This is a genomic window from Pelomonas sp. SE-A7, assembly GCF_030345705.1.
In the GTDB taxonomy this organism is placed as follows: Bacteria; Pseudomonadota; Gammaproteobacteria; order Burkholderiales; family Burkholderiaceae_C; genus JAUASW01.
Genome location: NZ_JAUASW010000001.1, coordinates 2,890,767 through 2,945,401, shown reverse-complemented (window position 1 = coordinate 2,945,401; position 54,635 = coordinate 2,890,767). Strand labels below are relative to the sequence as shown.

The 54,635-nt window shown below is 68.8% G+C and carries 53 protein-coding genes (2 of these 53 cut by a window edge); 30 read left to right on the top strand and 23 right to left on the bottom strand.

Features of this window, described 5'->3' with window-relative positions; all coding sequences use genetic code 11:
* On the bottom strand, positions 1-452 hold the 5' portion of the coding sequence (locus QT382_RS13295) for a 2-hydroxychromene-2-carboxylate isomerase (protein ID WP_289254509.1). 181 nt of this gene lie to the left of the window's left edge; only the first 452 of its 633 coding nucleotides appear in the window; its start codon is at positions 450-452; its stop codon lies off the left edge, out of view.
* A 263-nt stretch (positions 453-715) separates the two neighbouring features.
* Here QT382_RS13295 and QT382_RS13290 point away from each other — a divergent pair, with 263 nt between their 5' ends.
* Positions 716-1,426 carry an MHFG family PEP-CTERM protein gene (locus QT382_RS13290; protein ID WP_289254508.1) on the top strand — a complete coding sequence of 237 codons (711 nt, stop codon included), beginning with the start codon at positions 716-718 and terminating at the stop codon, positions 1,424-1,426.
* A gap of 12 nt (positions 1,427-1,438) precedes the next feature.
* Here QT382_RS13290 and uvrA read toward each other — a convergent pair whose 3' ends face one another.
* The gene (uvrA, locus tag QT382_RS13285) at positions 1,439-4,342 is read right to left on the bottom strand and encodes an excinuclease ABC subunit UvrA (protein ID WP_289254507.1); all 2,904 of its coding nucleotides are present in this window, start codon (positions 4,340-4,342) and stop codon (positions 1,439-1,441) included.
* A 218-nt stretch (positions 4,343-4,560) separates the two neighbouring features.
* On the opposite strand from uvrA, the gene QT382_RS13280 reads away from it, so the two are divergent.
* Both QT382_RS13280 and QT382_RS13275 read left to right on the top strand, forming a co-directional pair.
* Positions 4,561-4,800 carry a hypothetical protein gene (locus QT382_RS13280; protein ID WP_289254506.1) on the top strand — a complete coding sequence of 80 codons (240 nt, stop codon included), beginning with the start codon at positions 4,561-4,563 and terminating at the stop codon, positions 4,798-4,800.
* A gap of 339 nt (positions 4,801-5,139) precedes the next feature.
* The gene (locus tag QT382_RS13275; protein WP_289254505.1) at positions 5,140-5,379 is read left to right on the top strand and encodes a hypothetical protein; all 240 of its coding nucleotides are present in this window, start codon (positions 5,140-5,142) and stop codon (positions 5,377-5,379) included.
* A 61-nt stretch (positions 5,380-5,440) separates the two neighbouring features.
* Here the strand turns inward: QT382_RS13275 and QT382_RS13270 are convergent, their stop codons facing one another.
* The gene (locus QT382_RS13270; protein WP_289254504.1) at positions 5,441-6,226 is read right to left on the bottom strand and encodes a transporter substrate-binding domain-containing protein; all 786 of its coding nucleotides are present in this window, start codon (positions 6,224-6,226) and stop codon (positions 5,441-5,443) included.
* A 160-nt stretch (positions 6,227-6,386) separates the two neighbouring features.
* Between QT382_RS13270 and QT382_RS13265 the strand changes: the two genes are divergently transcribed.
* Complete coding sequence (locus QT382_RS13265) at positions 6,387-6,647, top strand: hypothetical protein (protein ID WP_289254503.1); 261 nt, start codon at positions 6,387-6,389, stop codon at positions 6,645-6,647.
* 71 nt (positions 6,648-6,718) lie between these two features.
* On the opposite strand, the gene QT382_RS13260 is transcribed toward QT382_RS13265, so the two are convergent.
* Both QT382_RS13260 and recQ read right to left on the bottom strand, forming a co-directional pair.
* Positions 6,719-8,482, bottom strand: a complete 1,764-nt coding sequence (locus QT382_RS13260) for a methyl-accepting chemotaxis protein (RefSeq protein ID WP_289254502.1) — start codon at positions 8,480-8,482, stop codon at positions 6,719-6,721.
* Between the two features lie 84 nt (positions 8,483-8,566).
* Positions 8,567-10,432, bottom strand: a complete 1,866-nt coding sequence (recQ, locus tag QT382_RS13255; RefSeq protein WP_289254501.1) for a DNA helicase RecQ — start codon at positions 10,430-10,432, stop codon at positions 8,567-8,569.
* 53 nt (positions 10,433-10,485) lie between these two features.
* Between recQ and QT382_RS13250 the strand changes: the two genes are divergently transcribed.
* Entirely contained in the window at positions 10,486-11,445 is a 960-nt protein-coding gene (locus QT382_RS13250) for a GGDEF domain-containing protein (protein WP_289254500.1), read from the top strand.
* A 10-nt stretch (positions 11,446-11,455) separates the two neighbouring features.
* Here the strand turns inward: QT382_RS13250 and QT382_RS13245 are convergent, their stop codons facing one another.
* The 3 genes from QT382_RS13245 to QT382_RS13235 are packed head-to-tail and all read right to left on the bottom strand — an operon-like array spanning position 11,456 to position 14,072.
* The gene (locus QT382_RS13245) at positions 11,456-12,214 is read right to left on the bottom strand and encodes a head GIN domain-containing protein (protein WP_289254499.1); all 759 of its coding nucleotides are present in this window, start codon (positions 12,212-12,214) and stop codon (positions 11,456-11,458) included.
* Positions 12,211-12,978, bottom strand: coding sequence for a LytR/AlgR family response regulator transcription factor (locus QT382_RS13240; protein WP_289254498.1), 768 nt, complete (start codon positions 12,976-12,978; stop codon positions 12,211-12,213). Before QT382_RS13240 ends, QT382_RS13245 begins: the two co-directional genes overlap by 4 nt.
* A complete protein-coding gene (locus QT382_RS13235) occupies positions 12,975-14,072 on the bottom strand; it encodes a sensor histidine kinase (RefSeq protein ID WP_289254497.1) in 1,098 nt (365 codons plus the stop codon). Before QT382_RS13235 ends, QT382_RS13240 begins: the two co-directional genes overlap by 4 nt.
* Positions 14,073-14,207: 135 nt before the next feature.
* On the opposite strand from QT382_RS13235, the gene ssb reads away from it, so the two are divergent.
* Both ssb and QT382_RS13225 read left to right on the top strand, forming a co-directional pair.
* Positions 14,208-14,735 carry a single-stranded DNA-binding protein gene (gene ssb, locus QT382_RS13230; RefSeq protein ID WP_289254496.1) on the top strand — a complete coding sequence of 176 codons (528 nt, stop codon included), beginning with the start codon at positions 14,208-14,210 and terminating at the stop codon, positions 14,733-14,735.
* A 105-nt stretch (positions 14,736-14,840) separates the two neighbouring features.
* Positions 14,841-16,610 (top strand): aspartyl protease family protein, encoded by a 1,770-nt coding sequence (locus QT382_RS13225; RefSeq protein WP_289254495.1) that lies wholly within the window; start codon positions 14,841-14,843, stop codon positions 16,608-16,610.
* On the opposite strand, the gene QT382_RS13220 is transcribed toward QT382_RS13225, so the two are convergent.
* Positions 16,611-17,984, bottom strand: a complete 1,374-nt coding sequence (locus QT382_RS13220) for a cytochrome P450 (RefSeq protein WP_289254494.1) — start codon at positions 17,982-17,984, stop codon at positions 16,611-16,613.
* Between the two features lie 52 nt (positions 17,985-18,036).
* Between QT382_RS13220 and QT382_RS13215 the strand changes: the two genes are divergently transcribed.
* From QT382_RS13215 to QT382_RS13140, 16 genes are all read left to right on the top strand, one after another.
* On the top strand, positions 18,037-18,897 hold the full coding sequence (locus tag QT382_RS13215; RefSeq protein WP_289254493.1) for a helix-turn-helix domain-containing protein: 861 nt from the start codon (positions 18,037-18,039) through the stop codon (positions 18,895-18,897).
* 57 nt (positions 18,898-18,954) lie between these two features.
* Positions 18,955-19,332 carry an ArsR/SmtB family transcription factor gene (locus QT382_RS13210; RefSeq protein ID WP_289254492.1) on the top strand — a complete coding sequence of 126 codons (378 nt, stop codon included), beginning with the start codon at positions 18,955-18,957 and terminating at the stop codon, positions 19,330-19,332.
* Positions 19,329-19,862, top strand: a complete 534-nt coding sequence (locus tag QT382_RS13205; protein WP_289254491.1) for an SRPBCC domain-containing protein — start codon at positions 19,329-19,331, stop codon at positions 19,860-19,862. The genes QT382_RS13210 and QT382_RS13205 overlap by 4 nt, the downstream gene beginning before the upstream one ends.
* A 2-nt stretch (positions 19,863-19,864) precedes the next feature.
* Complete coding sequence (locus QT382_RS13200; protein WP_289254490.1) at positions 19,865-20,452, top strand: DUF5655 domain-containing protein; 588 nt, start codon at positions 19,865-19,867, stop codon at positions 20,450-20,452.
* 167 nt (positions 20,453-20,619) lie between these two features.
* Complete coding sequence (gspG, locus tag QT382_RS13195; protein WP_289254489.1) at positions 20,620-21,051, top strand: type II secretion system major pseudopilin GspG; 432 nt, start codon at positions 20,620-20,622, stop codon at positions 21,049-21,051.
* A gap of 24 nt (positions 21,052-21,075) precedes the next feature.
* On the top strand, positions 21,076-22,266 hold the full coding sequence (locus QT382_RS13190; RefSeq protein WP_289254488.1) for a type II secretion system F family protein: 1,191 nt from the start codon (positions 21,076-21,078) through the stop codon (positions 22,264-22,266).
* The gene (locus tag QT382_RS13185) at positions 22,263-23,798 is read left to right on the top strand and encodes a GspE/PulE family protein (protein WP_289254487.1); all 1,536 of its coding nucleotides are present in this window, start codon (positions 22,263-22,265) and stop codon (positions 23,796-23,798) included. Before QT382_RS13190 ends, QT382_RS13185 begins: the two co-directional genes overlap by 4 nt.
* On the top strand, positions 23,779-25,080 hold the full coding sequence (locus QT382_RS13180) for a hypothetical protein (RefSeq protein ID WP_289254486.1): 1,302 nt from the start codon (positions 23,779-23,781) through the stop codon (positions 25,078-25,080). The genes QT382_RS13185 and QT382_RS13180 overlap by 20 nt, the downstream gene beginning before the upstream one ends.
* Positions 25,077-25,628 (top strand): hypothetical protein, encoded by a 552-nt coding sequence (locus QT382_RS13175; protein ID WP_289254485.1) that lies wholly within the window; start codon positions 25,077-25,079, stop codon positions 25,626-25,628. Before QT382_RS13180 ends, QT382_RS13175 begins: the two co-directional genes overlap by 4 nt.
* Positions 25,625-26,149, top strand: coding sequence for a hypothetical protein (locus QT382_RS13170; RefSeq protein WP_289254484.1), 525 nt, complete (start codon positions 25,625-25,627; stop codon positions 26,147-26,149). The genes QT382_RS13175 and QT382_RS13170 overlap by 4 nt, the downstream gene beginning before the upstream one ends.
* A complete protein-coding gene (locus QT382_RS13165) occupies positions 26,146-28,323 on the top strand; it encodes a secretin GspD/PilQ domain-containing protein (protein ID WP_289254483.1) in 2,178 nt (725 codons plus the stop codon). The genes QT382_RS13170 and QT382_RS13165 overlap by 4 nt, the downstream gene beginning before the upstream one ends.
* Positions 28,324-28,330: 7 nt before the next feature.
* A complete protein-coding gene (locus QT382_RS13160; protein WP_289254482.1) occupies positions 28,331-28,801 on the top strand; it encodes a type II secretion system protein in 471 nt (156 codons plus the stop codon).
* A 7-nt stretch (positions 28,802-28,808) separates the two neighbouring features.
* Positions 28,809-29,189, top strand: coding sequence for a type II secretion system protein (locus tag QT382_RS13155; protein WP_289254481.1), 381 nt, complete (start codon positions 28,809-28,811; stop codon positions 29,187-29,189).
* A complete protein-coding gene (locus QT382_RS13150; protein WP_289254480.1) occupies positions 29,176-29,682 on the top strand; it encodes a type II secretion system protein in 507 nt (168 codons plus the stop codon). Before QT382_RS13155 ends, QT382_RS13150 begins: the two co-directional genes overlap by 14 nt.
* Positions 29,683-29,903: 221 nt before the next feature.
* On the top strand, positions 29,904-30,620 hold the full coding sequence (locus tag QT382_RS13145) for an NF038120 family PEP-CTERM protein (RefSeq protein WP_289254479.1): 717 nt from the start codon (positions 29,904-29,906) through the stop codon (positions 30,618-30,620).
* A 9-nt stretch (positions 30,621-30,629) separates the two neighbouring features.
* Positions 30,630-33,896 (top strand): S8 family serine peptidase, encoded by a 3,267-nt coding sequence (locus tag QT382_RS13140; RefSeq protein ID WP_289254478.1) that lies wholly within the window; start codon positions 30,630-30,632, stop codon positions 33,894-33,896.
* Positions 33,897-33,974: 78 nt separating this feature from the next.
* Here QT382_RS13140 and QT382_RS13135 read toward each other — a convergent pair whose 3' ends face one another.
* On the bottom strand, positions 33,975-34,391 hold the full coding sequence (locus QT382_RS13135; protein WP_289254477.1) for a hypothetical protein: 417 nt from the start codon (positions 34,389-34,391) through the stop codon (positions 33,975-33,977).
* Between the two features lie 59 nt (positions 34,392-34,450).
* Here QT382_RS13135 and QT382_RS13130 point away from each other — a divergent pair, with 59 nt between their 5' ends.
* A complete protein-coding gene (locus QT382_RS13130; protein WP_289254476.1) occupies positions 34,451-35,035 on the top strand; it encodes a CAP domain-containing protein in 585 nt (194 codons plus the stop codon).
* A 13-nt stretch (positions 35,036-35,048) separates the two neighbouring features.
* Here QT382_RS13130 and QT382_RS13125 read toward each other — a convergent pair whose 3' ends face one another.
* From QT382_RS13125 to QT382_RS13095, 7 genes are all read right to left on the bottom strand, one after another.
* A complete protein-coding gene (locus QT382_RS13125) occupies positions 35,049-35,726 on the bottom strand; it encodes a response regulator (protein WP_289254475.1) in 678 nt (225 codons plus the stop codon).
* Positions 35,727-35,745: 19 nt separating this feature from the next.
* A complete protein-coding gene (locus QT382_RS13120; RefSeq protein WP_289254474.1) occupies positions 35,746-36,954 on the bottom strand; it encodes a sensor histidine kinase in 1,209 nt (402 codons plus the stop codon).
* Positions 36,955-37,064: 110 nt separating this feature from the next.
* A complete protein-coding gene (gene mnmA / locus QT382_RS13115) occupies positions 37,065-38,189 on the bottom strand; it encodes a tRNA 2-thiouridine(34) synthase MnmA (RefSeq protein ID WP_289254473.1) in 1,125 nt (374 codons plus the stop codon).
* 58 nt (positions 38,190-38,247) lie between these two features.
* On the bottom strand, positions 38,248-39,072 hold the full coding sequence (locus QT382_RS13110; RefSeq protein ID WP_289254472.1) for an alpha/beta hydrolase: 825 nt from the start codon (positions 39,070-39,072) through the stop codon (positions 38,248-38,250).
* 29 nt (positions 39,073-39,101) lie between these two features.
* Positions 39,102-39,848 (bottom strand): substrate-binding periplasmic protein, encoded by a 747-nt coding sequence (locus QT382_RS13105; RefSeq protein WP_289254471.1) that lies wholly within the window; start codon positions 39,846-39,848, stop codon positions 39,102-39,104.
* Between the two features lie 3 nt (positions 39,849-39,851).
* Entirely contained in the window at positions 39,852-40,331 is a 480-nt protein-coding gene (locus tag QT382_RS13100; RefSeq protein ID WP_289254470.1) for an NUDIX hydrolase, read from the bottom strand.
* 5 nt (positions 40,332-40,336) lie between these two features.
* Positions 40,337-41,509 (bottom strand): DUF3089 domain-containing protein, encoded by a 1,173-nt coding sequence (locus tag QT382_RS13095; RefSeq protein WP_289254469.1) that lies wholly within the window; start codon positions 41,507-41,509, stop codon positions 40,337-40,339.
* Positions 41,510-41,700: 191 nt separating this feature from the next.
* Here QT382_RS13095 and QT382_RS13090 point away from each other — a divergent pair, with 191 nt between their 5' ends.
* The 5 genes from QT382_RS13090 to QT382_RS13070 all read left to right on the top strand — a co-directional run bounded on the left by QT382_RS13090 (position 41,701) and on the right by QT382_RS13070 (position 48,867).
* Positions 41,701-42,816 (top strand): Re/Si-specific NAD(P)(+) transhydrogenase subunit alpha, encoded by a 1,116-nt coding sequence (locus tag QT382_RS13090; protein ID WP_289254468.1) that lies wholly within the window; start codon positions 41,701-41,703, stop codon positions 42,814-42,816.
* Positions 42,817-42,823: 7 nt separating this feature from the next.
* A complete protein-coding gene (locus tag QT382_RS13085; RefSeq protein ID WP_289254467.1) occupies positions 42,824-43,135 on the top strand; it encodes an NAD(P) transhydrogenase subunit alpha part 2 in 312 nt (103 codons plus the stop codon).
* 1 nt (position 43,136) lies between these two features.
* Positions 43,137-44,558: an NAD(P)(+) transhydrogenase (Re/Si-specific) subunit beta gene (locus QT382_RS13080; protein ID WP_289254466.1), complete on the top strand. Its 1,422-nt coding sequence runs from the start codon at positions 43,137-43,139 to the stop codon at positions 44,556-44,558.
* Between the two features lie 84 nt (positions 44,559-44,642).
* Positions 44,643-46,316: a long-chain-fatty-acid--CoA ligase gene (locus tag QT382_RS13075; protein WP_289254465.1), complete on the top strand. Its 1,674-nt coding sequence runs from the start codon at positions 44,643-44,645 to the stop codon at positions 46,314-46,316.
* 169 nt (positions 46,317-46,485) lie between these two features.
* Entirely contained in the window at positions 46,486-48,867 is a 2,382-nt protein-coding gene (locus QT382_RS13070) for a YCF48-related protein (protein ID WP_289254464.1), read from the top strand.
* Positions 48,868-48,917: 50 nt separating this feature from the next.
* Here the strand turns inward: QT382_RS13070 and QT382_RS13065 are convergent, their stop codons facing one another.
* Positions 48,918-49,382 (bottom strand): DUF6265 family protein, encoded by a 465-nt coding sequence (locus tag QT382_RS13065; RefSeq protein WP_289254463.1) that lies wholly within the window; start codon positions 49,380-49,382, stop codon positions 48,918-48,920.
* Between the two features lie 35 nt (positions 49,383-49,417).
* Here QT382_RS13065 and QT382_RS13060 point away from each other — a divergent pair, with 35 nt between their 5' ends.
* The gene (locus tag QT382_RS13060) at positions 49,418-50,152 is read left to right on the top strand and encodes a 16S rRNA (uracil(1498)-N(3))-methyltransferase (protein ID WP_289254462.1); all 735 of its coding nucleotides are present in this window, start codon (positions 49,418-49,420) and stop codon (positions 50,150-50,152) included.
* Positions 50,153-50,155: 3 nt separating this feature from the next.
* Here QT382_RS13060 and QT382_RS13055 read toward each other — a convergent pair whose 3' ends face one another.
* The 5 genes from QT382_RS13055 to QT382_RS13035 all read right to left on the bottom strand — a co-directional run.
* Positions 50,156-51,418, bottom strand: coding sequence for a THUMP domain-containing class I SAM-dependent RNA methyltransferase (locus tag QT382_RS13055; protein WP_289254461.1), 1,263 nt, complete (start codon positions 51,416-51,418; stop codon positions 50,156-50,158).
* Between the two features lie 55 nt (positions 51,419-51,473).
* Positions 51,474-52,979: an RNA polymerase factor sigma-54 gene (locus QT382_RS13050; RefSeq protein ID WP_289254460.1), complete on the bottom strand. Its 1,506-nt coding sequence runs from the start codon at positions 52,977-52,979 to the stop codon at positions 51,474-51,476.
* 21 nt (positions 52,980-53,000) lie between these two features.
* Positions 53,001-53,756: an LPS export ABC transporter ATP-binding protein gene (gene lptB / locus QT382_RS13045; RefSeq protein WP_289254459.1), complete on the bottom strand. Its 756-nt coding sequence runs from the start codon at positions 53,754-53,756 to the stop codon at positions 53,001-53,003.
* Between the two features lie 14 nt (positions 53,757-53,770).
* Positions 53,771-54,400, bottom strand: a complete 630-nt coding sequence (gene lptA, locus QT382_RS13040; protein ID WP_289254458.1) for a lipopolysaccharide transport periplasmic protein LptA — start codon at positions 54,398-54,400, stop codon at positions 53,771-53,773.
* Positions 54,401-54,479: 79 nt separating this feature from the next.
* On the bottom strand, positions 54,480-54,635 hold the end of the coding sequence (locus QT382_RS13035) for a thiol:disulfide interchange protein DsbA/DsbL (RefSeq protein WP_289254457.1). It continues 498 nt past the right edge of the window; 156 of the gene's 654 nt are visible here — the last part of the coding sequence; the start codon falls outside the window, past its right edge; its stop codon occupies positions 54,480-54,482.

The window sequence follows — 54,635 nt, the reverse complement described above, 5'->3', positions numbered from 1 at the left end:
TCGAGGCGCCGCGGGGCCCGGCCTTGCCGGGTCAGCAGTTCGGCCAGAACGCGTTCGTCGGCAATGTTGAGTTCTTCGACCCAGACCGCGCGCAGCACTGCGCCGGTGAGCTGCATGGCTGCCTCAGGCCCGTCGAGCATGTCGACGGCCACGATCAGCCGCGCAGCGTCGTCAGGTTGCACTGGGAAGAATCGCGGTTTGAGGTTGAGCTCGACATCCAGCCATTCGCTGAATCGTTGCAATTCAACCAGCCGATAGGCCTGGCGCTGCGGTGCTCGCTTGGCCAAAGGCAGCCCTCCAGAGACGGGGAACACCTTGCCGCCCAGGTCACAGGGCAACACCCGGACCGCTGCGCCGTGGCGTTGCACGATCTGAGCAAAGCGCTGGTGGCCCAGATAGGTCCACGGAGAATTCGGCGCAAAGTAGTAGTCCACCGTGAGGGCTGTGGTCATGGTCGGGTCCTGGGCTGAATGGGCTGGGCGGCCAGTCTAGTCCTGTGGCGCATGTGCTGCTTGCACCGGGCCAGAAGCCGATTTGACGGCTCAAAACGTGACAATTACACGCTTGGACGCCCCCGCGGGCGCGGGGGGGTGCTACACCTGGGCCACCCCCGATTCCTTACACTGACTCCCGAGATGATCACGCGCCAGAGGGTTGGGCGCACAACTACTACAGAGGATCAGACGGCCGCCGAGCGCGCTGCCGCCGCAACACCATGTTCTTGATCGGAAAACTACTGCTGGCTGTGTCGGCGAGCACGGCGACACCCGCCGCGCTGCCGCAATGCTCGTGGGACCGACCTGGCGTCAATCCCTTCATGGGCGACGTCGTGGCGGCAGTGGACCGCTACAAGGACATCCCGGCCGACATTCGCGACAAGCTCAAGCAGCGCATGGAAGTTCGCGCCTTCGACGAGATGGTCGATATCCGTCGCGACTCCATCGAGGGCAAGGGTCGCTATCTTCCCGAGATCCGTGACATGCATTTCGGCAAGGGCGGCGTCTGCAAGACCGTGTCGCGCAACAAGTGGACCGCACAGACCCTGGAGCGGGGACTGGTCTATTGCGAAGAAGGCTACTGCGTGCTGGTCCCCACGGTCTGCCGCAACGTCAGCCGCATCACACGACTGGCCGTGGCGCCGGCCCGCGAAGAAGCGGAAGAAGAATTCGAGCTGCCCACCGACCCCACCGGTGCAGGCAGCACCCAGCGCAAGCCCATGGGCACGACTGCGGCCGAAGGTGAAGGCCCGGCACGCCGAACGCAGCTTGGTGGCGCTGGCGGTCCAGGGGACTATCACGTGGGCGGCCGCGGATCTTCGTCACAGGCCGGGGGCCAGGTCAACGCAGTGCCCGAGCCCGGCAGTCTGGCCCTCGTGGGCATTGGCCTGGCCGGCGTGATCTGGCTCGGACGTCGCCGTCGGCGCTGAACCGACCGTCGCTCAGCGCTTCAGCAGAGGCTGCAGATAGCGGCCCGTGTGGCTGCCCTCGTGAGCGGCCAATTCCTCGGGCGTGCCGGCCAGCAAGAGTTGGCCGCCGCCCGATCCACCCTCCGGACCCATGTCGATCAGCCAGTCGGCGGTCTTGATCACGTCCAGGTTGTGCTCGATCACCACGATGGTGTTGCCTGCATCACGGAGCTGGTGCAACACCTTGAGCAAGAGGGCGATGTCGGCGAAGTGCAGGCCGGTGGTCGGCTCGTCCAGGATGTAGAGGGTGCGACCGGTGTCGCGCTTGGAGAGTTCCAGCGCCAGTTTGACCCGCTGGGCCTCGCCGCCCGAGAGCGTGGTCGCGCTCTGCCCCAGCTTCACATAGCCCAGGCCCACATCCAGCAGGGTCTGCAGCTTGCGCGCCAGCGTCGGCTGGGCATTGAAGAACTCGTGGGCGTCCTCGACCGTCATGCCCAGCACCTGGGTGATGTTCTTGCCTTTGTAGAGCACCTCCAGCGTCTCGCGGTTGTAGCGGGCGCCGTGGCAGGTGTCGCAAGGCACGTAGACATCCGGCAGGAAGTGCATCTCGACCTTGATCACGCCGTCGCCCTGGCAGGCCTCGCAGCGGCCACCGGCCACATTGAACGAGAAGCGTCCGGGGCCGTAGCCACGCTCGCGTGCCGTCGGCATCTCCGCAAACAACTCGCGGATCGGCGTGAACAGGCCGGTGTAGGTGGCCGGATTGGAACGCGGCGTTCGGCCGATGGGCGACTGGTCGACGTTGATCACCTTGTCGAAGGCTTCCATGCCCTCGATCTCGTCGTGCGGCGCCGGGTCCTGGTGGCTCTGGTAGAGCTTCTTGGCCACGGCCGCATACAGCGTGTCATTCACCAAGGTGCTCTTGCCGGAACCGGAGACGCCGGTGACGCAAGTCAGCACGCCTATCGGCACCTCGACCGTCACGCCTTTCAGGTTGTTCCCGCGGGCATTGACGATGCGCAGCGGCGGCATGTCCGCGGCTGCCTGATGGCGCTGGCGCGGCACGTCGATCTTCTCGGCTCCGCTGAGATAGCGGCCGGTCAGCGAGCCGGGATTGGCCGCCACCTCGGCCGGCGTGCCCTGGGCCATGATGCGGCCGCCGTGCACACCCGCTCCCGGGCCCAGGTCCAGCACATGGTCGGCCGCGCGGATCGCGTCCTCGTCATGCTCCACGACCAGCACCGAGTTGCCCAGGTCGCGCAGGCGCCTCAGCGTGGCGATCAGGCGGTCGTTGTCCCGCTGGTGCAGGCCGATGGAGGGTTCGTCCAGCACATACATCACGCCGGTCAGTCCTGAACCTATCTGTGAGGCGAGGCGGATGCGCTGGGCCTCGCCGCCCGACAGCGTGTCGGCGCTGCGGTCCAGGCTCAGGTAGTTGAGGCCCACGTCATTGAGGAAGCGCAGCCTCGAGGCGATCTCGCGCACCACCTTGGCGCCGATCTCGGCCTTGGCACCCTTGAGCTTCAGCCCTTCGAAATAGTCCAGCGCCTCGCGCAGCGTGGCGTGCTCGACCTCGTAGATGGGGCGTCCCTTGAAACCGGCTTGCGCATCGGCCGGCTGCAGCACTACATGGCGGGCCTCGCGGCGCAGGCGCGAGCCTTCGCAATGCGGGCACGGCTTGGCGGCCTGGTAGCGGGCCAGGTCTTCACGCACCGCGCTTGAGTCAGTCTCGCGGAAGCGTCGGGTCAGGTTGGGCAGGATGCCTTCGAACGGATGCGAGCGCTTGACGCTGCGCTTCTTGCCACTGGCAGTCTCGGCCTGGTAGCTGAACTGGATGTCTTCGACGCCCGAGCCGTAAAGCAGCACCTGGCGGGCCGATTCCGGCAGGTTCTCGAACGGCAACTCGATGTCGAAGCTGTAGTGGGCCGCCACGCTTTCCAGCATGGAGAAGGTGTAAGCATTGCGCCGATCCCAGCCCTTGACTGCGCCGCTCGCCAGGCTCAGCGAGGGAAAGGCGACGACCCGGTCCGGATCGAAGACCGTGACCTGGCCCAGGCCTTCGCAGCTGGGGCAGGCGCCCACGGGCGAGTTGAACGAGAACAGCCGCGGCTCCAGCTCCGGCAGCGAGTAGCTGCAGATCGGGCAGGCGAACTTGCTGGAGAACAGCGTTTCCTCGCCGCTGTCCATATTGAGCACCAGGGCCCGGCCCTCAGCCAGGCGCAGCGCCGATTCAAAGCTCTCGGCCAGCCGCTGGCGCAGCTGATCAGCCGTGTCATGACGGAGCTTGATGCGATCCACTACCACGTCGATGTCGTGCTTCTCGGTCTTCTTCAGCGCCGGGATATCGGGCACCTCGACCGTCACGCCATCGACACGGAATCGCACAAAGCCCTGCGCCTGCAGGTCCTGGAACAGCTCGGCGAATTCGCCCTTGCGGTCGCGCACCACGGGCGCGAGCAGCAGCAGCTTGCTTTCGTCGGCCATGGCGAGCGTCGCATCGACCATCTGCCCGGTGCTCTGCGCTTCGAGGGCCAGGTGGTGGTCCGGGCAGAAGGGCGTGCCGGCGCGGGCATAAAGCAGTCGCAGGTAGTCGTGTATTTCAGTCACCGTGCCCACGGTCGAGCGGGGGTTGTGGCTGGTGGCCTTCTGTTCGATGGAGATGGCTGGCGACAGGCCTTCAATGACGTCGACCTCGGGCTTGTCCATCAGCTGCAGGAACTGGCGGGCATAGGCCGACAGGCTCTCCACGTAGCGACGCTGGCCCTCGGCATACAAGGTATCGAAGGCCAAGCTGGACTTGCCCGAGCCGGACAGGCCGGTGATCACCACCAGCTGGTTGCGTGGCAGGTCGACGTCGATGTTCTTGAGGTTGTGGGTGCGCGCACCCCGGACCTTGATCCAGGCGTTGTCAGGCAGGGTCGGGGACGGCTCAAGCATGGCGGGCGGCAGCACGGTCGGGAACGGAGAACTCGCCATCATAGGCCGGCCGTGGAAGGCGCCGCCACCCGCCGCTCCGTTCCGGCCTGGTCGCAACTGGGCACGCGTTTCTTGCCATCCATCGCAAGCGGCTCGCCGCCCGGGGCCAGGCTTCAGATACTGAGTCCATCGAAGCAGCAATGGGCTGCAACGAAACCCAAGCAACCAGGAGCCTCATCATGAAATCGCTGATCCAAAAGACCTTCGTAGCCGTTGGCCTGCTGACCGTTGCCACCTTCGCCGCTGCTGCGCCGCAGAAGATCGAGCACCTGCCGCGCGTCGTCATCACCGGCAAGGCCGTCACCCAAGCCAGCCAGCAAGTCGTTCAGCTGCCTCGCGTGGTCGTTGAAGGCCGTAGCCTACTGAGCCAACGCACCCAGCTGGCCATGGAAGCCCGCCGCGCCGCACGCCGCGGCTGATCTGAAGGTGACGACTGCATGACTGATCGCCGCCTTTTTTCCTGCAAGCGCTGAGCCGAGTCAACGGCGCATCGGATCCCGGTGCTTCGCTGACTCGGCTCAAGCCGTTTCTGTTCTTCCCTCAGGGCCGGATGCTGCAAAGCGTCCGGCCCTTTGCATTGCTGACTTCGCAATTGCGTACATGCCAGAGCCGTGACAGAACGACCGAAAGTCACCATCCATCGGGCTCACAGGTCGTTCATTCGGCCGTCTTGGCGGACTGTCGCAGGCGCCTGGTGAAGCCGGGATTGCTTGCCGAAACTACAGCTACCGACACAGCAAATCACCCAGGAGCAAGCCATGAACATCATCGCCAAGACCCTCGTTCTCGCCGCCGTCAGCGCCGCCACGCTGAGCGTTTTTGCCCTCGCCTACGAAGGTGCCGCGCCGCAGAAGATCGTGAAGCTGGAGCGCGTGGTGATCGTCGGCAAGCGCATGGAAGTGGCCCAGCTGCCGCGCGTCTATGTCGAAGGCCATCGCGCCGGCGGCAGCACCCAGGTGGCCAAGGCCGCTGTCTGCCAAGACCGTCTGGTCTGCTGAAATCCACAGGGGATCCTGTGTTCGTGAAGCCCGGCCTCGGCCGGGCTTTGTCATTTGAGGCTCAGCGCTGACTGGCCGGATCGAACTCCGGCAGCCCTCTCAAGGCGCCGATCTGGCGCCACCAGGCCTCGACCCGCTCACGGTGTCGCTGATAGAAGGCCTTGCCGACGACAGCGTAGCCCGCGAAGCCGGCGCGCTCGGGCGATTGCATCTCAAAGGTTCCATCAGATTCATTGGCCAGCACGGCTGCCAGTTCCTCCTTCAAGCCGAACACCGCATCGACCCGCCCCAGCTTGAGCTTGGCGAGGGCCAGCTTGAGATCCCGCGCTGATTCGTCGATCTGCACGGGCGTGCCCTGCAAGGCGTGGCTTACGACAGCCGCGCCGATGCGGATGCCGACGATGGGCGGGGGAGGTCCTATGAACTTCTCACCATCCCACTGGTAGGCAGTGCCGACGCGCCGGACCATGGCGATGTGGAGTTGCATCACGGCGCGTTCACGATCAGTGCGGCCGTCGGGTCGTCGCGGAAACTCGGCGACGGCCCGGTTCTCAGCCACGTCGGCCACGGCCATGGCATCGACCTTGCCACTGGCCAGTTCGGCGCGGCAGCGGGCGCGCGGCGCGACCCGAAAGCTGAGTGCGAAACCCACCCGGCGACCGGCTTCGCGCGCTAGCCGTTCGCTGATGCCCTCGAAGTGCTCGGGATCTACAAAGGGAGGCAGGGGCTGCGGGGCCAGGCAGTAGCGCATGACGATAGTCACTGCAGGTGGTGCCGCTGGTAGGGGCGTCGCCAGCGACAGCGCAATCAGGCTGGGCAAGAGCAGGCGCAATGGAGCGACTTTCATGGCTGGGTTCAGCATAGCGGAGCGGGACCGTTTGTCGCGATCAGCCGCATTTCAAGCCGCCGCCACGGCCAGTCATCGCCTGGCGCTGGTTCGGGGCGAGGGCGAGGCAGACACTTCAATCATCGCAACGACCCCGGTCCCCAACCGCTAGGAGCCCACCATGAACGCAGCCACCAAGACCCTGTTCACCGCCCTGATCGCCGTCGCCGGCGCCGCCGCCATCGGCATGGGCCTGGCCGATCACCTGGCCGCAGCTGACGCACCGCAGGTGCACAAGCTGGAGCGCGTGGTCGTGGTTGGCAAGCGGGCGACCGAGGCCGGCCAGCAGATCGCCAAGCTTCCGCGCGTCGTGATCGAAGGTCGCAGCGCCAGTACCCTGGTGGCTGCCGCCGCCCCCAGGTGCAGCACCGCGGTCTGCTAAGACACAGCGACCCGGTCAGAGCGAAAACAAGAAGGCCCGCGCAAGCGGGCCTTTTTCATTGGGGATCCAGATCAGAAGGTTTCCCAGTCGCCTTCGGCGGCAGCGGCCTTGGGTGGGGCGGGCGGTGTGGGGCCTGGAGGCGGCGCAACGACTTTGGGCGCCGGTGCCTTGGCCGGCGGCTTCTTCAGGCCGACGACCGGCTTCTTGACCACAGGGGCTGCGGCAACGGGAGCGGGTCTGGGTGTCGGGGCCGGGGCCGGCGCGGACATCGGGCGCGACAAGCTGACCGAGCCCGAGATGCGGAAGCTGCTGACCACCTCGGCCAGCTTGCCGGCCTGCTCGCGCAGGCTGATGGCCGCCGCCGCCGATTCCTCGACCAGGGCGGCGTTCTGCTGCGTCATCTGGTCCAACTGGGCGATCGCGCCGTTCACCTGGCCAATGCCTGAACTCTGCTCGCCGGTGGCCACGCTGATCTCGCCGATGATGTCGGTGACCCGCTGGACGCTGGAGACGATCTCGTTCATGGTCTCGCCGGCCGTGCCGACCAGGCGCGAACCCGATTCAACCCTCTCGACGCTGGCGCTGATCAGCGACTTGATCTCCTTGGCTGCCTCGGCCGAGCGCTGGGCCAGGCTGCGCACCTCGCCGGCCACGACCGCGAAGCCGCGACCCTGCTCGCCGGCCCGGGCCGCTTCCACGGCCGCGTTCAGCGCCAGGATGTTGGTCTGGAAGGCGATGCCGTCGATCACGCCGATGATGTCGCTGATCTTCTTGGAGCTGGCATTGATCTCATCCATGGTGGAGACCACCTGCGACACGACCTGGCCCCCGCGCCGCGCCACCTCGGTGGCCGAGCTGACCAGCTGGTTGGCCGTGGTGGCAGAGTCCGCTGTGTTGCGCACCGTGCTGGTGAGCTGCTCCATGCTCGACGCCGTGGTCTGCAGGTTGCTGGCCGTCTGCTCGGTGCGCTGCGAGAGGTCGGTGTTGCCGGTGGCGATTTCGCTGGATGCGGTGGCGATGCTGTCGGTGGCGCTGCGTACATTGCCCACCATGCGGGCCAGGGCGGCGTTCATCTGTCCGAGAGACTGCAACAGCTCGCCGAATTCGTCGGCACGGCTGCTTTCCATGCTGCGGGTCAGGTCGCCGTCGGCGATGGCCTTCGCGAAATCTACCGACTGGCGCAGCGGCTCGCGGATCGAGCGCACCAGGGTCGCCGCCACCAGCATGCCCAGCACGATGACGACCAGGGCACCGATCGTGCTCCACAGAACCAGCCGCTGCTGAGCCTCCGTGGCGGCCTTCTGGGCCTGCTCGTTCTTGTCGCGCTGCAGCTTGACGAATTCGTCGATGGCCGTCAGGTAGCCCTTGGTCGAGGGCACGTATTCGTTCTTGATCACCTCGCGGGCGCCGGCCTGGTCGCCGCCAGCACCGAGTTCACGCGCCTTCTTGCTGGCAGCCAACAGGGCGGCGCCGCTGGACAGCACCTTTTTCATCTGTGCCTTGTCGGCCTCGGTCTGGGCCTGCTCCGAGATCTGCTCGCGCAGCTTGACCACCCGCGGCGTGTCGTTGGCGAGGTTTTCCTTGAACAGCTCGCCCACCGCCGGATCGCTGCTGATGGACGAAGCCATGCTGCGGGTGACGGCGGTCTCGGTCATGCCCTTCCAGATCGCAGACTTCTCGATCAGGTCGTAGCTGCTGCTCACTGCCGCCATGGCCTCGGCCTGAACGCTGTTGGCCCGCTTGAGCGTAAAGCCCGAGATCAGCAGCATGGCCGCCAGCAGCAGCAGGATGGCGCCCCAGAGCTTGCTCGAGACGCGCAGGTTGTTCAGTTGCATGTTCTTGTCTCCTGAATCCGACCCGGTAGGGTTGGTTAGGCTAACAAGATAGTCCGGGCCTAGATAGAGGCGTCCTGCACGCCGTCAGGTACTTTCCAGCACCCGCAGGATCTCGCGGCCATAGGCCTCCAGCTTCTTGGCGCCAACGCCGCTGATGCCGGCCAGCTCGTCCAGCGAGCCGGGCTGCTGGCGGGCCATCTCGGCCAGGGTGACGTTCTGGAAGATCACATAGGCCGGCAGCCCATGCTCCTTGGCCACTTCGGCGCGCCAGGCCTTGAGCGCCTCGAAACGCTCCAGCGCCCGGCCTTCCAGGTCCAGTGCCTCGGCGCGTGGCTTGCTGGAGCTGCGGCTGGTCTTGCTGCCCTTGCGCGGCGGCGTCGTGGGCACGCGCAGCAGCAGCTGGACCTCACCCTTGAGCACGGTCCTGGCGCTGTCGGCCAGCACCAGCGTCATGTATTCGCCTTCGGTGAACACATGGCCCAGGGCGATCAGCTGGCGCAGCACGGCGCGCCACTGGGCCTCGGGCAGTTCGGCCCCTATCGCCCAGGTCGAGAGCGACTGGTGGCCGTACTGCGTCACCTTGTCGGTCAGCTTGCCGCGCAGCACGTCGATCAGGTGGCCGGCGCCGAAGCGCTGGCCGCCGTTCTGCTGGAAGCGATAGATGCAGCTGAGCAGCTTGCGGGCCGCCTCGGTGCCGTCCCAGGTGGCGGGCGGACTCAGGCAGTTGTCGCAATTGCCGCAGGCCGGACTCGCCTCGCCGAAATAGGCCAGCAGGCGCACCCGCCGGCAGTCGGTGGCCTCGGCCAGGGCCAGCAGCGCATCCAGCTTGCCGCGCTGGCCTTGCTTGAACTCTTCCTCGGCCGGGCTTTCGTCGATCATGCGGCGCTGGTTCACCACGTCGGCCAGGCCATAGGTCATCCAGGCATCGGCCGGCTCGCCGTCGCGGCCGCCGCGGCCGGTCTCCTGGTAGTAGCTCTCGATGTTCTTGGGCAGGTCCAGGTGGGCGACGAAGCGCACGTCGGGCTTGTCTATGCCCATGCCGAAGGCGATGGTGGCCACCATCACGATGCCGTCCTCGCGCAGGAAGCGGTCCTGGTGCTTCTGGCGCACCGCGGCATCCAGGCCGGCGTGGTACGGCAGGGCCTTGATGCCCTCGCCTTCCAGCCAGGCGGCGGTCTCCTCGACCTTCTTGCGGCTCTGGCAGTAGACGACGCCGGCCTCATCCTCGTGCTCGTCGCGGATAAAGCGCAGGAGCTGCTCGCGCGGCTTGGCGTCCTTCTCGACGATGGTGTAGCGGATGTTCGGCCGGTCGAAGCTGCTGATGAAGACACGGGCCTGGTCCAGGCGCAGCCGGTCGATGATGTCGGCGCGGGTCAGGTCGTCGGCCGTGGCGGTCAGCGCGATGCGCGGCACCTGGGGGAAGCGCTCGTGCAGCAGCGAGAGTGCCAGGTATTCATTGCGGAAGTCATGGCCCCACTGGCTGACGCAATGGGCCTCGTCGATGGCGAACAGGCTCAGCAGGCCGCGCTCATAGAGCGAATCCAGCTGGGCCAGGAAGCGGGGATTGGTGACGCGCTCGGGCGCCGCGTAGAGCAGCACCAGGCGTCCGCTCATCATTTCGCGCTCGATCCGGGCCGCGTCCTCGCTGCTCAAGGTGGAGTTGAGGAAGGCGGCATGGACGCCGGCCTCCTCCAGTGCCCCGACCTGGTCATGCATCAGCGCGATCAGCGGGCTGACCACCAGGGTCACGCCCTGGCCGGCACGGTGGCGGGCGATGGCCGGGATCTGGTAGCACAGGCTCTTGCCGCCGCCTGTGGGCATCAGCACCAGGGCATCGCCGCCAGCGCTGACCTGCTCGACGATCTCGGCCTGGGCGCCGCGGAAGGCGGCGTAGCCGAACACCTCTTGCAGGATGTGGCGGGCTACTTGATGATGGTCTGGTCTTGTCATGGAAGGCGCGATTGTCGGGGACAAGCCCCGACCGTCCCTCCGCCACCCTAGCGATGAAGATTGCCGAGCTGCCCGCCGACGAAGCCGCCCGCCTGCTGGCGCTGCAGTCGCTGCACCTGCTGGACAGCGAGCGCGAGGAACGCTTCGACCGCTTCACCCGGCTGGCGCGGCGGCTGTTCAATGTGCCCATCGCCCTGGTCAGCCTGATCGATGCCGATCGCCAGTGGTTCAAGTCGGCCCAGGGCCTGGACGAACTGGTCGAGACACCGCGCGACATCTCCTTCTGCTCCCACGCCATCCTTCAACCCAAGGCCCTGGTAATTGCCGACGCACGGCTGGACGAGCGCTTTGTCGACAACCCGCTCGTCACTGGGCCGCCGCACATCCGCTTCTATGCCGGCCGGCCCCTCAAGGCGCCGTCGGGTCACCGGGTCGGCACGCTGTGCATCCTCGACACGCGGCCGCGGCAGCTGGAGGCCGAGGACCTGACCCTGCTCGACGACCTCGCCGACATGGTCGAGCATGAGCTGGACATCCTGCTGCTGGCCACGGTCGACGAGCTGACCGGGCTCAGCAACCGCCGCGGCTTCGAGGCGCTGAGTCGCCATGCCTTGGGCCTGTGCCGGCGCCTGGGCCGGCCCGGCGTGCTGCTGTTCTTCGACCTGGACGGCTTCAAGAGCATCAACGACGAGCGCGGCCATGCCGAGGGCGACCGGGCGCTGCAGGCCTTCGCGCGCATCCTGCGCAGCACCTTCCGCGAGTCCGACGTGGTGGCCCGGCTGGGCGGCGACGAGTTCGCCGTGCTGCTGACCAATGCCACGCCGCAGGATTGCGATCGCGCGCTGCAGAGGTTGACCACAGCCATCTACGAACACAACGCGGTGGCCGCCTATCCGCTGCGCTACAGCGTGGGCCGGGCCGATTTCGACCCGGCGCGCCACCCCGACGCCGCCACGCTGCTGGCCGAGGCCGACCAGCTGATGTACAGGCACAAGCAGTCGCGCCGCCGCTGAGCCGGACGGCCTACTGCGCCGGCCGCTTTTCGCCGCGCGCGGTCACCGAGCTGAAGCCGGCGCTGCTGCGCTTGACGGCGGGCTTGCCCCAATAGTCGACGCTGCCTATGCCCGAGACGCCCACCTTGAGGTCGTCCAGCACCCACAGGGCCGCGCTGCCAATGCCGCTGATGGACACATGGGCCAGGTTGGCCTGCAGCTCCTCGGCCTGCAGCTTGCCCTTGCCGGACACGTTCAGCGAGAGCTTGCGCACCTTGCCGCGCAGCTGGCCCTCGCCGGCGCCGGAGATCGAGAAGCCCAGCTGGTCGCAGGCCAGCTCGTCGAAGCGGGCCAGGCCGGCGCCCGAGATGCTGATCTTCAGCTCCTCGGCCTTGATCAGGCCGGGCGCATGCAGGTCGGTGGCGCCCGACAGGATCAGCTGGCCCACATGGCGCATCTCCACGTCGATCTGCAGCCGGGTGTTGTTCCAGAACTTCCAGCTGCCGGTGGGCTTGATCATCAGGCGGTCGCCGTTCAGGCTGACCTCGACGCTGCGCTGCAGCTCGCTGCCGCCGACGATGTAGACCTCGTCCTTGTCGCCCTGCACCAGCTTGACGGTGGCCGAGCCGGCCACCTCCAGCCGCTCGAACGGGCCCAGCGAATAGAGCTGGCCGTCGCCGCGCGGCAGTGCGGGCGGTTGCGCGGGTTGGGGCTGTTGGGCCCAGGCGGCCGAGCCGGCCAGCAGCAGGGCGGCCATGAAAGCCGCGTTCTTGCGGATCAGCGTGCTCATATCGATTGCTCCCTCAACTTCTTGGAGACCTCGCGGCTGGCCGTGAAGCGGCTGCCGTCTTGCATTTGCACCACCAGCTGCGAGTTGTCGTCCGGCGTCATCGATTCGACGAAGTCCAGGTTGACGATGCAGCTGCGTTGCAGTTTCAGAAAGCGCTGAGTGTCGAGGCGCTGCTCGAAGGCCGTGATCGGCAGTCGCACCAGGAACTGGCGGCCGCGGCTGGCGACGGCGGTGTACTTGGTGTCCGAGCGCAGGTACTCGATTGCCTCGACGTTGATGGGAAAAATCTTGCCCTGGTCGCGCACCAGGATGCGGGTCAGCGGTTCGGTGGGCGCATCGGCCGCCTGGCTCAGGGCCTCGCTCAGCGCGCCGGCGCTGTGCAGGCGCTGCAGGGCATGCTCGACGGCCTCGTTGAAGCGCTCCTGCGAAAAGGGCTTGAGCAGGTAGTCGGCCGCATGCAGCTCGAAGGCCGCCAGCGCATGCTCGTCATAGGCGGTGGTGAAGATCACGGCTGGCGCCTGGGCCAGGCCGGCGGCCTCGGACTCGGCCAGCGTACGCAGCACCTGCAGGCCGGTCATGCCGGGCATGTTGATATCCATGAAGACCAGGCCGGGCTGCTGGGCGCGGATCATCTCCAGCGCCGCCGGGCCGTCGGGCGCAATGCCCAGCAGCTCCAGCTGCGGCAGCTCGTTCACCCAGTCGGCCAGGCTTTCGGCGGCCAAGGGCTCGTCCTCGGCGATCAGGGTCTTGATACGGGTGTTCATGTCTGTGGAATCCAGAGGTCGACGCGAAAGCCCGCGCCGGGGGCGGTGTGGACGCGCAAGCGGGCGCGGCCTTCGTAGTCCAGCGAGAAGCGGCGGCGCAGTGCGCCCAGGCCTATGCCGGGGCGTTCGGAAGCCGTCTCCAGGCGATCGGGGTCGCAGCCCTGGCCGTCGTCGCGCACACAGAGGTTGAGGCCCTGCGTCATCGCGTCGCGGCTGGCGCTGATGGTGATGCAGCCGCCCTGCGTGCGCGGTGCAATGCCGTGGACGATGCTGTTCTCGACCAGGGGCTGCAAGGTCAGCGGCGGGATCTCGTCCTGCAGCGTGGCCTCCTCCAGCTCCCACTCGACCTTGAGCCGCGCGCCCAGGCGCAGCGCTTCCAGGGCCAGGTAGTCACGCAGGAAGTCCAGCTCCTCCTGCAGCGTGACCCGCTCGGTGGCCTCGCGCTTGGTGGCCAGCACGTAGCGCAGCATGCCGGAGAAGCGCAGCAGGGCCGACTCGGCCGCCTTGGCGTCCTTGCGGGTCAGGGCAATGATGGAATTCAGCGTGTTGAACAGGAAATGCGGATTGAGCTTGCCGCTGATCGCCGACAGCTCGGCGCGTGCCAGGGCCGATTCGGCCTGGGCCGCGGCCACGGCCAGGCCCTTGGCGCGGCGGGCGTTGAGCGCCCCGCTGAAGCCGGTGACGGTGGCGGCATAGGCGAGCAGGCCCCAGATAGCTCGCCACAGCACGCTCTGGGCCAGCATGGCATCGGCATGCTCGGAGCCGAAGAACAGCAGGGCCACCGAATAGTCCAGGGCCAGCCAGGTCAGGCTGAAGAGGGTGGCGGCCAGCAGATGCCAGCCCAGCAGGGCGAACAGCGCCCGCTCGCGGCCTGAGAGCCAGCTCGCCCAGGGCAGCACGGCAACGCCCAGCAGCATCGGTGCCCACAGGGTCAGCGTGGCCTGGTAGGCGGCTTCCCACAGCTGCCAGAGCCCGCGCTGGAGCTCGGTGCCGGCCAGCACGAACAGCAGCCAGGCCAGCAGGCAGGTGCCGGCATAGCCGAGCAGCAACCGCCGTCTGGTGGCGGTGCTGCTGGGGCTGCTGGTCTTGGGCATGGCGGCATCTTAGGCAAGCCCCCACAAGGCCGACCGCCGGATCGACCAAGTTACGGATTCTGGGCATGGGCTGCGGCTGGCCGGGGGCCGGCATAATCCGGGCCTTCCCACAGATTTCCCCGCGGAGCGCAGCACATGGCCTCGGTCAACAAAGTCATCCTCATCGGCAACCTGGGCCGCGACCCGGAGCTGCGCTACAACCCCAGCGGCGTCGCCTTCTGCACCATCAGCCTGGCCACGACCCGCAGCTGGAAGAGCCGTGACAGCGGCGAGCGCCAGGAAGAAACCGAATGGCACCGCGTGGTGTTCAACGACAAGCTGGCCGAGATCGTCGGCGAGTACGCCAAGAAGGGCCGCCCGCTCTACGTCGAGGGCCGCCTGCGCACCCGCAAGTGGCAGGACAAGGACGGCCGCGACCAGTACACCACCGAGATCATGGCCGACCAGATGCAGCTGCTGGGCAGCCGCGAGGGAGGTGGTGACGACATGGGTGGCGGTGGCGGCGGCTACAGCCGTGGCCGTGGCGGCGAAGAAGGTGGCGGCGGCTACGAGCGCGAAAGCCGCGCCCCGGCTCCGCGTGCTGCCGCTCCTCGCCAGGCGCCTGCGCCGGCCCCGAAGTCGGCCACCGGCTTCGACGACATGGACGACGACATTCCGTTCTGAGTTGATCCCGTCCGTATCCAAGTCTTGATTCCAAGCCCGTGGCGCGCGTCGCCACGGGCTTTTCCGTTTCTGACGCAGCAATATCAAAAAGGGAGGGCTGTGGAGATGACGAAGACAAGGAAATTCAAGGGCGCGAGCCTCAGGCTGGCCGCCGTGCTGGCGCTGGCCATGACAGGCGTGCCGGTTTTGGCGGCCTGCAAGCTGCAGTCGCTGGAGATACCGGTCCGACTCGCCGACGGGCGTCCCATCGCCAAGCTCGGCATCAACGGCACGGAGCTGCCCATGCTGGTCGACAGCGGTGCCTTCTTCAGCATGCTGCCCGAATCGACGGCGGCCCAGCTCGGCCTGGTGCTGCGCCCGCTGCCGACGGGCCTGACCATCGAGGGCTACACCGGCCGCATCGAGGCGCGGATGGCCAAGGTGGACAAGGTCAGCCTGCAGGGCTTCGACATCCCCAATGTGGAATTCGTCGTCGGCGGCAATGAGCTCAATGCCGGCCTCAAGGGCATCCTGGGCCGCAACTTCCTGGCGGTGACTGACACCGAGTACGACCTTGCCAACGGCGTGGTGCGGCTGCATTTTCCGCAGGGGGAATGCCGCGGCGACATGGCCTACTGGGCCGGCGACGCCCCGGTGATCGGCGAGGACCTGGTCGGCCGCGACGACGCCCTGCGCGTGACCGTGCGCATCAACGACCGCCGCTTCAAGGCGGTGCTGGACACCGGCGCGCCGTCCACCTCGATCAAGATCCGTACCGCCCGCCGTGCCGTGGTCGAGGAACAGGACATGACCCTGGTCGGCAAGGTCGGTGGTGCCGGCGAAGGCCGGGTCCGGTCCTGGACCGCCAATGTGGCGAACTTCGAGCTTGGCGGCGAGAAGATCGCCAACAACCGCTTCAGCATCGACGAGACCTCGCAGGGCGATCACGACATGCTGATCGGCCTCGACTATTTCCTGTCGCACCGCATCTATGTCTCGCACAAGCAGCGCAAGCTCTATGCGACCTGGAACGGTGGCCCGGTGTTCGCCAAGCTCGGCGGAGCCGGCGTCAGCAACGAGGAGCATGCGGCCAAGCCCGACGAGCCCGCGGCGGATGACGACCAGGCGCTGGCGAACCGGGCTTCCGCGGCGCTGCTGCGTGGCGACACGGCCAGCGCCTTGCGGGACCTGAACCGGGCCTGCGAACTGGCGCCGCAGCAGGCGAGCCATTTCCATGCCCGCGCCAAGCTGCTGCTGAGCTTGCGCAAGCCCCGCGAGGCCATGAAGGATCTCGACCAGGCGCTGCAACTGGACCCGGCCGGTGGCGAAGCCCGGCTCACCCGGATCATGCTGCGTCAGGCGCTGCGCGACCGCGAAGGTGCATTGGCCGATCTGCAGGAACTCGACATGCGACTCCCGCCCAGCTCCGATCTGCGGGCAGGCATGGCCAGCCAGTACCTCGGGCTGGAGCGCGCCCCTGACGCGCTGCGGCAATGGGAACTCTGGGAACCCACCCATCGCAACGACATCAGGCTGGCCCAGGTACTCAACCAGCGCTGCTGGCTGCGCGCGCGGCTCAACATCGAGCTGGCCAAGGGCCTGGAGGACTGCAAGCAGGCGGTCGACAAGGACGGCACGGAGCCCAGCTATCGCGACAGCCTGGGCTGGACCTACCTGCGCCTGGGCGATGCGAGCCGGGCCCGCAAGGCCTTCGATGCCGCCCTCGAGCGCAAGCCCCTGCCCTGGGCCCACTTCGGCCGTGCGCTGGCGCTGCGCAGCCTGGGCAAGGCGGAAGAGGCCGAGCGCGATTTCGAGGCCGCCCGCCAGCTCAACCCGCGCATTGACGCCGAGGTGAGCAAGGCCGGCTTTGAGGGCCTGGTGCCGGCGCGTCCCTGATCAGGCGGCCGCTTCCAGCCGCAAGCGCAGCCCGCCCGCCGGCCGCAAGGTGACCGCCAGCCGCGGCACCGGCTCGGGCTCGCCATCGACCAGCCGCAGCCGCCAGCGCTGCAGCAACTGGGCAGCCAGGATCTGCATCTCCAGCATCGCGAAATGCTGGCCCAGGCAGACGCGCGGGCCCTGGCCGAAGGGCAGGTAGGCGCCGCGCGGAATCTCATGCGGAGCGCCCGGCAGGAAGCGCTCGGGCCGGAACTCGTCCGGCCCCTCGGGCCAGCTGCGCGGGTCGCGGTGCAGCAGCCAGGGCGTGATGCGGACCATGGTGCGTCGCGGGATCCGCAACTGACGGCCGTCGTTCAGCGTCAGGTCGACGTCGCGGGTCAGGCGCCGTGTCAGCAGGGCTGCGGCCGGCGGATACAGCCGCATCGCCTCCTTCAGCGTGGCGGTCAGCCAGGGCAGCTTGACCATTTCCTCGGGCACCGGCGTGCGACCGGCCAGCGCCTGGGCCACCTCGTCGGCTGCCCGCTGCTGGGCCTCGGGATGGCGCGCCATCAGCCAGCTCCACCAGAGCAGGGCCGTGGCGCTGGTCTCATGGCCGGCCTGGAAGCTCAGCATGCATTGGTCGAACACCTCCTGCTCGCTGAGTGCGCCGCCGCCTTCGTCGTCGCGTACCGAGAGCAGCATCCCCAACAAGTCGCTCAGCTGCTCGCCGGAGTGGCGGCGTTCGTTGATGCGTTCATGCAGCAGGCCATTGATCAGGGCCAGGGCCCGGCGCTTGCCGGCCTTACCGGGCAGCGGCAGCCAGTCGGGCAGGGTGGCGGGCCAGAACATCTCGCGCAGCCCGATCTCGCTGAGCCGTTGGACGGCCGCCGCCGCCTCGTCGGTGTTTGGGCCTATGGGCCGGCTGAACAAGGTGCGCGAGATCACGTCCATGGTCAGCCGGCTGAACAGTCCGTCCATGGCGATGATGCCGGGCTGCAGCTCGGACAGCCCGGCCTCGCCGGCCTCGGCCATCAGCGCGGCATAGCCGGCCACCTTTCTGGGCGTGAAGGCCTGCATCAGCAGCCGGCGCTGGCGCTGCCAGGTGGCGCCCTCGGTCACCAGCACCGACTGCCCCACAGATTCCGAGAACACCTCGGTGCCGCGCTCCCAGCGAATCAGTGCGTCTGCATGCTCCACCATCAGCCGGCGCACCAGCTCGGGGTCGAACAGGTCCAGCGTCTTTTCGGACAGTATGGGCAGGCGCACCATGTCGCCCTGCTCTTGCTTGAGCCGGGTCAGCAGGCCGAGGTAGTCGCGGCTCATGTCCGACAGCGCGGACAGGCCCAGCCACCGGTTGGCCGGGCTGGGGAGGTCGTCGTAGTGCAGGGGTTCCATGGGCTGCATGCTCGCGCGCCACGGCCCGGCCGTCTTGAACGATTGCGACACAATGCGCCGCACCATGATGGAAGACGGCGCCCGCCTCTGGCTGCCCCCGCTGAGCCTGGCGGGCTGCGTGCGGGCCGGCTTTCTGCGCGACACCCGCGGACTCGCCCTGCAAGGCGAGGAGCTGGACACCTACTACCCGGCCTCGCCCCTGGTCGTGCTCACCTGGACCTGGGGCGGCTCGGCCGAGTGGCTCGGCACGCCCGGCTTCGTGCCGCCCTCGCCGGGCTTCCGGGTCTGGCCGGTGGGCCTGAGCGGGCCGGTCACCGGGCCCTGCCATCTGCGGGTGGCGGCCGAAGGCGTGCATGGCCTGCAGCTGATGTTCCTGCCGGATGCCTTTCGGGCCCTGACCGGGATTGAGGCCGGGCCCCTGGTCAACCGCTGCGTCGATGCGGCCACGCTGCTGCCGCCGGAATGGCAGGCCTGGGCCGTATCTTTGGCCGGCTTGAGCAACGACGACGCCCGCCTAGCCGCCATCGAGGCCTTCATCGCGCCGCGCTGGCAGGCGCTGGCGGCTTCGTCCCATACCGGTCAGCGCTACAGCCAATGGCTGGAGGCCCTGGCCGTGCGCGCCGCCGGCAGCACCGCCGGGCGCAGCCTGCGGCAGTTCGAGCGCCGCATCAAGACCTGGGCCGGCATTCCCATGCGCGAGCTGCGGGCCGTGTCGCGCGGCGAGCAGGCCTTTCTGGCGGCCGTCGCCGACGGCCCGGCGCCCTCCTGGGCCGAGCTGGCCGTCGAGGCCGACTATGCCGACCAGTCGCACCTGTGCCGCGAGACCCGCCGCCTGACCGGCTTCAGCCCCGAGGACCTGCGCCGCCGCATGCGCAGCGAGCTGGCCTTCTGGCCCTACCGGCTCTGGACCTGAGTCCGCGTTAACCAGGGCTTGCTCGACCGGTTTCTTTATGTGACTATTTGGTCACCTATGAAGACCGACGAACTCGACGCCACCTTCCACGCGCTCGCCTCCGAGCCGCGGCGGCGCATGCTGGACTGGCTGGTCCGGGAGCCCGGCTGCAACGTCGGGCGGCTGTGCGAATGCTTCGAGGGCGAGCTCAGCCGCTTCGGCGTGATGAAGCATCTGCAGGTGCTGGAGCGCGGCAACCTGGTGATCTCGCGCCGCGAGGGCCGCGAGCGCCTGCTGTGGTTCAACGCCGCGCCGCTGCAGCTGATCCACGAGCGCTGGACCACCGAGCTGAGCGCCTACTGGGCGCCGCGCCTGACCGCGCTGAAGTACGCGGCCGAAGGCGCCGAGGTCCATTCCCTGTTTCCTGCCACCTCCCAGAGGAGTTCCCGCAAATGAGCAACGACCGCCTGTTCCGCATCACCATAGAAGCGCCGATCGAGCGCATCTGGCGCGAGCTGACCAAGACCGACGAGGCCCAGGGTGCGGTCTTCAACGCCTGGCTGCACACCACGGTGCTGGGCCCGGGCGCGCCGCTGCAGATGCGCACCGGCACCGGCAAGAACGTGATCGTCGATGGCCGGGTGCTGGTCTGCGATCCGCCGCGCCATTTCGCCCACACCCACCGCTTCACCCAGCATGACGACCCGGTCTGCGAGGTGCATTACGAGCTCAAGGAGCTGGGCGGCGGCCAGGTCGAGGTGGTGCTGCGCGTGGTCGGCCTGCCGGCGGGCACGGCCACCGGCAAGAGCATGGAGAGCGGCGGCGACTTCATCCTCAAGCACCTCAAGTTGCTGGCCGAGGGCCGCGGCCTGCCGTTCTCCACCAGGCTGATGTACGGCCTGATGGGCGGCCTTGAATTCATGTTGCCCAAGCGTTGCCGCAGCGACCACTGGCCGCTGCAATCCGGTGCCCACCCAGGAGACTGAAGATGGCTGATCCCCAACAAGCGCTGCTGACGCAGCTGAAGAACATCCAGACCCGCAGCGGCAAGAGCATCGCCCAGCTGCTGGAGGCCCTGGCCGCCAGCGGCAAGACCAAGCACGGCGAGAAGCGCAGCTGGCTGATGGAGCAATACGGCCTGGGCCACGGCGATGCCAACACCGTGGTGCATTTCGTCGACAAGCCGCTGCCGGCGCTGGACGGCTCGGTGCCGGCGGCCGCCGCGGCCGAGCCGGCGGGCGATCCGCTGGACGCGATCTACACCGGCAAGAAAGCAGCGCTGCGGCCGCTGCATGACGCGCTGATGGCCCGCATCGCAGCGCTGGGCGGCTTCGAGATCGCGCCCAAGAAGACCTACCTCAGCCTGCGCCGCAGCAAGCAGTTCGCCATGGTCGGCCCGGCCACGGCCACCGAGGTCGAGGTGGGCCTGAACTGCAAGACGCTGGAGGCCCATCCGCGGCTCAAGCTGCTGGCGCCGGGCGGCATGTGCCAGGCCACGACCCGCATTTCCAGCCTGGCAGAAATCGATGACAGCTTGATGAGCTGGATCGCGCAGGCCTATCAGGCCGCGGCCTAGGCCCGCTGGCTAGAATCCGCGCGCCTCGCCCGGCCCGGATCAAGCAGCACCGGACCGTCCACCCCCTGTTGCGGGGTGGTCGCGGCGGCAATTCCCGATTGTTCGGGGCCCGGACTGGTGACAGAGTGGCGGGCCCTAGCCCCCGTGCCCGGATCCGCTACCCGCCCATGCTGCCCGCCCATCACCGCTCCTGCCGCCCTGCCCGCGGCTTCACCCTGCTCGAACTGCTGGTGGTGATGGTCATCATCGGCCTGCTGGCCGGCTATGTGGGTCCCAGGTTCTTCGGCCAGATCGGCAAGTCCGAGGTCAAGGCCGCCCGGGCGCAGATCGACGCCCTGTCCAAGGCGCTGGACCAGTACCGCATCGATGTGGGCCGCTACCCGGCTACAGAGCAGGGCCTGAACGCCCTGGTGCAGCGCCCCGGCGACGAGCCGCGCTGGGCCGGCCCCTACCTGAGCAAGGCCGTGCCGCAGGACCCCTGGCACCACGACTACGTCTACCGCTCGCCCGGCGAGCATGGCGACTACGACCTGCTGTCCTACGGCCGCGACGGCCGTCCGGGCGGCGAGGGCGAGGACGCCGACCTGGTGAGCTGGTAAGCAGCGGTACCGGCGGCGAAGGCCATGCCCGAATTCCAGGTCAAGCTGTTCCAGGCCGGACAGGCGCAGACGCGCCGGGTCCAGGCCAGCGACCGCCAAGCCGTGGCCGCGGTCCTTGGCGTGCCGCCCCAGCATGTGCTGGAGGTGGTGGAGATCGAGCCGGCCGAGGCCAGTCCGCGCCGCCAGCGCCGCCGCTTCCCCTTGCAACTGTTCAGCCAGGAGCTGGCCGTGCTGCTGGACTCGGGAATTCCGCTGCTGGAAGCCCTGACCACCTTGCGTGAAAAAGAGGCTGTGGCCGAGGTGCGCGCCGCGCTGGAAGCCGTGGCCGAGCAGGTCCAGCTGGGCCAGCCCTTGTCCACCGCCTTGCGCAAGCAGCCCCAGGCCTTTGACGAGCTGATGGTCGCCATAGTCGCCGCCAACGAGCGCACCGGCCAGCTCAGCCTGGCCCTGGCCCAGCATTCGCGCTACCTGGCCTGGGTCGAAGCCCTGCGCGCCAAGCTGATCGCCGCCTGCGTCTACCCGGTGCTGCTGCTGGGCGTGGGCAGCGCCGTCATCCTGTTCTTGCTGCTGTTCGTGCTGCCGCGCTTTGCCGGCATCCTCGACGGCCTGGGCGACCAGTTACCGCTGGGCTCGCGCCTGCTGATCACGTTCGGCCAGACCGCCGGTGCCCATCCCTGGCTGGTGCTGGCCGGCATCGCGGCCTTGATCGCCGGCTTCGTCGCGCTCTTGCGCCATGCCGGCCTGCGCCAGCGCCTGCAAGCCGCCATGTGGACCCTGCCCGGACTCGGCCCGCGTCTGCGCGTGCTGGCCCTGGCCCGGCTGTACCGCAGCCTGGCCATGCTGCTGGGCGCCGGCGTGCCGGTGCTGCCGGCGCTGGAGATCGCCCGCGGCGTCGTGGCCGCGCCCTGGCGGCCCCAGGTCGAGGCGGCGGCCGAGGCGGTGGCGCGGGGCGAACGATTCTCTGAGGCCCTGGAGGCCCAGGGCCTGGCCACGCCGGTGGCGCGCCGCATGGTGCGCGTCGGCGAACGCAGCGGCGAGCTGGCCACGATGCTGGAGCGCGCGGCAGCCTTCCACGACGACGAGGTCGTGCGCCTGACCGAGCTCCTGACCCGCGCCATCAACCCGGCCCTGATGCTGGTGATGGGCGTGCTGATAGGCGGAATCATCGTGCTGATGTACTTGCCCATCTTCCAACTTGTAGAGCAGGTGCAATGACGGATCTCACCTCGCTCAACCACTGGCTGCCGGCCGAGCAAGGCCCCTGGCACCTGGACTTCGAGCGCTGGCCGCAGGCCCAGGCCCAGCGCTGGCGTGCCGTGCTGGCCGTGGGCGCCAACGGCAATGCCGTGCTGCTGGCCGAACGCGAGGCCGACCTGATGCTCCTGCAGAGCGCCGAGGCGCGTTTGCAGCAGCCCATTGCCTGGAAGCGCTGCGAGCCGGTGGCCATCGAGCATTGGCTGGGCGCGGGCGAGGCCGATTTCCGGGCCCTGTCCGATGTCGAGGACGATGCCGGCCTGCTGGGCGACAGCGGCGGCGCCGCCACCGAGGAGCTGTCGGCCCTGCGCCTGTCGGAGCAGGCAAGCCCGGTCGTGCGCCTGCTCAATGCCCTGCTGTACGACGCGCTGCAGGACGGCGCCAGCGACGTCCACATCGAATGCACGGCCCGTGGCGCCGTGGTCCGGCTGCGAATTGACGGCGTGATGAGCACGGTGCGCCAGGTCGAGGGCGCGGCCGTGGCCGAGCAGCTGGTCTCGCGGCTCAAGGTCATGGCCGAGCTCGACATCGGCGAGCGCCGCCTGCCGCAGGACGGCCGCTTCAAGCTCAGGGTGCAGGGCCGCGAGATCGACTTCCGTTTGTCCATCATGCCCAGCGTGTTCGGCGAGGACGCCGTGGTGCGGGTGCTGGACCGCGCTCGCATCGAACAGTCGCAAGGCCAGCTGACACTGGACGCCCTCGGCTTCGACGGCGAGGAGCGCGCCGCGATCCGCGCGCTGGCCCGCCAGCCGCACGGCATGCTGCTCGTCACCGGCCCCACCGGCAGCGGCAAGACCACCACGCTGTACGCCACGCTGGCCGAGATCCATACCGGCCAGGACAAGATCATCACCATCGAGGACCCGGTCGAGTACCAGCTGGCCGGCGTGGTGCAGATCCCGGTCAACGAGAAGAAGGGCCTGACCTTCTCGCGCGGCCTGCGTTCCATCCTGCGCCACGACCCGGACCGGGTGATGGTGGGCGAGATCCGCGACGCCGAGACCGCCCAGATCGCGGTGCAGGCGGCGCTGACCGGCCACCTGGTGTTCAGCACCGTGCATGCGAACAATGCCTTCGACGTGATCGGCCGCTTCATGCACATGGGCCTGGACCTCTACAACGTGGTCTCGGCCCTGAACGCGGTGCTGGCCCAGCGGCTCCTGCGGCTCAACTGCAGCCACTGCTCGCGCACCTGGCATCCGCCGGCCGAACTGCTGGACCGCCACGGTCTGCGCGACGAGGGCCAGTTCAAACGCGGCGAGGGCTGCGGCCATTGCCGCGGCAGCGGCTACCGCGGCCGGCGTGCGGTGGCGGAGCTGCTCAAGCTAGACGACGGCCTGCGCGACCTGATCGCCGCGCGGGCTCCGATGTCTCAGATCAAGGAAGCCGCGCGCAGCCGCGGCATGCGCTCGCTGCGGATGATGGCGCTGCAAAGCGTGGTCCGCGGCGAGACCAGCTTCGAGGAACTGGAACGTGTCACGCTCGAAGACTGACTGGCTTTCCATCGCCGCCTGGCGCCAGCGCCTGCAGGCCCGCTTCGCTCGTTCGCAGCAGCTGTGGCTGCAGGAGGACGGCCAGGTGCGCCGCCTCGACGAAGGCACGGTCGAACCCTGGCAGGACTGGCTCGCCGGCCATGCGGGCTCGGCCATCGAGCTGATTGTTCCGGCTGCCTTGCAGCATCAACTGGTCTGCGAGACCGGCCTGCCCTTGAACGACGAACCGGCCGTGGCGGCCTATGCCCGCCAGCAGTTCGGCCACTACTTCGGCGCGGCCGCCCAGCGCTGGGCCATCGCGCCCTGGCGCAGCGGCGAACGCAGCGGGGCGGTGGCTCTGCAGGGCGTGGATGCCGAGGCCCTGCAGGCCTCGAGCCATGCGGCGCGGGTCGAGTTGCGGGCCATACGGCCGGCCTGGTCGGCCGCCTTGCCGGCCCTGGTGGCCGAGCATGAGGACTGGATGCAGGCCGAGCGGGCCGCGCTGGCCTGGGTCGAGGGGCCGCTGCTGGTCTGGGCCCGCTTCGAGCAGGGCCAGTGCGTAGAGCTGCGCCATCTGCGGCTGCGCGAGGCCACGGTCGAGGCCCTGGCCCAGGCGCTGGACATGCTGCCGCTGAGTGAGAACCGGGTCCTGCTGGCCGGTTTCGGCGTGGCGGGCGACGCCTCGGCGCTGCGCGGCGTGCAGCTCCATGGTCGTATCGATTCGTCGCGTGCCGAGGCCGCGTTGTTCGAGGCGGCACCGGCTCGCCAGTCCAGACTGCCTTCGCCTGACTTCCTGAGTGCGCGTCCTCGTCCATCGCCTTTGGCCTGGCCGGTGGCGGTGACTGGCGCCCTGGTGCTGGCCACGGCTGCAATGTCGGCCTTTGAAAGCCACCAGGCGATGCAGAAGGCCGGCGAGCACCTGGCCCAGCTGCAGCAGAAACCGCAGCCGCGCCGCAGCGCATCGACGGCGAACGCGGGCAAGACGACGCGCCAAGCCGAGCCCGACCAGCGCAGCCTGCGCGAGGCGCAAGCCCTGCTGGCCAAGGACTGGCAGGCCTCGCTGATCGCCCTGGAACGCAGCGGCGCCCAGGCGCAAGTGCAGTGGCTAGCCCTGGACCTGCAGGCCGGCCGCGGCGAGCTGCGTCTGGAAGGCCTGGCCGCCGACAAGGCCATGGCCCTGCAGGCGGCCGAGCTCTTGAGCCGGCAAGGCCTCTGGAGCGAATTGCTGCTGGCCCGCTTGCAGGCCGATGCGGCCGGTGGTGGCCAGCGATTCGAGCTGGCCGGCAAGGGAGGCGCCCGATGACCATCAAGGCCTACCTGACGAGCCTGCGCCGCTTCGGCTGGGTCGGCGGCTTCGGCGCGCTCTGCCTGCTGATCTCGGCCGTGCTGGCCTGGGGGCTGGCACCGCGTTGGGACAGCAAGACCGCCCAGCTCGAAGCCGATATTGGCAAGCTGCAGCAGCGTCTGCGCGTGGAGCAGGCTCGCGGCCAACAGGCGGCGGCCGTCGAGCTCAGCGGCCCGGCCTGGCTGCAGTCCTTGCCGACCGCCGAGCTGCGCCAGCAGCGCCTGGCCGATCTGCTGGACCTGGGCCTCAGGCAGGGCCTGGTCGCGGCCCGCACCGAACACCGCCTGACCAGCGATGCCCTGAGCGGCCTGGAGCGACTGCGAATCACCATGCCGCTGAACGGAACCTATGCCCAGCTGCGGGCCTACATCGAGGCCGCCTTGCTGAAGGACCCGGCGCTGAGCCTGGACGGCCTCAAGCTGCGCCGCGCCTCGGCCCAGACGGCCGAGATGGAAGCCGAGCTGCAGTGGTCCTTGCACAGCCGCCTGGCCGGAGGCGCGCGATGACCAGCAAGAGCGCTATCACGCCGCGCCAGTACCTGCTGGCTGGCGCCCTCGCAGCGACTGTGGCGGCCACGATGTGGGCGGCCCAGCTGGAGAGCGACGAGAACGTCGCGCCCGCGGTGGCTGGCACGCGCCGCGCCGCGGCCAAGGCGCCCGCTCCCGGCCCAGCCGCCAGCGATACGGTGTCGGGCAGCGGCGGCCGCCAGCCCTGGGCGCCGGTCGAATCGCTGGCCGCCTGGGCGCCGCCTCCCCCGCCTCCTCCGCCGCCGGTCCAGGCTGCGGCGCCGGCCGCACCGGTCATGCCGCAAGCGCCCGCCTTCCCCTACCAGCTGATAGGCCGGATGGAAGAGCAGGGCGGCAAATCGCAGGCCCTCTTGTCCAGCCCCAACCGCACGCTCAGTGCCCGGGTCGGCGAAACCATAGACGGCCAATGGCGGGTCGAGCGCATCGACGCCCAAGGCCTCGCCCTGATCTGGCTGCCGGCCCAGCAGCCCCAAACCATTTCCTTCAGGCCCATCCCATGAGAGAAGCTGCTGCCTTCGCAAGTCCGCTGACTCGCCTCCTTCCCTTGCTGGCCCTGGTGCTGGCGGCCTGCGGCCATCCGGCGCTGCGCGAGGCCGAGGAACTGCGCCGCGGCAACCAGCTGCCGCAAGCCTGGACCGTGCTGGACCAGGCGGCCCGCCAGAACCCCGGCGACAAGGAACTGCGCCTGGCCCAGGCCCGGGTGCGCGAGCAACTGGTCAATCAGCTGCTGATGCAGATCGAAGGCCTGCGCGCCGCGCGCCGCTGGGAGGCTGCCCTGCAGCTGGTGGCTCGGCTGCGCGAGGTCGATCCCAAGCAGCCGCGCCTCGAAGGCCTGGAGCAGGAGCTCGCGCGCGGCCAGCGCTATGAGGTCCTGCTGCAGCAAGGCCAGGCCCGGCTGCGCGAAGGCAGGCTGGAGCAGGCCGAGCAGCTGGCGCGCCAGATCCTGATCGAGACGCCCTCCCATCCCGGCGCCAAGCTCTTGATGAGCCAGGTCGCGCAGAGCCGGCCGCTTGAGGGGGTGGGCAGCGAGCTGGGCCCGGCCTTTCAGAAGCCGGTGACGCTGGAGTTCCGCGAGGCGCCACTGCGCCAGGTGTTCGAGGCCCTGGCTCGCTCCAGCGGCATCAACTTCGTGTTCGACAAGGATGTGCGCGCCGACGCCAAGGTCACGGTCTTCCTGCGCAATGTGACGCTGGACGAGGCCATGCGCATCGTGCTGACCACGCAGCAGCTGGACCGCAAGCTCTTGAACGAAAGCTCGGTGCTGGTGTTCCCCAACAACGCCGCCAAGCAGCGCGAGCACCAGGAGCTGGTGACCCGCACGCTGTACCTGACCAATGCCGAGGCCAAGCAGGTGCAGGCGCTCTTGCGCACCATCGCCAAGGTGCGCGACATCCACATCGACGAGCGGCTCAATCTGCTGGTGGTGCGTGACACGCCCGAGGTGATGCGCCTGGTGGAGAAGCTGATCGCCTCGGTGGACCTGCCCGAGCCCGAGGTGATGCTGGAGGTCGAGGTGATGGAGCTGGCCAGCGACCGGCTCGACTCCATGGGCCTGCAGTGGCCCGAGACGGTGCAGTTCGGCCTGCCCGGCGTGGCCGCCGGCTCGCAGGTGCTCCTGAACCAGCGCGACAACTTCCGCGGCAGCATCGTCAACCCGGCCCTGCTGGCCACGGTCAAGGGCACGGCCGGCAATACCAATCTGCTGGCCAATCCCAAGATCCGGGTGCGCAACCGCGACAAGGCCCTGGTCCACATCGGCGAGAAGCTGCCGGTCTTCACCACCACCTCCACCGCCAACGTGGGTGTGTCGGCCAGCGTGCAGATGCTGGACATAGGCCTCAAGGTCGAGGTCGAGCCCACGGTGCAGCTGGACGGCGACGTGACCATCAAGGTGGGCCTGGAGGTCAGCAACCTGATAGGCCAGGTGCCGGGCCCCTCGGGCTCGGTGGCCTACCAGACCGGCACGCGCCGCATCAACACCTCGCTGCGCCTGGCTGACGGCGAGACCCAGATCCTCGCGGGCCTGATCAACGACGAGGACCGCCGCAAGTCCAACGGCGTGCCGGGCCTGGCCTCGCTGCCGCTGCTGGGCAAGCTGTTCGGCCTGCAGACCGATACCCGCAACAAGACCGAGATCGTCCTGCTGATCACGCCGCGCATCCTGCGCAACCTGTCCCTGCCCGACGCCGCGCAGGCCCAGCTGCCCTCGGGCACGGACGCCCTGCCCGGCGCCTTCTCCACCTTGCTGCGTCCGCAGGCCAAGGCGGCCGTGGGCATGAGCAATGCGTCTGGCAGCGCCGGCGCGGCACCGCGTCAGGCCGCCGAGGCCCAGGAAGCGCGGGTGCAGCTGGACGTGACGCCGCAGGTGGCCGTGGGCGGCACGGTGTCGGTGGCGCTGAAGAACGACAGCGGTCTCGCAGTCCGTGGCGAGATCGAGTTCGACCCGGCGCGGCTGCAGCCGGCCGTGGGCAATGCCAGCGGCACGCCGGGCCGCATCCCCTTCGAGATGGTGCCGCGCGGCGGCCATGTGCTGCTGCTGCGACCGCAGCCCGGCACGGCGGGCCAGGTGCTCAATGTGTCGGTGGTCAACCTGACCGCCAGCGGCGTGAATGGCGAGAACGCCACGGTGCGGCTCGAAGGCAGCGGCATGGTGGCCGTCGAAGCGAGCAAGTGAGCCAGGCATGAAGCAGGGGCGCGGCTTTACCTTGGTCGAGATGCTGGTGGTGCTGGCCATCGTCGGCGTCCTGGCCTCGGCCGCGCGGCCCTTGCTGATCTACTCGGTGCAGCGCAGCCAGGAGTTCCAGCTGCGCGAGGCCCTGCGCCAGCTGCGCGGTGCACTCGATGCCTACAAGCGCGCCAGCGACGCCGGCCAGATCGTGCGTGCGGTCGATGCCTCCGGCTATCCGCCCACGCTGCGGTCTCTGGTCGAGGGTGTGCCCGACCAGAAGTCGCCGCGCGGCGAGAAGATCTATTTCCTGCGCCGCCTGCCGCGCGATCCCTTTGCCGAGCCTGGCGTGGCGGCCGAAGAGACCTGGGCCCTGCGCGCCTACGAAACGCCGCCCGATGCGCCGCGGGCCGGACGCGATGTGTTCGACGTCGCCAGCCGTTCGGACCGCAAGGCGCTGGACGGCTCGCGCTACCGCGATTGGTGAGCACCTCATGAAGCACAACGCGCGCGGCTTTACCTTGATCGAGCTGATCGTCGTGATGGCGATCGTGGCCCTGCTGGCCGGCCTGGTCGCGCCGCGCTATTTCGCCAGCCTGGAGCGCTCGCGCGAGGTGGCGCTCAAGACCTCGCTGGCGACGATGCGCGACGCCATCGACCAGTACGCGGCGGACCGCGGCCAGTACCCCGATTCGCTGCAGGCCCTGGTCGATGCCCGCTACCTCCGCGGCGTGCCGGAGGACCCGGTCAGCGGCAAGCGCGACTGGCTGGAGCTGCCGCCGCCGAACGACGCCATGCTGAAGGGCCAGCTCTTCGATGTGCGCAGCAGCGCGCCGGGCCGTGCCAGCGATGGCCAGCTCTATGCGGACCTGTGAGCGCTCGGCGCCGAGGGCGCGCGGCTACAGCTATCTGGCGCTGCTGTTTTTCGTCGCCATCACCTCGGCGGCGCTGGCGGCCCTGGGCCGGCAGTGGAGCATCGCGGCCCAGCGTGAACGCGAGCGCGAGCTGGAGTTCCGCGGCCATGAGATCCGCCGCGCCATAGAAGCCTATCTGGCGGCCACGCCGGCCGGCCAGGCCGGCGTGCTGCCACGCGAGCTGGACGACTTGCTGGTGGACCGCCGCGGCATGCACGAGCTGCACCACTTGCGCCGCGCCTATGTGGATCCGTTCACCGGCCAGGCCGATTGGGAACTGCTGCCGGCGCTGGACGGCCGGCCCGGCTTCCTGGGCGTGCGCAGCCGCTCCGACCAGCTGCTGCTGTCGCGCAGCAAGCCCGATCAGGACGAGGCCGAGCGGGCCAGCAGTCGCGTCTACATGGCGCGCCCGGCCCTCGGCGCTCCCGGCCAGGCGGTCGCACCACCGCAGTAGCCGCCCATCCCCCCGAGTTGCGGGGCGGGCAATAACGGATGTACGCCACGGGCGCAGTCCGCACAATCCGCCCGGAGTCGATCTCGGCCTGGGAAGTACCGAAGCTCGACCAGAGGACTGCCGGTCCGCCCTCCAGAACAAACCGCCCCTGAGCGGGGATGCGGGCCCTGGCAGATAGGAGACGCCGTCGCAGCAAGTGACGGTAACAAGAGGGATTACTGATGCGATCGATATCCAAGAGCGCCCTGGCGCTGGCTGCCGCATGCCTGTTCGGCAGCGCGGCGGCGGCCCCGACCACCACCTATGGCATTGAGTTCGAGGGTTCCGACGTGAGCCTGCGCTCCTTCGGCGCCAAGCAGGGCTTTGCCGAAGGCCGCTTCGCCTTCACCGCCACCGATCCCTGGAACGGCCAGGGACTCGTCGGTGCCGGCATCTCTGGTGCCAGCAACTGCGAGTACATGATCTGCCCCAGCCGCGGCTCGTCCTACTACGGCGTCTTCAATGACGGCGGCCTGCTGATGGAAGGCCGTGACGGCCAGAGCTTCCAGCTGAGCGGCTTTGCGGCGGCCTTCATTGCGCCGGCGTTCGACTACAGCCTGGTCGGCCAGGTCGGCCGCCTGCTGGTCGCCGGCACCACGGCCGATGGCCTGTTCAACCAGAGCTTCGAACTGCAGGGCCTGCGCGAAGACGGTCGTTCCGCCTTTGCCAACTACAGCTTCGATGCGGCCTTCCAGCAGCTGCAGCTGAGCAGCGTGCATTTCAGCGCCTGCATCTACGACGAGAACCATGGCTGCGCCAACGACGCCAGCTACAACCTGGCGCAGTTCGGCCTGGACAGCATCCAGGTCGTGCCCGAGCCGGGCAGCCTGGCCCTGCTGGGCCTGGGTCTGGGTGCCGTGGTGTTCTCCAACAAGCGCCGCCCGCGCGTCCAAGCCTGAGGAGCGACCATGATCAAGAACAACAAGCGTCCCTCCGCCCTCACGCTGCTGAGCCTGGCCGCCCTGGCCCTGATGGCTGGCGCCGCCTGTGCCGATGACGACACACGCCGGCCCTATGTGGTCCAGCTGGCCGATGCGCCGGCCGCCTCCTATGCCGGCGGCGTGGCCGGCCTGGCTGCGACCAAGCCCGCCAGTGGCTCGCGTCTGAACCTGAGCGCCAGCGCGGTGCAGGACTACATCCGCTATGTCGAAGCCAGGCAGGACCAGGTGCTGGGCAATGTCGGCACGGTCGAACCCCTCTACCGCTACTCGCTGGTGTTCAATGGCTTCGCCGCCATGCTGACCGATGCCGAGGCTCGCTCGCTCAAGAGCAACCCGGCGGTGGCCGCGGTTGAAGTCGACGTGCCGCGCGCGCTGGACACCAACTACACGCCGACCATGCTGGGCCTGAACGCCCCTGGCGGCCTGTGGTCGCAGCTGGGCGGTACCGCCGGTGCCGGCGAGAACGTGGTCATTGGCGTGATCGACGGCGGCGTCTGGCCCGAGAACCCCTCGTTCGCCGACCGCGTCGACGAGCAGGGCCGTGCCACGCATGATCCGGCGGCACGCGTCGCCTATGACGCGCCGCCGGCCAGCTGGAAGGGGGCCTGCGAGGCCGGCCAGGCCTTCGACCCGGCTCGCCACTGCAACAACAAGCTGATCGGCGCCCGCGTCTTCAACAAGACCTTCCTGCAGGAAATCGCCAAGGCCAGCCAGTCGGTGCACACGGCCGAATTCCTCTCGCCGCGCGACAACGGGGGCCACGGCACGCACACGGCCTCGACCGCCGGTGGCAATGCCAATGTGGTGGGCGTGATCGGCAACGGCCAGGCGCCGGTCAACGGCATCTCGGGCATGGCGCCGCGTGCCCGCGTGGCCGTCTACAAGGTCTGCTGGACCCGCTACAACGCGGCCACGACCTCGCCCGACCCGCGCTGGCCCGGCTACCAGAACGGTTGCTACAGCTCCGACTCCATCATGGCGATCGAGCAGGCGATCAAGGACGGCGTGGACGTGCTGAACTACTCGATCAGCGGCTCCAGCACCAACGTGGCCGATTCGGTCGACGTGGCCTTCAAGGCCGCGGTCGATGCCGGCGTGTTCGTGGCGGCCTCGGCCGGCAATGCCGGCCCGGCCAATACCGTGGCCCACCTGGCACCCTGGATGACCACGGTCGGCAATTCCACGCACGACCGCATCTTCATGGGCACGGTCGAGCTGGGCAGTGGCGCCAAGATCGACGGCGCCTCGTCCAATGCCTTCAGCGCCAGCGCCCCGCTGGTCCATGCCAAGGATGCCGGCGTGGCCGGCCTCACGGCCGCCGAGCAGGGCTTCCTGGCTCAATGCTTCGGCGACCTGGATGCCACCAACGCCAGCCTGGGCTGGACCAAGCGCAGCCTGCTGGATCCGTCCAAGGTGGCGGGCAAGATCCTGGTCTGCGACCGTGGCAACAACGTGCTGGTCAACAAGAGCGGCAATGCCAAGACGGCGGGCGCCACGGGCATGGTGCTCACCAACGTGGCGGGCTTTGCCGACACGGTGATCAACCAGGCCCATGTGCTGTCCACCGTGCACATGAGCACCGCCAACGGCACGGCGCTCAAGGCCTACATGGCCGCCAACCCGGGCACGGCCAGGGCCTCGCTGGGCAATGTGCGCGGCGAACGCGACCCCACGCTGTCGGCCCCGGCCATGGCGGACAGCTCCTCGCGCGGTCCGAACCAGGGCAACCTGAACATCCTCAAGCCCGACCTGACCGCGCCCGGCAGCTCCATCCTGGCGGCCTACACGCCGGACTACACGGTGGCCGAGCATGATGCCATGATCGCCAGCGGCCAGGCCGGTCGCGCCAACTGGGACCTGCTGAGCGGCACCTCCATGTCCTCGCCCCATGTGGCGGGCCTGGGTGCGCTGCTGATCCACAAGTACCCGGACTGGTCGCCGGCGCGTGTGCGTTCGGCCCTGATGACCACCGGTCGTCAGGTGGTCAACACGCTGACCGGTGTCCAGCAGGGCAACCTGCCCTGGGGCCGCGGCGCCGGCTTCGTCCAGCCCAATCTGGCGGCCGACCCCGGCCTGGTCTATGACCTCTCGTCGGACGACTACAACCGCTTCCTGTGCGGTGTCGGCCAGGCGGGCGTGGTGGCCTCGGTCAACCTGCAGCCGGGCATCAACTGCGCGACGCTGGGCTCCATTGCCGCCACCGACCTGAACCTGCCTTCGCTGACGGCCTCCAACGTGCTGGGCACGCTGACGCTGAACCGCAAGGTCACCAACGTCGGCAACAACACGGCCACCTACAACGCCACCAGCAGCCTGCCGGGCTTCACGGTGCAGGTCACGCCGGCCACGCTGACGCTGGCGCCGGGCGAGTCGGGGAGCTACCAGGTCAAGCTGACCCGCAGCACGGCGGCCCAGGGCGCCTGGCAGTTCGGCGAGCTGCTGTGGAGCGACGGCGTCCACAACGTGCGCAGCCCGCTGTCCGCTCGGGCCAACCTGGTCGCGACCCCGGCGCTGCTGCGTTCCACCGCCGCGGCAGGCAGCAAGCAGTTCCCGCTGGGCACCGGCTTCGACGGCGCGATCACGGTGGTCAAGGGCATGCGGCCGGCCAGCATCAGCGCCGGCACGGCCACGGGGGTCAATACCGGCGCTTCGGCGGCCGTAGGAGCGGCCTGCGTGGCGGGCAACACCGAGTCGGTCAAGGCCTATCCGGTCAGCATTCCGGCCGGCACCCTGGTGGCGCGCTTCTCGCTCTACGGGTCGGAAACCAGCGGCTACGCGGCCGGCAAGTACGACGACATGGACCTGGTGATGGTCAACAGCGCAGGCACCGTGGTCGGCTATGCCGGCGTGGCGGGCAGCGACGAGACCATCCAGCTGACTGCGCCGGCGGCCGGCAACTACAAGGTCTGCGTCGTCGCCTACCAGCATGCCACCGGAGCCAACAGCACCAGCTACAAGCTGAACGCCTGGGTCGTGCAGGGCAATACCTCGGATGCCACCGGCAACCTGAACGTGCTGATGCCCTCGCGGGCCTATGTGGGCCGCACCGCCTCGGCCAGCATGAGCTGGTCGGGCTTGTCGGCGAACAGCCGCTACCTCGCGGCCGTGGGCATCGTGCCGCCGGGCCAGAGTGCGGTGGCCGCCACGACGGCCCTGCTGGTCGAGACCGGCAGCGCCTTGCCCGAATCGGCCCAGGTCAACGGCAGCCGCGGCAGCGGTGAGCAAAGCGAGTGATCTAGCAAGCAGTAGAAGCGGTCAGCCGCAGGCCGCCATGTCGCGAGGCATGGCGGCCTTTCTGTTGGCCTCGTGGATTCAGCGGATCAGTTCGGCGCCGCGCGCCGCGCTGCTGCGCAGTTCACAGCGCGATGGCTTGCCTGGCTTGCAATAGGCGCCGGGGTCCGCAACCACGGCGCAGTCCGACACCATGCCGCTGCGCTGGGCCTCGGCCTTCTCGGCGGCGGCCTGGCGCTGGGCCAGGTCCTTGATGCGGGCTTCGCTGCCCTGCTTGCTGGACCAGGCCAGGTAGCCGGCCGGTCCGCCGCAGGCCTTGTGGCCGACGGCCAGGCTGCGGCACTGGGCGTCGCTGTCGCAAACGGCCTCGCCGATCTCGGCCTTGAGCTGCGCATGCAGGCTGCGGGCCTCGCTGGCGGAGGGTGGCGGCGCGGCGCTGCAGGCGCTGATCAGCAGGGGCAGCAGCAGGAACAGGGGAGGGTGGTGCAGGCGTGGCATGGGCCGATGCTGAGGCCTGCTCCGCTGGCTGGCAAGCCGGAGCTTGTTAGCATCGCGCCGTGCCGACCCAGCTCCTGACACCCCGCTTCGCCCTCGCTGCATGGCTCGGCCTTGCCGGCCTGCAGCCAGCCCTGGCTGCTCCGCCGGCCACAGCGCCCGCTTCGGCGCCTGCATCGGCAGCCGCGTCTGCGCCGTCGCGCAAGCCGTCGCCCGACTGCCCGGGGCTGCCAGATCCGGAAAGGATCCTGCAGGCCTTCAATGTCGCGCGGGCCACGCCGCGTGTCTGCACCGGTGAATCGCCGATCTCGGCCGGCCCCTTGCGCTGGGATGCGCGATTGTTCAGCAGCGCCAGGATCTCGGCCGAGCAGATGTCCGACCGAGGCCGCCTGAGCCACACCGGCGCCAGCCTGCGCGAGCGCACCGGCCAGGTCGGCTACCGGATGCGGCTGGCCGGCGAGAACCTGGGCGTGGGACACCGCGACCTGGCCGGCGTGCTCGCGCATTGGCTGGACAGCCCCGAGCATTGCGCCAACCTGATGGACGACAAGTTCCAGGACATGGCCCTGGCCTGCGTGGCCGGCGGCCCGCCCTACGAGCGCTACTGGGTGCTGCTGCTGGGGCGGGAGCAGGGGCAGGGGCGCTGAGGCCGAGCGGGCTTCAGATCCACCCCAGATCAATCGCCCTCAGCACCGCCTGCGTGCGGTCCCTGACGCCCATCTTGGAGAACACCGTCGAGCAGTGGTTCTTGATCACGCCCTCGCTGTTGCCCAGCAGGGCGGCGATCTCGGTGTTGCTGCGGCCGCTGGCCACCAGGCGCAGCACCTGCAGTTCCTTGGGCGAGAGCGGGTCGGGCTGGGGCGTGGCGCTGAAGGCGCGTTCGCCGCTGTGGCGCTCGATGCGCTCGGTGATCAGGGGGCGCAGCGCCGTGCCGCCGCCGGCCACGTCGCGCAGCGACTGGGCCAGCACCTCGGGGCTGGTGGCCTTGAGCAGGAAGCCGCGGGCGCCGGCCGAGACGGCCTCGTCGAAGGCGGCGCTGTCGTCGAAGGTGGTCAGCAGCAGCACCGGGATCTTCAGCGCCCGCGCGGCCAGGGCGCGTATCAGGCCCACGCCGTCCATGCGCGGCATGCGCATGTCCGACAGGATCACGTCGGGCAATTGATCGGCGCTGGCAGCGGCAATCCATTCCATGGCCACGGCGCCGTCGGCGGCTTCGCCGACCAGCTGGATTTCCTCATGCAGGGCCAGCAAGCCCTTGAGGCCCTCGCGGACCAGGTGCTGGTCCTCGACCAGCAGCAGCTTGATGGGATTGGGATGCGTGTGGGTGCTCTTGCTCATGGCTGTTTTGGGGCGTTGGTCACGCCGCTCGGGGGCAGTGCAATTCAATTTCAAAGCCCGGCTGCAGGACCTGCGTCTGCAGGCTGCCGCCCAGCTCGCTCATTCGTTCGGCCATGCCGTTGAGCCCGTTGCCGGGCTTGAGGGCAGCGGCGCCGGTGCCGTTGTCCTGCACGGTCACCCGCACCTGGTCGGCATCGGGCGCCGCCAAGCATATGCGGATTTCGGTGGCGTGCGAATGCCGGACCGCGTTGGTCACGGCCTCCTGCACGCAGCGCAGCAGGGCATGGGCGGCGCGCGGACCAAGGTCGCGGGCCTCGGGCGCAATGGCCAGCAGGATGCGCGGATGGCTGATGCCTTCGGCCAGGGCCTGCAGGGCGCTGCTGAGGTCGATGCGCTGGGCGCTGCGCTCGGCCGAGACGGCGGCCCGCACGTCGGCCAGCATGGCAGCCGCCCCTTCCTGGGCGCGCGACACGGCGAGGGCGGCGCCGCCGGCGTCGTCGCGCTTCAGCAGGGCCGAGCCCAGCTGCAGCTGCAGGTTCAGGGCGGTCAGGTGGTGGCCGACCACGTCATGCAGCTCGCGCGCCATCAGCTGGCGTTCGGCATAGCGCATCTGCTCGGCCTGCCAATGCTCGGCGCTCACCCGCTCGGCCAGCATGACCTGCAGCCAGCGGCGCTTCTCGGTCTCGGCAGCGGCCATGCGGCCCAGGCCGAAGGCCAGGCCATGCAGGGCCACCAGGGCCATCAGCTGCGACAGGGCGTTGATCCAGATCGGCAGCTCCGAGTTCAGCAGTTCGGCGCGCTGGCTGTCGCTGGGCAGAAGCAGGTAGAGCAACAGGCCTATGACCACCTGGGCCAGGCCGAAGCCCAGGGCCTGTCGGCTGCGCAATTGCACCGAGGCCAGGGCGGTGACCAGGAAGGGCAGGCCCGGCGTCACGGCCAGGGCCAGGGCATTGAGGCCGATCAGGCCGGCCAGCGCATGGCGGGGCGGCAGCTCGTCGGCCTGCTGGGTCAGGCGCCAGCAGCCGTAGGCGAACAGGGCCAGCAGGGCCAGGCAGGCCAGCAGCAGGCCCAGGTCGTCGCTGGCGCCGCCGAGCCGGCGGTAGAGGTTGGGCAGGATGCCGTCGTAGGCATCGGTGCGGCGACCGGCCAGGGCGGCGCCGGCGGCGATCAGCTCAAGCAGGCAGACCGACAGCGCGGCAATGCGCAGCACGACCCCGGGGCGGGACATGTGCTGGAGCAGGCGTTCAAATCGTTCCACGTTGCGCAACTGCAAAAGCCGCGAAGAATGCCAGGGGCCTGACTTTGTGCTCCGTGCCGATCGTCATGCGATCCCCGGACTCAGGGCTCGGCCCCGACGATCACGCCGCCACCCAGGCAGACCTCGCCGTCGTAGAGCACGGCGCTCTGGCCCGGCGTCACCGCCCATTGCGGGTCGGCGAAGCGCAGCAGGAAACGGTCGGGCGGCAGGCTGGCGAACTGGCAGGCCGCATCCTGCTGGCGGTAGCGGCTCTTGGCGGCCAGCTGCTCCTCGCCCGGCGCGGCGCCGCTGCACCAGCTGAGGTCGTCGGCCACCAGCACCCGGCTCTGCAGCAGAGGGTGGTCATGGCCCTGGACCACGACCAGGGTGTTGGTCTCCATGTCCTTGCGGGCCACGAACCAGGGCTCGTGCTCGCCACCGCCACGCGGCGCGCCCTTCTCCTTGACTCCGCCTATGCCCAGGCCCTGGCGCTGGCCCAGCGTGTAGAAGGACAGGCCCAGGTGCTCGCCCAGCTTGCGGCCGCGCTCGTCCTTGATGGCACCCGGCTGGTGGGCCAGGTAGCGGTTCAGGAATTCGCGGAACGGCCGCTCGCCAATGAAGCAGATGCCGGTCGAGTCCTTCTTCTTGGCATTGGGCAGGCCGATGTCCTCGGCGATGCGCCGCACCTCGGTCTTGCGCAGCTCGCCGACCGGGAACAGGGTCTTGGCCAGCTGGGCCTGGTTGAGCCGGTGCAGGAAATAGCTCTGGTCCTTGCTGTCGTCGAGTCCCTTGAGCAGCTGGGTCCCGCCGGAGTCCAGGGTCCGCACCCGCGCGTAGTGCCCGGTGGCGATCTTCTCGGCGCCCAGGCGCATCGCATGGTCCAGGAAGGCCTTGAACTTGATCTCGGCATTGCACAGCACGTCCGGATTGGGCGTGCGGCCGGCCTGGTACTCGCGCAGAAAGGCGGCGAACACGCGGTCCTTGTAGTCGGCCGCGAAGTTCACATGCTCGATCTCGATCCCGATCACGTCGGCCACGGCCGCGGCATCGACGAAATCGACATTGGACGAGCAGTACTCGCTGTCGTCGTCGTCCTCCCAGTTCTTCATGAAGATACCGACCACCTCGTGGCCGGCTTGCTTCAGCAGATAGGCGCTGACGGCGGAATCGACCCCGCCGGACAGGCCGACGACGATCCTCTGTTTCTTCGGGGACGCGGAACTCATGATGGCCGCGATTGTCCCAAAGCCGCCCGAGGCCCGGGCGGCTGGGGCTTTCTACCGATCAGGGCTTGGCCGGCTTGAACAGCAGGCGCAGGGCCTTCAGCGCCGCCGGGTGGTAGATGGTGGCGTGGGTCTCGGCCGGCATGGCCTCGTGCTGCCAGCCCTTCAGCTTGGCGTCCTTGAGCACGGCGATGAAGCGTCGCACCGGCGCGTAGATCGTCGGCTCGCTGCTGTTGGCGATGTAGAGCGGCTTGGGCGGCAGCGGGGCGTAGCGCAGCCGCGTCTTGAGCGTGGTGGTCAGGGCTTCCTTGTTCCACCACAGGCTGGGGTCGAAGGCGATGTAGTGGTCGAACAGCTGCGGCTCCAGTGCCCAGGTCTCGACCACGAACAGCCCGGCCAGCGATTCGCCTATCAGGGCGCTCTCGTTCGTCGTGCGGTAGCGGGCCTTGATGGCCGGCATCAGCTCCTCGCGGATGAATTGACGGAAGGCGGCCGAGCCACCGACCCGCGGCGCGATCTTGCGGTCCGAGGCCTGCTCGGTGGGGCCGGTCAGGTCGCGGCGGCGCTCGGTGTTCTCTATGCCGACCAGGATGAAGGGCCGCATCGTGCCGTTGGCCATGGAGACCTGCAGCAAGCCGGCCAGGTGCAGGAAGTCCTCGGCCAGGCCGCCGTCGGGCATCAGCATCACCGGGAAGCGTGCGTTGGGCTGCTCGGCATAGCCTGCCGGCAGGTAGACGTTGATGCGGCGGGTCTCGGCCAGGACCTTGGAGTCCAGCTTCAGGCTCTCGCCTATCACCAGCGGCTCGACCTGCAGTTCGGTCGCGAAGGAGGGCGTGCCGGCCAGGGCGAGGGCGGCGGCCAGCAGCGAGCGGCGGAGGATTTGCATGCGGCGCAGTGTAGGAGCGGGCCGGGCGCTCAGTCGCTGGCCATGCCGGCCTGCTGCAGGTGGGCGTGCAGCGCATGGCGCCGCACCTGGTCCAGTTCGCCACTGGCTTGCAGCTTGCGCAGCGCCACGGCCAGGCGCTTGGCCAGCTCGGCATGGCGGGCGTCCAGGTAGTGGTAGAGCGCATGCTCGTCCAGCACCATGTCCAGGCGCCGCAGGCCGGTGCTGCGCCGCAGCGGCGGGGCCTGGCCGGGCTCGGTGCTCAGGGCCACATCGGCGCCGCCGCTGGCGAGCAGGCGGAACAGCTCGCTGCTGGAACTGGCCTCGACCCGGATCGCACCGGCCGGCAGCAGCTGCTCGACCCTGAGGATGCCGCGCTGGTAGGCCACGCGCAGGCCTTGCAGCCGCGCCCAGCCGTCCAGCTCCATGTCGGCCCTCATGGTGTAGGCCCGGACCGCCGAGCTGCCTATGGGGGTCTCGACCCTCACCAGCTTGGGCTGGCTGTCCGCCAGCGCCTTGACCCGGTGCAAGTTGCCGTCCACCTCGCCTCCCAGCAAGGCCTGCAGCGCGCGGCGGTTGGGCAGCTCGACCCACTCCAGCTTCTGCCCCGCCTCCTGGTAGGCCCGCTGAAGCACCGCTTCGCTGACCGCGGTCAGCGGATCGGAGCCGCGGTCCCAGGTGGCGATGCGCAGGGCGGTATCGGCCCGGCAGGGCGGCAGCAACAGCAGGGAGCAGCTCAGCAGGGCCAGGCCGGCGCGCAACAGGGAAGCAAGGGGCATGGATCAGGACGGACGGAACACCGAGGCGTGGACATGGACCGCGTCCAGCGGCAGGCGCCGGCCGGACAGCAGGTCTTCAATGCATTGCAGCACGAGCGGACTGCGGTGTCGCTCGGCACTGGCCCTGATCTCGTCGGCCGTCAGCCACAGGGTTCGGACTATGCCTTCGTCCAGCGCGCGGCCGGCGATTTGCTCGCCGACCGTGCCGCCGAAGGCCAGGCGCAGGTAGGTGATGTCGTCGCCGGGGCGTTGCACGCGGGCCAGGTAGGCACCGAGGAAGAACTCGGGCCTGAAGTCGCGGGCCGTCTCTTCCAGCGCCTCGCGCACCACGGCGTCCAGCGGCGACTCGCCCTGCTCCAGGTGGCCGGCCGGGTTGTTCAGCATCAGCTGGCCGGTCGCGGTCTTCTCTTCGACCAGCAGGAAGCGGCCGTCCTGCTCGACGACGGCGGCCACGGTGACATTGGGCTTGAAGCGCTGGACCATGGGGGTCAGGGCTTGCCGTTCCGGCTCAGCCAGGCTGAGCCCTGGCGCTTGACCAGCTCGGCCAGATTGCCGGCCACGGCATTGATGTCGACCAGGTGCAGGCCCCAGTCGCCCAGCAGCTGGCCGCTGCGCGAGATCAGGTCGCCCGGCATGTCGGCCGGGCGCTGCGGGCTGCCGCCACCGACCACGCGCAGCGCCAGGATGGAGGCGCCGTCTTCGCTGCGGGTGCAGCGGGTTTCGATCAGGCCGGGCAGGGTCGCGAAGTCGGCCTCGGCCTGTTGCTGCTTCGCCAGGTCGATCCAGGCGGGCTGGACATGGGGCCGGCCCAGCAGCGTCCCGACCACGGCGAACCAGGGCTCGGCCGGGCGGCCGCTGAGGGCCACCGGATCCACGCAGGCGGCTTCCATGCCGGGTGTCCTGCTGCGACCGAAGCCGCCGGCCGGCGAGGGCGGGCTGCCTTCGCGGAACGAGGCATAGCTGATCACGCAGCCGGTCTGGTCGGCGCTGCGGCACAGCGGCAACTGCTTGAAGCTGCCGCCCACGTCCTTGCCCTGGGGCACGTCGACCGTGTAGCCGGCCAGCACGGCCGAGACCAGCCGGGCCTGCGACGGCTGGCCGTCGATCTCGCGCTGCAGCAGCTGGATCAGCATCGCGCTGCCCTGCGAATGTCCTATCAGCACGACACCGCGGCCGCGGTTGAACTCGGCCAGGTATTGGCGCCAGGCCCGGGCCAGGTCCTCGTAGGGCAGGTTTCTGTCTATGCCCTCCGCCTGGCCGGCCAGCAGGCGTCCCAGGCCGGCCAGCGTGATCTGGCGGTACATGGGCGCGAACAGCCGGCAGGACCCGGCAAACGGGGTCAGTTGTTGAGCCACGGCCCGCAGCTCGCCGGGGCCGGGCTTGAGCGAGCTGTTGGCGGACGGCTCTTCCGAGACTGTGGGATAGACGTAGAAGCAGTCGATCTCGGGCTGCTTGGCGGCCGCCTGCTGCCTGAGCTCGCGGCTGCCATCCGCGCCCAGGACCAGTCGCCTTGTGCTGACGCCGCAGGCCTGGCCCTGCTCGGGATTGCACAGCCAGGCGGGGGCGTCCTGCCCCGGCGATTCGGCCCGGCTCGTGCCGGAAGCGGCCACAAGCATCAGGGCGGTGATCAGCAGCGCCCGGCTCCGTCTCCTGGATTGCATGGTCTACATCTCCATCGCCAGCAAAGCGGCAAGCATAGGGGCTGATGGCTGGATGCGGCCCCAGGCTTCGCGATCCGTCAGCTGTGGCTTGCTGGCTTCCCCGGGGGGCAGGCGTCATCTTCCTTGTGTAAGCTGCCCGCAAGCATCCATTCGCCACCCGGCACAGAACTTCCCAGCAGGAGGGTTTCTTCATGCAGATCGGTGTCCCGCGCGAGAGCGCGGCCGGAGAGACTCGAGTGGCCGTCACGCCCGAGACGGCCAAGAAGCTGGTCGCCCAGGGCCATGCCGTGCTCGTGCAAAGCGGCGCCGGCCTCAGCGCCAGCAGCACGGATGAGGCCTACCAGGCCGCCGGCGCCCAGATCGTGGACCGGGCCGCCGCCCTGGGCGCCGAGCTGGTGCTCAAGGTCAGGAGCCCGAACGGCGAGGAACTGGGCCTGATGAAGTCGGGCGCGGCCCTGGTCGGCATGCTCAACCCCTTCGACCGCCCGGGCCTGGAAGCCCTGGCCGCGGCCGGCCTGACCAGCTTTGCGCTGGAAGCGGCGCCGCGCACCACCCGGGCCCAGAGCATGGACGTGCTGTCCAGCCAGGCCAATATCGCCGGCTACAAGGCCGTGATGATCGCGGCCGACAAGTACCAGCGCTTCTTCCCGATGCTGATGACGGCGGCCGGCACGGTGAAGGCCGCGCGGGTCGTGATCCTCGGCGTCGGCGTGGCCGGCCTGCAGGCCATCGCCACGGCCAAGCGCCTGGGCGCGGTGATCGAGGCTTCCGACGTGCGGCCCTCGGTCAAGGAACAGGTCGAGTCGCTGGGCGGCAAGTTCATCGACGTGTCCTACGACACCGATGAAGAGAAGGAGGCCGCGCAGGGTTCGGGCGGCTATGCCAAGGCCATGCCGCAGAGCTGGCTGGACCGCCAGAAGATCGAGGTGGCCAAACGCGTGGCCCAGGCCGACATCGTCATCACCACCGCCCTGATCCCCGGCCGCGCCGCACCGGTGCTGGTCACCGAGGAGATGGTGCGAAGCATGAAGCCGGGCTCGGTGATCGTGGACCTCGCGGCCCCGGCCGGCGGCAACTGCCCGCTGACCGAGGCCGGCCAGACGGTGCAGAAGCATGGCGTGACCCTGGTCGGCGAGACCAATCTGCCGGCCCTGGTGGCGGCCGATGCCTCGGCCCTCTATGCCCGCAACGTGCTCGACTTCCTGAAGCTGGTCCTGCCCAAGGACGGCGGCTTCCAGGTGCCCATGGACGACGACATCGTCGCCGCCTGCCTGATGACGCAGGCCGGCGAAGTGAAGAGGAAGTGACCAAGCGATGGAACAAGTCTCTCCCCTGATCACCAACCTGATCATCTTCGTGCTGGCCATCTACGTGGGCTACCACGTGGTCTGGACCGTCACGCCCGCCCTGCACACGCCGCTGATGGCCGTGACCAATGCGATCTCGGCCATCGTCATCGTCGGCGCCATGCTGGCCGCGGCGCTGACCGAGACCGATGCCGGCAAGTTCATGGGCACGCTGGCCGTGGCCCTGGCCGCGGTCAATGTGTTCGGCGGCTTCCTCGTGACGAGGCGGATGCTGGAGATGTTCAAAAAGAAGACGCCCGCCAAGAAGGAGGGCAAGTGACATGAGCATGAACCTCGTCACCCTGCTCTACCTGGTCGCCAGCGTCTTCTTCATCCAGGCCTTGAAGGGCCTGTCGCATCCGACCACGTCCATCAAGGGCAATCTGTTCGGCATGGCCGGCATGCTGATCGCCACGGTCACGACCGCGGCCCTGATCGTCAAGCTGGCCTATGGCAATCTGTTCGGGCTCAGCTATGTGCTGGTCGGCCTGGTGATAGGCGGCGGCCTGGGCGCCTACATGGCCAACAAGGTCGAGATGACCAAGATGCCGGAACTGGTCGCCTTCATGCACAGCATGATCGGCCTGGCGGCGGTCTTCATTGCGGCCACGGCCGTGCTGGAGCCCAATGCCTTCGGCATCGCCAACAACCGCCTGGCCATCCCTGGAGGCAACCGCATCGAGCTGGCCCTGGGCGCCTTCATCGGCGCCATCACCTTCAGCGGCTCGGTCATCGCCTTCGGCAAGCTCAGTGGCAAGTACAAGTTCCGCCTGTTCCAGGGCGCGCCGGTGACCTTCGCCGGCCAGCATAAGCTGAACCTGGTGCTGGGCCTGGCGTCCGCCTTCTTCATGTTCGGCTTCTGGCATTCGGCCTCGTGGCTGGACTTCGGCCTGGTGCTGGCCCTGGGTTTCCTGCTGGGCGTGCTGCTGATCATCCCGATCGGCGGTGCCGACATGCCGGTGGTGGTCTCGATGCTGAACAGCTACTCGGGCTGGGCGGCGGCGGGCATAGGCTTCTCGCTGAACAACTCCATGCTGATCATTGCCGGCTCCCTGGTCGGCAGCTCGGGCGCCATCCTCTCGTACATCATGTGCAAGGCGATGAACCGCTCGTTCTTCAACGTGATCCTGGGCGGCTTCGGTGGCGAGACCGGCGGTCCGGCCGGCGCGGCGCAGCAGCGCAACGTCAAGAGCGGCAGCGCCGACGACGCGGCCTTCATCATGGGCAATGCCGAGAGCGTGATCATCGTGCCGGGCTATGGCCTGGCGGTGGCGCGCGCCCAGCATGCGGTCAAGGAGCTGGCGGCCAAGCTGATCGAGAAGGGCGTGACGGTGAAATACGCCATCCATCCGGTGGCCGGCCGCATGCCGGGCCACATGAACGTGCTGCTGGCCGAGGCCGAGGTGCCCTACGACCAGGTGTTCGAGATGGAAGACATCAATGCCGAGTTCGGCCAGGCCGACGTGGCCATCATCCTCGGCGCCAACGACGTGGTGAACCCGGCCGCCCACGTGAAGGGCAGCCCTATCTACGGCATGCCGATCCTGGAGGCCTACAAGGCCAAGACCATCATCGTGAACAAGCGTTCGATGGCCGCCGGCTATGCGGGCCTGGACAACGAGCTGTTCTACATGGACAAGACCATGATGGTGTTCGGCGACGCCAAGAAGGTGGTCGAGGACATGCTCAAGGCCGTCGAATAGTCCTGACTGGCGGAGGGCGCACAGCGCCCCCGCCCCTGGGCCCAGGCATCGGTGAGAATGCCGCCCGCGACCCTGGAGACAGCAATGGACAAGAACATCTGGCTGAAGAATTACCCCGCCGGTGTGGCGGCCGAGATCAATGCCGACCAGTACCCCTCGCTGGTCGACCTGATGGAATCGGCCTTCAGGAAGTACCCCGAGCGCAACGCCTACAAGATGATGGGCCGCGGCATGAGCTTCGGCCAGCTCGATGCCGACTCCAAGGCGCTGGCCGCCTACCTGCAGGGCCTGGGCCTGGAGAAGGGTGACCGCGTCGCCCTGATGATGCCCAATGTGATGCAGTACCCGGTGGCCGTGGCCGCCGTGCTGCGCGCCGGCTATGTGGTGGTCAACGTCAACCCGCTGTACACGCCGCGCGAGCTGGAGCACCAGCTCAAGGACTCGGGCGCCAAGGCCATCGTCATCCTGGAGAACTTTGCCGCCACCTTGCAGCAGGTGGCGAACAGCGTGCCGACCAAGCATGTGATCCTGGCCTCCATGGGCGATCTGCTGGGCTTTGCCAAGGGCATGGTCGTCAACTACGTGGTGCGCAAGGTGAAGAAGCTGGTGCCCGAGTTCGAGCTGCCCGGCGCCGTGCGCTACAAGGACGCCGTGGCCCAGGGCCGCGCCAAGGCCTACAAGGCACCCAAGGTAGTGCCGACCGACATCGCCGTGCTGCAGTACACCGGCGGCACGACCGGCGTCTCCAAGGGCGCCGTGCTGCTGCACCGCAACCTGGTGGCCAATGTGATGCAGGCCGAGGCCTGGTACCAGCCGGCGCTGAAGAAGGTGCCGGCCAGCGACCAGCTGGTCAGCATCTGCGCCCTGCCGCTGTATCACATCTTCGGTTTCACCACGAACATGATGCTGTCCATGCACCTTGGCGGCGCCAACATCCTGATCCCGAATCCGCGCGACCTGCCGGCCGTGTTCAAGGAGCTGAGCAAGCACCGCTTCAACAGCCTGCCGGCGGTGAACACGCTGTTCATGGCCATGGCCAATCATCCGCAGTTCAACACGGTGGATTGGAGCCACCTGGTGATCTCGGTCGGTGGCGGCATGGCGGTGCAGCAGGCCACGGCCAAGCTGTGGCTGGAGAAGACCGGCTGCCCGATCTGCGAGGGCTACGGCCTCTCGGAAACCTCGCCGGTGGCGGCCTGCAACCCCACCGACAGCACGGCCTACACCGGCACCATCGGTCTGCCGCTGTCCAGCACCGAGCTCAAGCTGCTGGACGATGACGGCGCCGAGGTGGCCATGGGCCAGGTCGGCGAGATCGCGATCAAGGGCCCGCAGGTGATGGCCGGCTACTGGCAGCGCCCCGACGAGACCGCCAAGGTCATGACGGCCGACGGCTTCTTCCGCACCGGCGACGTGGGCGTGGTGGACGAGCGCGGCTACTTCAAGATCGTCGACCGCAAGAAGGACATGATCCTGGTCAGCGGCTTCAACGTGTATCCGAACGAGGTCGAGGACGTGCTGACCCAGATGCCCGGCATCCTCGAGGCGGCGGCGGTCGGCATCCCCGACGCCAAGGCCGGCGAGGCGGTCAAGGTGGTGCTGGTCAAGAAGGACCCCAACGTCACCGAGGCCGACGTGCGTGCCTTCTGCGAGGCCAACCTGACCGGCTACAAGCGGCCCAAGGTGGTGGAGTTCCGCACCGAGCTGCCCAAGACGCCGGTGGGCAAGATCCTGCGCCGCGAGCTGCGCGACAAGTAGGACGGAGCCAGCCGCGGTTGTTGATCGGCGTTCGCTGAGTCGTCACCAAGGTCGCCATACACTGCGCGCACCTCCATCGCGAGGTGATTGATTGCCGCAGCAACCAGACACCAAGAGCAGGATGCGGCCTATCCGTGGACGGACCAAGTCCTGACGACAGGGAGCCTGAGTGAACAAGAAGACGATGCGCGTCTGGCCCACGGCGGCCGGATTGATGCTGGCTGCCATGTTGGCAGCCTGTGGCGGCGGTGGCGGGGGCGGTGCGACCGGCGGTAGCGGTCCCGTGGTGCAGCCGCCGGCCGGAACACCTATTCCGACGACGCTGGCCATCCAACTGCCTGCGACGGCCAGTGCCGGCGCCAGCGTCAAGTTCGCCAGCTCCACCGAGGCGCTGAGCGGCCTGAGCTATGCCTGGGATTTCGGCGACGGAAGCAAGAGCGCCGAGACCTCGCCCAGCCACAGCTATGTGCGGGGCGGCGATTTCAAGGTCCTGCTCAAGGTCAGCAATGCCACCGGCGACAGCCGCGAAGTGCAGGCCACGCTGAGCATCAACACCCTGGCCAATGTGAGCGGCCTCAACTGCAGCGGCGCGAACAACAGCGGCTGGTGCGTTCAGACCTCGATGACCGGCGCCAGCATTCCGCTCAATGTGTCCTTCATCGACGCATCCACCGGTTGGCGCGTGGGCTCGCTGGGCGCGGTGGCCAAGACCACCGACGGCGGCGCCACCTGGACCAGCCAGAACTCGGGCACGACCGGCTACCTGCGCTCCGCCGCCTTCGCCAATGCCCAGAACGGCTGGATCCTGTACGGCGATGCTTCGGTGATCAAGACGCGCGACGGAGGGACCACCTGGTCGTCCAGCACGGTGCCCGCCGCCTGCTCGAGCGCAACGGCGTTTTCGATCAGCGCCCCTGGCGCGGACACGGCCTATCTGATGGCCGCCGCCAACGTGCCCAGCTGCGTCACCACCGATGCCGGCCTGTCCTGGCGCGCGCTGAGCCCCGCGCCGCAGCTGATGAGCGACACCGGCCTGCTCTGGTACTACGACGCGGCGACCAGGAAGGTCTCGAAGTCCAGCGATGCCGGCCTGACGCGCACGCAGGTGCTCGATCTGGGCAGCGTCGACGCCACCGTGAGCATGGCATCCGGCGGCGGGGAGTCGCTCACCCTGCTGGTCAAGGAGGCGAACAACTTCCGCTTCTTCCGTACGGCCGATGGCGGTGCGAACTGGACCCTGGTCAGCGATCCGAGCGAACCGGCCAGCCCCTATCCCATCGTGGGCAACCTGGCGCTGATGGCCTCCAGCAGCGATGGCAAGAACCTGTTCGGCGTGTCCTACACCCGCCCGGCGCAGAGCACCGACTATGGAAAGACCTGGCGGCTGTACGGCACCGATCTCTATACCGACCCCCAGCTCAACATCCCGACTCAGCTGGTCGTGCTCGTGAACGGAAGCACGCTTGCGCTCCAGGATCGCTACTGGCCCGCCTATGACGGCCCCTTCTACCCGACCCCCAGGGCGGCCAGGGTCAGCCGTGACGCCGGTGGTACCTGGTCCGACTTGGCGGCACCGGACGGCGGGCCGTCCTACTGGGGCAATATCTCCCTCAAGGGCCCGGTCAGTCTGTGGCTGACGGCCTCCGACGGCACCGTGCACCAGACTCGCGACGGTGGTGCGCATTGGGTCAAGGTCGGCCTGATCGACAATGCCGATGCCGCCCGCAGCAGCTCTTTCTCCGATGCGCTGCACGGCATCACCGTCACCAACCGCACGCTCAGCGAGACCAAGGACGGCGGCCGCAGCTGGACCGTGAGGCGCGTGGGCGAGAAGACCAGCGTGGGCACGGCCTACCGCCCCATCGTCCAGCTGGCCAATGCCCAGGTCGGCTGGCTGATCGAGCAGACTATCCTTTACAAGACCACCGATGGTGGCGCGACCTGGACGCTCAAGCCGGCCCCCGGTCTGGCGGACTTCACTTTCTTCGATGCCCAGCTGGGCGTGGGCAAGGTGAACTCGGGCTACTGGGTGGTCTCCAAGGACGGCGGCGACAACTGGACCAGGATCGAAGGCCTGGGGGCGCTGTTCAATACCCGCAAGATCCTGTTTGCCGACGCCACCCGCTGGGCCGCCGTGGCCGAGGACGGCAAGCACCTGTTCACGAAAGATGCCGGCGCGACCTGGCAGGCCGCGGCCGCAGGCAACTCGGCCGGCACCGCCGTGGCCGGACTGCCGACGCTGTGGATAGGCGCGGGCTACACCTCGGCGGCGATCCTGCAGTCCAACGACGGCGGCGAGCACTGGGCCACGATCCAGGTCGGCCCGGCCTACAGCACGGTGCGCGACATCAAGTTCTTCGACGCGCAGCGCGGCTGGCTGGTCGGCGACAGCGGCCTGCTGATGGCCACCACGGACGGTGGCAAGACCTGGGTCACCCAGCCCAACTCGGGCCAGCAGGGCTATGGCGAAATCAGCATCGTCGATGCCAAGACGATCTGGATCAGCGGCGCGTCCGGCGCCCTGCTGGTGACCGCCACCGGCGGGTTCTGAACGACAACGGGCCGCCCTGGGGCGGCCCGTTCTTCAAAATGGGCCGTGGCTCACTCGCCGTCGCAGGCGATCTTGCGGAAGGCGAAGTCGATGCCGCGCAGCTTGCCGTTGCGCTCGCCTTCTATGCGTGCCTGCATCTGCAGGCCGTCGCGCTTGTAGCTGATGCGCTGCGGGAAGTCGTGCTGCGGGTTCTCGAACAGCACCGACTGCGGCCCCTGCTCCTTGAGCGCAAAGGCGGTCGGCGGCCGGCCTTGCGGCTGGGCGACATATTCCAGCTTGCCTTCGGCATTGGGCCGGATCTGCAGGAATTCGAACTCGACCAGCTTGCCGCGCCGAAGCGTGCGCGACATGCCCATCATCTGACCGCCGGCTGGCGCCATCCACTGCTCGGCCGAGCCGGCATCGGAGCCTTCCAGCTTCCAGCAGCCGGCCATCCAGGCCGGTGGCGCGGCCGCTTCCTGGGCCTGGACGGCGCCGCTCAGCAGCAGGGCAACGAGGGCAAGCGCAGATCGCATGGGAACTCCGGTTCTGGCTGCGGGACAATCCCCGCATGCCTCCGCGTTTTTACGTCGACCAGGCCCTGGAAGGCCAGTCCGAAATGTCCCTGCCCCCCGGCGCGGCCCGCCATGTGCAGGTCCTGCGCCTGCAACCGGGCAGTCCTGTCACGCTGTTCGATGGCTCGGGCTTCGAATACCAGGCCGAGGTCGCGGCCATGGGCCGCAGCGAGGTGCGGGTGCACCTGCAGTCGCGCCAGCTGGTGCAGCGCGAGCTGGCCCAGCAGGTCACCCTGGCCGTGGTGATGCCGGCCAACGACCGCATGGACGGCATTGTCGAAAAGGCCACCGAGCTGGGTGCCGCCGCCATCCAACCCTTGATGAGCGAACGCTCGGTCCTGCGCCTGGCCGGCGAGCGGGCCGACAAGAAGCAGGCCCATTGGCAGGGTGTGGCTGTGGCTGCGGCCGAGCAGAGCGGCCGCAGCAAGGTCACGCAGATCGAGCCGGTGCAGAGCCTGGCGGCCTGGCTGGCCAGCCTGGGGCCGGGTCTTGCCTCGCAGCGGCGCTGGCTGCTGAGCCCGATGGCCGCTGAACCGCTGTCCAGGCTGACGGCGGTACCGGGCGATCAGACCCTGGTGCTGAGCGGCCCTGAGGGTGGCCTGAGTCCGGCCGAGGAAGCGGCCGCGCGGGCGCAAGGCTTTGTCGCGGCCCAGCTGGGTCCGCGCATCTTGCGGGCCGACACGGCCCCGCTGGCCGTGCTCGGTTGGCTGGCCCTCAGCGAAAAGAGCTGAGGCTCAAGAGGCTTCGGCCCGCTTCTCGCGGGCCGAGCCCTTGACCAGGTCGAAGCGGAACAGCCGGCATTCGATGGGGCCGTTCCACATCGGGAAGCGGCGCGATTCCTTGAGCCGCATCTTGTTCGGCAGCTTCATGTCCGGGCTCAGCATCCAGGCGGTCCAGCCGGCCTCGTTGCTGGTGTAGCCATGCTTCCAGTGCGAGGCGAGGCGGGGGAAGAAGTCGTCGTCTGCGTCGCGCTGCTCCGAGCCCGAGGCATCGCGCACGGCCGCGGCCTTGCCGCGCACCTCGATCCGTTCGCCATAGGGCGGGTTCATCATCAGCGTGCCGCCCAGTCCCGCGGGCAGCTTGGGCGCCGGGCGTTCCAGCGCATCGCCGCCGTTGAACTGGATGTACTGGGCCACGCCGGCCCGCTCGGCATTGCGGCGGGCGAAGTCGACCATGCGGAAGGCCACGTCGCTGGCGTAGATGGGCACGGCCGGCGCATGGATGCGTTCCTTTGCGGCCTGCTTCATCTCGGCCCAGCGGGCGCGCAGCGCGGCGAAGGGCTTCTGGCGTTCGAAGGCGAAGCGGCGCTGCAGGCCGGGGGCGATGCCGCAGGCGATCTGGGCCGCCTCGATGGGAATGGTGCCGGAGCCGCAGCAGGGGTCGTGCAGGGCGCCGCCGGTCTCGGCCGTGCCCTGCCAGCCGGCCGCCGCCAGCATGGCGGCGGCCAGCGTCTCTTTCAGCGGGGCATCGCCCTTGTCCAGGCGCCAGCCGCGCTTGAACAGCGGCGCGCCCGAGGTGTCCACGTAGAGCGCGGCGCGCTCTTCACTCAGGTGCAGCACCACGGGCAGGTCGGGCTCGCGGGTGTCCACGCTGGGCCGCTCGCCGGTCGCGTCGCGGATCGTGTCGCAGATCGCGTCCTTGATGCGCAGCGTGGCGAAATTGAGGCTGCGCAGCGGCGAGCGCTGGGCCGTGGTGTCGATCTTGATGGTCTCGCTGGGGCCTATCCAGCGCGTCCAGTCGACCTTGCGGGCCAGGGCATAGAGGTCGTCCTCATGCCGGTAGCCGCCCTCGATCAGCTCGACCAGCACCCGCTGGGCCAGGCGGCTTTCCAGGTTGATGCTCAGCACCACCTCGGCCGGCGCCTTGTGCACGGCCACGCCGCCGCGCAGCGGCTCCAGCAGGCCGCGCGGGAACAGGGCGCGCAGCTCGGCCTCCAGCAGCGGTTCGACACCGCCGGGGCAGGAGACAAAGAGTTCTAGGGATTCGGGGCGGGACATCGGCGGGCCAGAGGAGACAAGGCAAAGAAGCGCCGATTGTCCCCCAGGCCCCGGCTCACAGCGCCTTGCGCAGATTGGCCGGCGCGATCTTCAGCGCCTCGCGGTACTTGGCCACCGTGCGGCGGGCCACCTGGATGCCCTGCTCCTCCAGCATCTCCGACAGCGAGCTGTCCGAGAGCGGCTTGTTCGGATCCTCGGCATCGACGAATTGCTTGATCAGTGCCCGTACCGCCGTGCTGGAGGCATTGCCGCCGGCCTCGGTGTTGAGGCCCGAGCCGAAAAAGTACTTGAGCTCGAAGGTGCCGTGCAGCGTAGCCATGTACTTGGCCGTGGTGACGCGCGAGATGGTGGATTCGTGCAGGCCCAGCTCGTCGGCTATTTCTCTAAGCACCAGCGGCTTCATCGCCAGCGCGCCATGCTGGAAGAAGCCCTTCTGGCGCTCGACGATGGCCTGCGAGACCCGCAGGATGGTGTCGAAGCGCTGCTGGATGTTCTTGATGAACCAGCGCGCCTCCTGCAGCTGGCCGCCGAGCGGGCTGTTACTGATGCCGCCGCGGGTCTGGCGCAGCGCCTGCGCATAGAGCTCGTTGATGCGCAGCTTGGGCGCGACCTCGGGGTTGAGCATGACCTTGAAGCCGCGGCCGCTCTTCACCACGATCACATCGGGCACGACGGCCGCCGCCTCGCCCCGCGCGAACTGCCGGCCCGGCTTGGGTTCCAGGCTCTGGATCAGGGCCTGCGCCTCGCGCAGCAGCTGCTCGTCGGCGCCGGTCAGGGCCATCAGCTTGCGCAGGTCGCGCCTGGCGAGGTGTTCAAGCAGGCTCTTGCAGATCAGGATGGCGACAACCTGCACCTGGCTGCGCGGCCGGGCGCGCAGCTGCAGCAGCAGGCATTCCGACAGGTCGCGGGCACCGACGCCGGTGGGCTCCATGCTCTGCAGCCAGCGCTGGGCCACCTTGAGCCGGTCCAGCAGCTCGTCCAGTTCCTCGGCGTCGGCCGCCTCGCCGGCCAGGGCGGCGGCGATCTCTTCCAGCGGGTCGGCCAGGTAGCCGTCCTCGTCCAGCGATTCGATCAGCACGAACAGCGCGGCGCGGTCTTCCTCGCTCAGCGACATGCCGGCCATCTGCTGCTTGAGGTGATCCTGCAGGCTGATGCCGGGCCCTTCGGACTCGGGCCGCTCGCCGTCGTCGTCGCCCGCGGGAGCGCTGCTGCCGGGGGTTTCGCGGATGCCGTCGAAGTCGTCGCCCTCGGTGCCGTTCTCCCAGTCGTCGCGCTCGGTGGTGCCGAAGTCCTCGGCCTTGATCTCGGCGCTGGTCTCGCCTTCACCGGCGGGCGAGGCATCGGGCTCGTCGGCGGCATTGCCGCGGATCTCGCTCAGCTCGGGCGCGGTGACGGCATTGCCGAACTCCTCGTCGGCCTCCAGCAGCGGGTTCTGCGCCAGCATCTGCTCCACCTCCTGGTGCAGCTCCAGCGTCGACAGCTGCAGCAGCCGGATCGACTGCTGCAACTGGGGCGTCAGCGCCAGGTGCTGACTGAGGCGGACCTGTAAGGTGGGCTTCATCTCAGTGCAGCGCCATCGGCCTTACATCCGGAAGTGTTCGCCGAGATAGACCTTGCGGACGTCGGCATTGGCGACCAGCTCGTCCGGCGTGCCTTCGGCCAGCACCTCGCCCTCGCTGATGATGTAGGCGCGGTCGCAGATGCCCAGGGTCTCGCGGACGTTGTGGTCGGTGATCAGCACGCCTATGCCGCGCGCCTTCAGGAAGCCGATGATGCGCTGGATCTCCAGCACCGCGATCGGGTCCACACCGGCGAAGGGCTCGTCCAGCAGGATGAAGCGCGGCTGCGTGGCCAGGGCGCGGGCGATCTCGACGCGCCGCCGCTCGCCACCGGACAGGGCCGGCGCCGGGCTGTCGCGCAGCTTCTCTATCGACAGCTCGTGCAAGAGGCTGTCCAGCATCTCGTTGGTGCGGGCCTTGGTCCAGGGCTTGCCGTTCTCGTCCTGCTGCAGCTCCAGCACGGCGCGGATGTTCTCCTCCACCGTCAGCTTGCGGAAGATCGAGGCTTCCTGTGGCAGGTAGGACAGGCCCAGGCGCGAGCGGCGGTGGATGGGCAGGCGCTCCAGCGCTTCGCCGTCCAGGCGGATCTCGCCGGCATCGGCGCGCACCAGGCCCACGATCATGTAGAAGCTGGTGGTCTTGCCGGCGCCGTTGGGCCCCAGCAGGCCGACGACCTCGCCGCTGTCCACGGCCAGATGCACGTTCTTGACCACGCGGCGCACGCCGTAGGTCTTCTGCAGGCCCTCGGCTTCGAGCCGGCTGGGCTGGCCGGCGGTCATGGCTTGCTCCAGGCTCATTGGGGCTTGCGCGGAGCGGTCTGCAGGGTGCTGCTGGGTTTCAGCGGCACGGCCGGGCTGCTGGCGGCCGACGCAGCGGCCTCGGCGGCGAGCCTAGGCGTGAACACATGGCGGACCCGGCCGTTGGGGCTGCGCTCATGGGCGCCGCCCTTGGTCAGGAATTCTTCCTTGCGGTTGTCGTAGACGAACTCGCTGCCCACGGTTTCCGAGAACACCTGGCCGTTGCGCAGCTGGCGCAGCACGGCATTGCCTGTGAAGCGCACGGTCTCGGCCTTGCCGTCGTAGTCGATCTGGTCGGCGAAACCCTCGATGCTCTCGCCCGGCTTGTCGCGGTCCTGCTTGAAGCTGACCTGCTCGCCCGGCTTGGCCGTGGCATTGGCCTGGAAGAAGCCGTCCGGCGTCTCGCGCAGCTGCAGCCGGTGGGCCCTGAGCAGCAGGCTGCCCTGGCTCAATTGCACATTGCCGGTGAATTCGGTCAGCTGGTTGGCCAGCTCGGCGCGGCCGCCTTCGTCATGGCTGATGCTGAGATCGCGTTCGCGGTCGCCCTTGGCGGCGCCCACGGGTGCCGCGACCAGCAGGGCGGTCAGCAGCAGCGGCAGTGCGGAAGGCAGGGCAGGAAGACGCATGGCAGGGAAGGTGCAATCGCGGCACAGAAATTGCAGGCCATTCTAGGGCCAGCCCCCGCCCCAGCCGGCGTCAAATGCGTCACAGCTTTCCGTTGCGCACGCCCTGGATCAGGGCGTTCGTGACCTGCAGCGCGCGCATGCCCATGTCCTGCTCGCTCATGCCGGCGGCGCCGACCATGGAGGGCGAGGTCCAGAAGCGGCCGGCGATGCCCAGGGCCGGCACGCCGTCGATGTT

What these genes read in the sequence shown, in the direction of transcription:
- QT382_RS13290 (WP_289254508.1), top strand. Translation starts at nt 716, where the DNA reads ATGTTCTTGATCGGAAAACTACTGCTGGCTGTGTCGGCGAGCACGGCG.
- uvrA (WP_289254507.1), bottom strand. Translation starts at nt 4,342, where the DNA reads ATGCTTGAGCCGTCCCCGACCCTGCCTGACAACGCCTGGATCAAGGTC.
- QT382_RS13280 (WP_289254506.1), top strand. Translation starts at nt 4,561, where the DNA reads ATGAAATCGCTGATCCAAAAGACCTTCGTAGCCGTTGGCCTGCTGACC.
- QT382_RS13275 (WP_289254505.1), top strand. Translation starts at nt 5,140, where the DNA reads ATGAACATCATCGCCAAGACCCTCGTTCTCGCCGCCGTCAGCGCCGCC.
- QT382_RS13270 (WP_289254504.1), bottom strand. Translation starts at nt 6,226, where the DNA reads ATGAAAGTCGCTCCATTGCGCCTGCTCTTGCCCAGCCTGATTGCGCTG.
- QT382_RS13265 (WP_289254503.1), top strand. Translation starts at nt 6,387, where the DNA reads ATGAACGCAGCCACCAAGACCCTGTTCACCGCCCTGATCGCCGTCGCC.
- QT382_RS13260 (WP_289254502.1), bottom strand. Translation starts at nt 8,482, where the DNA reads ATGCAACTGAACAACCTGCGCGTCTCGAGCAAGCTCTGGGGCGCCATC.
- recQ (WP_289254501.1), bottom strand. Translation starts at nt 10,432, where the DNA reads ATGACAAGACCAGACCATCATCAAGTAGCCCGCCACATCCTGCAAGAG.
- QT382_RS13250 (WP_289254500.1), top strand. Translation starts at nt 10,486, where the DNA reads ATGAAGATTGCCGAGCTGCCCGCCGACGAAGCCGCCCGCCTGCTGGCG.
- QT382_RS13245 (WP_289254499.1), bottom strand. Translation starts at nt 12,214, where the DNA reads ATGAGCACGCTGATCCGCAAGAACGCGGCTTTCATGGCCGCCCTGCTG.
- QT382_RS13240 (WP_289254498.1), bottom strand. Translation starts at nt 12,978, where the DNA reads ATGAACACCCGTATCAAGACCCTGATCGCCGAGGACGAGCCCTTGGCC.
- QT382_RS13235 (WP_289254497.1), bottom strand. Translation starts at nt 14,072, where the DNA reads ATGCCCAAGACCAGCAGCCCCAGCAGCACCGCCACCAGACGGCGGTTG.
- ssb (WP_289254496.1), top strand. Translation starts at nt 14,208, where the DNA reads ATGGCCTCGGTCAACAAAGTCATCCTCATCGGCAACCTGGGCCGCGAC.
- QT382_RS13225 (WP_289254495.1), top strand. Translation starts at nt 14,841, where the DNA reads ATGACGAAGACAAGGAAATTCAAGGGCGCGAGCCTCAGGCTGGCCGCC.
- QT382_RS13220 (WP_289254494.1), bottom strand. Translation starts at nt 17,984, where the DNA reads ATGGAACCCCTGCACTACGACGACCTCCCCAGCCCGGCCAACCGGTGG.
- QT382_RS13215 (WP_289254493.1), top strand. Translation starts at nt 18,037, where the DNA reads ATGCGCCGCACCATGATGGAAGACGGCGCCCGCCTCTGGCTGCCCCCG.
- QT382_RS13210 (WP_289254492.1), top strand. Translation starts at nt 18,955, where the DNA reads ATGAAGACCGACGAACTCGACGCCACCTTCCACGCGCTCGCCTCCGAG.
- QT382_RS13205 (WP_289254491.1), top strand. Translation starts at nt 19,329, where the DNA reads ATGAGCAACGACCGCCTGTTCCGCATCACCATAGAAGCGCCGATCGAG.
- QT382_RS13200 (WP_289254490.1), top strand. Translation starts at nt 19,865, where the DNA reads ATGGCTGATCCCCAACAAGCGCTGCTGACGCAGCTGAAGAACATCCAG.
- gspG (WP_289254489.1), top strand. Translation starts at nt 20,620, where the DNA reads ATGCTGCCCGCCCATCACCGCTCCTGCCGCCCTGCCCGCGGCTTCACC.
- QT382_RS13190 (WP_289254488.1), top strand. Translation starts at nt 21,076, where the DNA reads ATGCCCGAATTCCAGGTCAAGCTGTTCCAGGCCGGACAGGCGCAGACG.
- QT382_RS13185 (WP_289254487.1), top strand. Translation starts at nt 22,263, where the DNA reads ATGACGGATCTCACCTCGCTCAACCACTGGCTGCCGGCCGAGCAAGGC.
- QT382_RS13175 (WP_289254485.1), top strand. Translation starts at nt 25,077, where the DNA reads ATGACCATCAAGGCCTACCTGACGAGCCTGCGCCGCTTCGGCTGGGTC.
- QT382_RS13170 (WP_289254484.1), top strand. Translation starts at nt 25,625, where the DNA reads ATGACCAGCAAGAGCGCTATCACGCCGCGCCAGTACCTGCTGGCTGGC.
- QT382_RS13165 (WP_289254483.1), top strand. Translation starts at nt 26,146, where the DNA reads ATGAGAGAAGCTGCTGCCTTCGCAAGTCCGCTGACTCGCCTCCTTCCC.
- QT382_RS13160 (WP_289254482.1), top strand. Translation starts at nt 28,331, where the DNA reads ATGAAGCAGGGGCGCGGCTTTACCTTGGTCGAGATGCTGGTGGTGCTG.
- QT382_RS13155 (WP_289254481.1), top strand. Translation starts at nt 28,809, where the DNA reads ATGAAGCACAACGCGCGCGGCTTTACCTTGATCGAGCTGATCGTCGTG.
- QT382_RS13150 (WP_289254480.1), top strand. Translation starts at nt 29,176, where the DNA reads ATGCGGACCTGTGAGCGCTCGGCGCCGAGGGCGCGCGGCTACAGCTAT.
- QT382_RS13145 (WP_289254479.1), top strand. Translation starts at nt 29,904, where the DNA reads ATGCGATCGATATCCAAGAGCGCCCTGGCGCTGGCTGCCGCATGCCTG.
- QT382_RS13140 (WP_289254478.1), top strand. Translation starts at nt 30,630, where the DNA reads ATGATCAAGAACAACAAGCGTCCCTCCGCCCTCACGCTGCTGAGCCTG.
- QT382_RS13135 (WP_289254477.1), bottom strand. Translation starts at nt 34,391, where the DNA reads ATGCCACGCCTGCACCACCCTCCCCTGTTCCTGCTGCTGCCCCTGCTG.
- QT382_RS13125 (WP_289254475.1), bottom strand. Translation starts at nt 35,726, where the DNA reads ATGAGCAAGAGCACCCACACGCATCCCAATCCCATCAAGCTGCTGCTG.
- QT382_RS13120 (WP_289254474.1), bottom strand. Translation starts at nt 36,954, where the DNA reads ATGTCCCGCCCCGGGGTCGTGCTGCGCATTGCCGCGCTGTCGGTCTGC.
- mnmA (WP_289254473.1), bottom strand. Translation starts at nt 38,189, where the DNA reads ATGAGTTCCGCGTCCCCGAAGAAACAGAGGATCGTCGTCGGCCTGTCC.
- QT382_RS13110 (WP_289254472.1), bottom strand. Translation starts at nt 39,072, where the DNA reads ATGCAAATCCTCCGCCGCTCGCTGCTGGCCGCCGCCCTCGCCCTGGCC.
- QT382_RS13105 (WP_289254471.1), bottom strand. Translation starts at nt 39,848, where the DNA reads ATGCCCCTTGCTTCCCTGTTGCGCGCCGGCCTGGCCCTGCTGAGCTGC.
- QT382_RS13100 (WP_289254470.1), bottom strand. Translation starts at nt 40,331, where the DNA reads ATGGTCCAGCGCTTCAAGCCCAATGTCACCGTGGCCGCCGTCGTCGAG.
- QT382_RS13095 (WP_289254469.1), bottom strand. Translation starts at nt 41,509, where the DNA reads ATGCAATCCAGGAGACGGAGCCGGGCGCTGCTGATCACCGCCCTGATG.
- QT382_RS13090 (WP_289254468.1), top strand. Translation starts at nt 41,701, where the DNA reads ATGCAGATCGGTGTCCCGCGCGAGAGCGCGGCCGGAGAGACTCGAGTG.
- QT382_RS13085 (WP_289254467.1), top strand. Translation starts at nt 42,824, where the DNA reads ATGGAACAAGTCTCTCCCCTGATCACCAACCTGATCATCTTCGTGCTG.
- QT382_RS13080 (WP_289254466.1), top strand. Translation starts at nt 43,137, where the DNA reads ATGAGCATGAACCTCGTCACCCTGCTCTACCTGGTCGCCAGCGTCTTC.
- QT382_RS13075 (WP_289254465.1), top strand. Translation starts at nt 44,643, where the DNA reads ATGGACAAGAACATCTGGCTGAAGAATTACCCCGCCGGTGTGGCGGCC.
- QT382_RS13065 (WP_289254463.1), bottom strand. Translation starts at nt 49,382, where the DNA reads ATGCGATCTGCGCTTGCCCTCGTTGCCCTGCTGCTGAGCGGCGCCGTC.
- QT382_RS13060 (WP_289254462.1), top strand. Translation starts at nt 49,418, where the DNA reads ATGCCTCCGCGTTTTTACGTCGACCAGGCCCTGGAAGGCCAGTCCGAA.
- QT382_RS13055 (WP_289254461.1), bottom strand. Translation starts at nt 51,418, where the DNA reads ATGTCCCGCCCCGAATCCCTAGAACTCTTTGTCTCCTGCCCCGGCGGT.
- QT382_RS13050 (WP_289254460.1), bottom strand. Translation starts at nt 52,979, where the DNA reads ATGAAGCCCACCTTACAGGTCCGCCTCAGTCAGCACCTGGCGCTGACG.
- lptB (WP_289254459.1), bottom strand. Translation starts at nt 53,756, where the DNA reads ATGACCGCCGGCCAGCCCAGCCGGCTCGAAGCCGAGGGCCTGCAGAAG.
- lptA (WP_289254458.1), bottom strand. Translation starts at nt 54,400, where the DNA reads ATGCGTCTTCCTGCCCTGCCTTCCGCACTGCCGCTGCTGCTGACCGCC.